The sequence below is a fragment of the Streptomyces sp. NPDC029139 genome (assembly GCF_055564335.1).
On the sequence record NZ_JBVHWN010000014.1, the window covers coordinates 57,672 to 114,674 of the forward strand.

The following is a 57,003-nucleotide window of genomic DNA, read 5'->3' on the forward strand; positions in this document are numbered from 1 at the left end:
GTCCGATCAGGATCCGTTTGGGCAGGTCGGTCAGTTTGGACACGGAGAGGATCGTAAGCGTTCGAAAAGAGCCATGCTCACCGCGACCCCCGATCCGCACGGAATCTCCCTGGTGCCACCTCGGATGAGGTCCCGCTCGGGGTTGCCGCATAAGCTCGGATCGGGCAGCACGGCAGGGCGCTGCCCGCCGCGGCCCGGGCCAGTCGGGTGAGGAAAGTTGTGAGCAGGGTGTATTCGCAGGTCAGTAAGACGATCAGGAGTGCGGGGTAAGGGGACGTGCACATCGTCATCATGGGCTGCGGGCGAGTGGGAGCCGCTCTCGCGCAGACCCTGGAGCAGCAGGGGCACACCGTCGCCGTCGTGGACCAGGACCCGACGGCTTTCCGCCGTCTGGGCTCCGGCTTCGGCGGCCGTCGTGTCACGGGCGTCGGCTTCGATCAGGACACGCTGCGCGAGGCGGGGATCGAGGAGGCCGGTGCCTTCGCCGCGGTGAGCAGCGGTGACAACTCCAACATCATCGCCGCGCGGGTCGCGCGCGAGATGTTCGGCATCGAGAACGTGGCGGCCCGCATCTACGACCCGCGGCGGGCCGAGGTCTACCAGCGGCTCGGCATCCCCACGGTCGCCACGGTCCGCTGGACCGCCGACCAGATGCTCCGGCGGCTGCTGCCGTCCGGCGCCGAGCCGCTGTGGACCGACCCGAGCGGCGGGGTGCAGCTCGCCGAGGTGCACACCTCCGCGGCGTGGATCGGTCACAAGGTCAGCAGGCTGCAGGACGAGACGGGCGTGCGGGTGGCCTTCCTCACCCGGTTGGGCGAGGCGATCATCCCCTCCTCGCAGACCGTGCTGCAGGAGGGCGACCTCGTGCACGTGATGATGCGTACGGACGAGATCGCGAAGGTCGAGGAGGCCTTCGCCGAGGGGCCTGAGGAGGGCGGTCACTGATGCGTGTCGCTATTGCGGGCGCGGGTGCGGTGGGCCGTTCCATCGCGGGCGAGCTCCTGGAGAACGGGCACGAGATCCTGCTGATCGACAAGGCGCCGACCGCCATCTCGGTGGAGCGGGTGCCGCAGGCGGAGTGGCTGCTGGCCGACGCCTGTGAGATCACGTCGCTGGACGAGGCGGCGCTGCAGCGCTGCAACGTGGTGATCGCGGCCACGGGTGACGACAAGGTCAATCTGGTCGTCTCACTGCTCGCGAAGACCGAGTACGGCGTGCCGCGCGTGGTCGCCCGGGTGAACAACCCGAAGAACGAGTGGCTCTTCAACGAGTCCTGGGGCGTGGACGTCGCCGTGTCGACGCCACGTCTGATGTCGGCCCTGGTGGAGGAGGCGGTGAGCGTCGGCGACCTGGTCCGGCTGCTGCGCTTCAGCCACGGCGACGCGAACCTCGTGGAGCTGACGCTTCCGCCGGAGTCGGCGATCGCGGGGACCGTGGTGGGCGATGTCGCCTGGCCGCAGGACACCTCCCTGGTGACGATCATTCGTGGCTCGCGGGTGCTGACGCCGAGCCCGGAGGAGACGCTGGAGGCGGGTGACGAGCTCCTCTTCGTGGCCGCGCAGGCGCGCGAGGAGCAGTTGGAGGACCTGCTCTCGGTCCGCGACGAGACGTCGCCGAAGGGCTGACGTCCGGACCGGCGTACGCCGCCCGGCGAGGGCCGGGCCGCAGGGGAACACGTACGGAAGCACCACGGGAAAGGGCCCGGACCTCGTCGAGGTCCGGGCCCTTTCCCGTGTCCGGGTGTGGCGGTTTACGCCTCCGGTTCGCGCACCGCGGCGGCCTTGCGCGCCTTCTCGGCTTCCTCCTCCGCCTCCATCTCGGCGAAGACGTCGATCGGCGGCGGGGCCTTCGCGAGGAAGACCCAGGTGAGGTACACCGCGAGCAGGAAGGGCGGGATCTTCAGCGCGACCAGGACCCAGCCGAACTTGGTCGTGTCGGCCCACCAGTACATCGGGAAGAGGATGGCGCACTTGCCGAGCAGGATCAGGCCCCAGGCCCAGCTCGCCTTGGCGTAGGCCTTCTTGCGGCCGGGGTTACGGGTCCGCCAGGAGAGGTTCTCCTTGAAGACCGGGCCGAGGATCAGGCCGATGAGCGGGACGCCCGCGAGCGTGGTGATGATGTACGCGAGGGCGAGCCCCAGCGTGTACAGCATGCCCGGCAGGTAGAAGTCCTTGGCGTTGCCGGTCATCATCGCGAAGACCACACCGAACGCCACGCCGAAGACGCCGCTGAACGCGTGCTTGACGGTGTCCCGGCGGATCAGCCGGACGGCGACGAGCACCAGGGAGACCGCGAGCGCCGCGATCGCCGAGATGTGCAGGTTCTTGTTGATCGTGAAGATCGTGACGAAGAGGAGGCCGGGCACGACCGTCTCGACCATGCCCCGCAGGCCGCCGAAGGCCTCGAAGAGCGCGGCCTCGGTGACCTCTTTCGCGGCCTGGGAGTCCTGGGGGGCTTGGCCGCCCCGCGCGTCCTGGGCGTCCTGATCCGTCGTCGGCTTGTCGAGCGACGTCACCGGCTACTCCTGTCCGAGCGGTCGGAGCTCGTATTTGGGGTTGAAGAGGACCCGCCGGCCGTGGCTCATGGAGATCCGGCCGGAGGCGATCAGCTTGCGGCCCGGCTCGATGCCCATGATGGACCGCCGGCCCAGCCACACCACGTCCAGCGGGGCCGTGCCGTCGAACAGCTCGGCCTCGAGGGCCGGCACACCGGCCCGGGGACGCAGAGTGACCGTGCGCAAGGTACCAGTCACCTTGACTATCTGGCGGTCGGAGCAGTCGCAGATACGCGTGCACCCCGACGCCTCGGCGTCCTCCTGGAGCTCTTCGGACTCCAGCTCCTCCTGCGAGGTGGACAGCCGGTCGAGCATCCGGCGGAAGCGCCCTGCCGGCTTCTCTGTACGCGGTGCAGCACTCATACAGAAAGCGTACCGGCCCCGGCCGGCGGCAGGGCCGCCCAGGCGGGCTCGGCGGGACCGCCCCGGCACCGGCCCCGGCTTCCGCGCCGGAGCCGCACCGGATCAGCGCTCGAAGCGGTAGCCCATGCCCGGCTCGGTGACGAAGTGGCGCGGGTGGGAGGGATCGGCCTCCAGCTTGCGCCGCAGCTGCGCCATGTACACCCGCAGGTAGTTGGTCTCGGTGCCGTACGACGGGCCCCAGACCTCCTGGAGGAGCTGCTTCTGGCTGACCAGGCGACCGCTGTTGCGGACGAGCACTTCGAGCAGGTGCCACTCGGTGGGCGTGAGGCGTACGTCCCGCCCCTCCCGGTGGACCTTCTTCGCGGACAGGTCGACCGTGAAGCCCTCGGTCTCGACCATCACGACGCCGTCCTCGCCGCCCCCGACGGGCTCGGCCCGGCGGACCGCGGCGCGCAGCCGGGCCAGGAGCTCGTCCATGCCGAACGGCTTGGTGACGTAGTCGTCCGCGCCCGCGTCGAGTGCTTCGACCTTCTCGTCGGAGGTGTGCCGTGCCGAGAGCACGAGGATCGGCACCCGCGTCCAGCCGCGCAGGCCCTTGATGACCTCGACCCCGTCGATGTCGGGCAGTCCGAGGTCGAGAACGACCACGTCGGGGTGGCGTTCGGCGGCCAGCCGGAGGGCGGTGGCGCCGTCGGGCGCGGCGTCCACCTCGTACTTCCGCGCCTTGAGGTTGATCACCAGCGCGCGGACGATCTGCGGCTCGTCGTCGACGACGAGAACCCGGGTCATCGAGGGCTTCCTTCTCTCTGTCGGTGTGGCCGCCGGACGGCGTGGCCGCGGGGCGCGGGGGCGGATCGCGCGGTCACGAGCCCGCCCGCGTGGGTACGTCGGCGGCCGGCTTCGGCCGCCGGCCCGGCACGGCCCTGAGGGTGAGGGTCATGGTGAGTCCGCCGCCGGGGGTGTCCTCGGCGGTGAGGGTGCCGCCCATCGCCTCGACGAAGCCGCGGGCGACCGCGAGGCCCAGGCCGACCCCGGAGCCGCGCGGGGCGTCGCCGAAGCGCTGGAAGGGTTCGAAGATGCCGTCCTTGCTCTCGTCGGGCACGCCCGGCCCGCGGTCCACGACCCGCAGTTCGACGCGCTCCCCCAGGGCGCTGGCGGAGACGGCCACCGGCATGCCCTGCGGGCTGTACTTCACGGCGTTCTCGACGATGTTGGCGACGGCCCGCTCCAGGAGCCCCTTGTCGACCTCGACCATCGGCAGGGTCTCGGGGATGTCCAGCTCGGCGCTGCCGTCGGGAACCCCGCCGAGGGCCATGGGGACGACCTCGTCCAGGTCGATGGCGCGGATCAGCGGGGTGACGGTGCCGGTCTGGAGCCGGGACATGTCGAGGAGGTTCCCCACCAGGTGGTCGAGGCGGTCGGCGCCCTCCTCGATGCCGGCGAGGAGTTCGGCGCGGTCCTGCTCGGACCACTCGACGTCGTCGGACCGCAGGGAGGAGACGGCCGCCTTGATCCCGGCGAGCGGGGTACGCAGGTCATGGCTGACGGCCGCCAGCAGGGACGTACGGATCTTGTTGCCCTCGGCGAGCTTGCGGGCCTCCTCGGCCTCGCCGACGAGCCGCTGCCGGTCCAGTGCGACCGCGGCCTGCGCGGCGAAGGCGCCGAGCACACGGCGGTCCTCGGCAGGCAGCACCCGGCCGGTCAGGGCGAGTGCCAGGTGCTCGCCGACCGGCATGTCCACGTCCGCTTCCTCGGGGCGTTCGACGGGGCGCGAGCCGACGCTCGCGGCGCAGGTCCACGGCTCGACGTCGCTCGCGCGCTCCAGCAGGGCGACGGACTCCATGGAGAAGGTCTCGCGGACGCGTTCGAGGAGGGCCTCCAGGCTGGACTCGCCGCGCAGGACGCCCCCGGCGAGAAAGGAGAGGACCTCCGACTCGGCGCGGAGCCGGGCGGCCTGGTGGGTGCGCCGGGCCGCGAGGTCGACCACGGAGGCCACGGCGGCGGCGACGGCGAAGAAGACGGCGATGGCGACGACGTTGCGGGGGTCGGCGATGGTCCACAGGTGCAGCGGCGGGGTGAAGAAGTAGTTCAGCAGCAGGGACCCGAAGGCGGCCGACGCCAGCGCCGGCAGGAGCCCGCCGAGCAGCGCCGAGGTGACGGTGAGTGCCAGGAACAGGAGCATGTCGTTGGCCAGACCGAGGTCGGCGTCGACGTGGGTGAGCAGCAGGGTGAGCAGCGCGGGGCCGGCGATGCCGGCAAGCCAGCCCCAGATGATCCGGGAGCGGCCCAGGCGGGCGCCGCGCGCGACGGGCAGCCCGCGGCCCTTGGCGACCTCGTCGTGGGTGACGATGTGGACGTCGAGGTCGGGGCCCGACTCGCGGGCGACGGTCTGGCCGACGCCGGGGCCGAGGATGTACTGCCAGGTCTTGCGGCGGCTGGAGCCGAGGACGACCTGGGTGGCGTTGACGCCCCGGGCGAATTCGAGCAGTCCGGAGGGTATGTCGTCGCCTATGACGTGGTGGAACGTTCCGCCGAGGTCCTCGACGAGGGTCCGCTGGACGGCGAGCTCCTTGGGCGAGGCCGCTGTGAGGCCGTCGCTGCGGGCGATGTAGACGGCGAGGACCTCACCGCCCGCGCCCTTCTCGGCGAGCCGGGCGGCGCGCCGGATGAGGGTGCGGCCCTCGGGCCCGCCGGTGAGACCGACGACGATGCGCTCGCGGGCCTGCCACGTGGAGCGGATGTTGTGTTCGCCCCGGTACTGCTGGAGGTATTCGTCGACCCGGTCGGCGGTCCACAGGAGGGCGAGTTCCCGGAGCGCGGTCAGGTTTCCGGGGCGGAAGTAGTTGGCGAGGGACGCGTCGATCCGGTCCGGTTTGTAGATGTTTCCGTGGGCCATGCGGCGACGCAGGGCCTGGGGCGACATGTCGACGAGTTCGATCTGGTCGGCGCGGCGTACGACCTCGTCGGGGACCGTCTCCGTCTGGCGCACCCCGGTGATCGACTCGACGACGTCGCCCAGTGACTCGAGGTGCTGGATGTTGACGGTCGATATGACGTCCACCCCGGCGGCGAGCAGTTCCTGGACGTCCTGCCAGCGCTTGGGGTTCCGCGAGCCGGGCACGTTGGTGTGGGCGAGTTCGTCGACGAGGACGACGGCCGGCTTCCTGGCCAGGACCGCGTCCACGTCCATCTCGGTGAAGGTGGTGTCGCGGTGCGCGAGCGTGCGGCGGGGCACCTGTTCCAGCCCGTGCAGCAGGGCCTCGGTGCGGGGGCGGTCGTGGTGCTCGACGAAGGCGACGACGCAGTCCGTGCCGCGTTCCACGCGCCGGTGTCCCTCGGAGAGCATGGCGTACGTCTTGCCGACACCCGGTGCCGCTCCGAGGTAGATCCGTAGCTTGCCGCGTCCCATGGCATGACCTTACGTGCAGCGAAAGGGACATTCCGCACGAGGGGCAGGCGCCCGCGGCCCTCTTGACGGGATTCTGATGGCCCGGGCCGCGGATCCGCTCCGGACGTCAGTGCTCGATGATCTCGCCGTCGCTCAGCTCCAGGACCCGGTCGGCGAGCCCGAGAAGCTGGGTGTCGTGCGTGGCCACCAGCGCCGTCACGCCCTCGCTGCGGACCACCGCCCGCAGAAGCTCCATCACCGCGAGTCCCGTCTCGGCGTCGAGCTGGCCCGTGGGCTCGTCGGCGATCAGCAGGGCCGGCCGGTTCGCCAGGGCGCGGGCGATGGCGACGCGCTGCTGCTGGCCGCCGGAGAGCTCCCCGGGCCGCTGGGCCGCGTGGTCGGCGAGGCCCACCAGGGCGAGGAGGAGGGCGACCCGCTCCTCGCGCTCCTTCGGGTCGGCCCTGCGCAGGCGCAGGGGCACGCCGACGTTCTCCGCGGCGGTGAGGATCGGGAGGAGACCGAAGGACTGGAAGATGAAGCCGATACGGTCACGGCGCAGCGCCAGGAGCCCGTTCTCGCCGAGCTCCGCGAGTTCCGTCCCGTCGATGGTGATCCGCCCGCCGTCGGGGGTGTCCAGGCCGCCGACGAGGTTGAGCAGCGTGGTCTTGCCGGAGCCGGAGCGGCCTTTGAGGGCGACGAGTTCGCCCTGCGGGATGTCGAAGGAGACCCCGCGCAGGGCGTGGACGGCCGCGGCGCCCGTACCGTACGAGCGCCGGAGGTTCTCCACCCGGACCATGGGTCCGCCGGGCGGGTCCTGGATCAAGCCCGTGCCGGACCGCGCGCTGCTGTCTGTCATCGCGTGACTCCCCCTCGTCGTACGCCTGCGGCGGTCAGTATGGGCCGCCGAGGGGCCGCCGGACCAGGTCCTGGAGACGCCGGTGGGCCGCGTTCCGGACGATGTGTTCGGAATGCGGCCCACCGGCCCTCGGCGAATCGTGTCTCAGCGGACCTCGGTGATCTCCGGTCCGCGCTGGAGCTGGCCCATGCCTCCGGAGAAGCGCGAGCCCTCCTGCTCCTCCTGCTGGATGCCCTCGGGCACCATCTGCGCGTCGTTCGGGAGCTTGAGGACGATCGGGTCGCGCGGGGCCATGGGGCCGTCGCCCCGGACCACGACGGTGTCCCGCACGATCTGCTCGAGCAGACCGGCCGCCTCCGGCTGCACCGCGCCCTGCCCGGAGATCACTCCGCGCAGGAACCAGCGGGGGCCGTCGACTCCCACGAAGCGCACCAGCTGCACACCGCCGGTGCCGTCCGGCAGCTGCACCGGGACCTGGGCCCGCAGCTCCCAGCCCAGCGGGCCCTCGACCTCGTCGATGACACCGCCCTGCTGGGTGATGCCGGAGGCGATCTCCTCACGGACCTCGCCCCAGATGCCTTCCTTCTTCGGTGCGGCGAAGGCCTGCAGCTGCACGGCGCTGTCGCGCAGGACGACGGTCGCCGCGACGATCGCGTCACCCGCGACCTCGACCCGCAGCTCCATGCCCTCGACTCCGGGCACGAAGATGCCGCCGAGGTCCACTCGCCCCTCCTCGGGCTTGGAGACCTCGGAGATGTCCCACGGCCCGTCGGGCCGGGGCGCCGGCGGAAGGTTCACCCGACGCGGCGCGCCGGCCGCGTCGTCGGCGTCGACCTCGTCGACGACCTGCTCGGCCTCGCCCGCTGCGTCCTCAGCGGTACCGCTCTTCTTGCGACGTCCGAACACGTCACTGTCCTTCCCGGTCGGATACGACCGAAGCGTATCGATTCCCACCCGTGGTGCCGTCCACGGCGGCATGACCGCCGGTGGACCCGAAGCCCCCCTCGGCCCGCGCCGAGCCGGGAAGCTCCGCCACCTCGTGGAAGCGCACCTTCTCGACCTGCTGGACGACCAGTTGGGCAATCCGGTCGAACCGTTCGAACCGCACGCTCTCGCGCGGGTCGAGATTGACCACGATCACCTTGATCTCTCCACGGTACCCGGCATCCACCGTCCCCGGGGCATTCACAAGGGCGACTCCGCACCTGGCCGCGAGGCCGGAACGCGGGTGCACGAAGGCGGCGTAGCCGTCCGGCAGGGCGATGGAGACTCCGGTGGGCAGCACGGCCCGCTCCCCGGGGGCCAGGACGGCCGCCTCGGTGGTCACCAGATCGGCCCCGGCGTCGCCGGGATGGCCGTAGGCCGGGATCGGTACGTCCGGGTCCAGGCGCCGGATCAGTACGTCGACAGGATTGCGCATCAGGGGTTCACCTCGAAGGCGCGGGCGCGCCGGACCTGGTCGGGGTCGGACATGGCGGCCTGGATCTCCTCCGGGCGGCCGTTGTCGATGAAGTGGTCGACCTTGACCTCGATGAAGAGGGCGTCGGCACGGACCGCGACGGGGCCGTCGGGCCCGCCGATCCGGCCGGTGGCGGTCGAGTAGATCTTGCGCCCGTGCACAGCGGTGACCTCGGCCTCCAGGTGCAGGACGGTGCCGACCGGTACGGGCCGCGCGAAGTCGGTCTCCAGCCGGCCGGTGACGGCGATGACCCGCAGCAGCCAGCTCAGGGAGCCGAGGGTCTCGTCGAGCGCGGTGGCGAGGACGCCGCCGTGCGCGAGGCCGGGCGCGCCCTGGTGGTCGGGGGTCACCGTGAACTCGGCGCTGACGCGCACGCCCTCGCCGGCCCGGGCCTCCAGGTGGAGACCGTGGGGCTGTCCGCCGCCGCACCCGAAGCAGTACGCGTAGTGCGCGCCGAGCAGCTCGCCCGGGGCGGGCGCGTCGGGGTGGCGTACCGGCGGTATGGCGTCGGCCGGCGGGGTGAGGGCGGCAGATGTTGCAGTCACAGCCGCAGACCTTACCCGCGAGGCCGGGCGTGGGTCGCGCCGTGCCAAGCTTGGACGTATGCAGCCTTCCGTACCTCCCTCCGCGCCGCGCTTCGACGAACGTCTGACCGCCCCCCGCTCGTGGTGGGTGATCACGGCTCTGCTGGGTGTGTCCGGCGGTCTGGTCATGTTCCCGCTGGGCACGGTCCCGACGCTGGGCGGGCTGATCGCGGCGGGGGCGCTGGCGGCGGTCGTCGTCTCCTCGTACGGCTCGGCGCGGATCCGGGTGGTGGCCGGTTCGCTGGTGGCGGGCGACGCGCGGATCCCGGTGGCGGCGCTGGGCGCTCCGGAGGTGCTGGACGCGGAGGAGGCGCGCGCCTGGCGCACGTTCAAGGCCGATCCGCGCGCCTTCATGCTGCTGCGCGGTTACGTCCCGCGCGCGGTCCGGATCGAGGTGACCGATCCGGCGGACCCGACGCCGTACGTGTACCTGTCCAGCCGTGACCCGGAGGGCCTGGCCGCGGCTCTGGAGGCCGCGCGCGCGGAGAGCCCGGACAGGCACACGGAGAGCCCGGACAGCGACGCCTCGGACGCCGAGGCGCAGAAGCCGGTCTCCTGAGGCCGGCCCCGCCGGTCCTCCGAGGCCGTCATTGTGAAGCCGGTCCTCCCAGGCCCTAGAAGCCGATCTCCTTGGGGTTCTCGGGCTGCTCCAGCGGGGGCAGCCCTTCCAGGGCCTCCCAGGGGACCTGGCGGCGCCGCAGGTCCTTGCGGACGTGCTCGGCGACCTTCTTGGTGTCGCGGCGGTTCATCATCGCGCCGACGGTGGCCCCGATCATGAACGGCATCAGGCTCGGCAGGTTGCGCACCAGGCGCTTGGTGATCTGCTGGCGCAGCTCTCGCTTGAGCTGTCCGCCGAGCGCCGCGTTGACGGTGGTCGGTTTGGTGGGGTCGATGCCCCGCTCCTCCGTCCAGGAGGTCAGGTAGGCGGTCGACCGCTGGGTGAGGGTGCCGGGCGGCCGCAGGCCGTACACCTCGTGCAGCTCGGCGATGAGCTTGAGCTCGATCGCGGCGACTCCGGTGATCTCGGCGGCGAGCTCGGCCGGCATCGCGAGGGGTACCGGGAGCATGGCGGCGGCGCCGATGCCGGCGCCGACGGTCGAGCTGGCGTTGGCGGCGCCCGCGATGAGCTTGTCGGCGATCTGCTCGGGCCCGAGCCCCGGGAACTGCTTGCGGAGGGTCGCCAGATCCCGCACGGGGACGCGGGGGGCGATCTCGATGATCCGGTCGGCGAGGTGGCCGAGGCCGGCCTTGGCGCTCTCGCCGCCACGCTTCACACCGCGTTTGACGGCGTCGATCCGCGCGCGGTCGAGTTTCATACGGTCCAGCTGTACGCGCGCCGGATTGGCGACGCGCTTGACGGCGTCGAGACGGCCCCCGTCACGCGGGGCCTCCCGTTCCACCGCCTCCGGTGTCCCGGCCGGTCCGGTCGCACCTGCTTCGAGCGAGGCCGTGGGGCCCCGCTCGACGTCACGTGCGCCGAGGGAGGGCAGGTGGGCGGTCTGCTCGGCTTCGGGGGCCTCCTGAGCTCCCTTCGCCGGGTCCGAGCCGCCCTGATACGCCTCCGGCTTCCCGGGAAGCCGGAAGCGTCGCTTCCGAGACGGTGTGTCGCCTGCCACGGCCGACCGATCCTCAGTCGCAGTCGCGGCAGATCGGCTGACCGTTCTTCTCCCGAGCCAGCTGGCTGCGGTGGTGCACGAGGAAGCAGCTCATGCAGGTGAACTCGTCGGCCTGCTTCGGCAGGACCCGTACGGCGAGCTCCTCGTTCGAGAGGTCCGCGCCGGGCAGCTCCAGGCCTTCGGCGGCCTCGAACTCGTCGACGTCGACCGTCGAGGTCGACTTGTCGTTCCGGCGAGCCTTCAGTTCCTCAAGGCTGTCCGAATCGACGTCGTCGTCGGTCTTGCGTGGGGTGTCGTAATCCGTTGCCATGTCGCTCTCCCCCTCTGGGTGGTTGCGGTGTCTCCAGCGCACGTAACGCGTGAGAGGCCGGACTTGTGCCCGACCCGAGGCGGAGATTTTGCCTCACATCAAGGTCTGTTACTCAATCGACACCCAACCGGCCCTCTCACGAGTGAGCGGCTTTGGGTGGCGAACGGGACCGTACACGGTCCTCCTGCCGTACTTCACGGGCGCCACCCCGTGTACTTCCCGTCATCCAGGGCCCCGGAAACCCGGACGTTTCCGGGTTTTCCGAGGGCATTCTCGATCACGGAGAGTAGAGAGCCGGGTGTTCGTTCCTGTGATCGATCACACATGAGCGTCTCAGAAACGGGACCCGGTAATTCCGCGCAAAGCGAACGGAACCGGCTGGTACCCGAAGTGTGTCAGATCGGGAGAGTGACACGCATCACGAGACCGCCGCCTTCGCGGGGCTCCGCGATGATACGGCCACCGTGGGCCCGCGCGACGGAACGGGCGATCGACAGGCCGAGACCGACCCCCTTGTCGCTCCCGGTCCGCTCCTGCCGGAGCCTTCTGAAGGGCTCGAAGAGGTTGTCGATCTCGTACGCGGGGACCACGGGGCCCGTGTTCGAGACGACGAGGACCGCCTGGCCGTGCTGCGTCTCGGTGGTGACCTCCACCCACCCCTCTTCGGCCAGGTTGTACCGCACGGCGTTCTGGACGAGGTTCAGGGCGATCCGCTCGAGCAGCACGCCGTTGCCCTGGACGACGGCGAGCGCCCGCTCGCCGCGGATCTCGACGCCCTTGGCCGTGGCCTCCGCGTGCACCTGGTCGATGGCGCGCGAGGCGACCTCGGCGAGGTCCACGGGCTTGCGCTCGACGATCTGGTTGTCGCTGCGGGCGAGCAGCAGCAGGCCCTCCACCAGCTGCTCGCTGCGCTCGTTGGTGGCGAGCAGGGTCTTGCCGAGCTGCTGGAGCTCCACGGGCGCCCCCGGGTCCGAGAGATGGACCTCCAGCAGCGTGCGGTTGATCGCCAGGGGGGTGCGCAGCTCGTGCGAGGCGTTCGCGACGAACCGCTGCTGGGCCGTGAAGGCCCGCTCCAGGCGTTCCAGCATCTCGTCGAAGGTGTCCGCGAGCTCCTTCAGCTCGTCGTCCGGGCCGTCCAGCTCGATCCGCCGGGCCAGGTCCGATCCGGCCACCTGGCGGGCGGTCCGGGTGATCCGGCCCAGGGGCGAGAGCACCCGGCCCGCCATCGCGTAGCCGAAGGCGAAGGCGATGATGCTCAGACCCAGCAGGGCGAAGAGGGAGCGGCGCAGGAGGTCGTCCAGCGCCATGTCCCCCTGGTGCCGCAGGCAGGCGGAGACGGCCTCGTTGAGCTGCTCGCCGGTGCCCTGGACGGGCAGCCGGCACCAGGAGGTGGTCGGCTGGACCTTGCCCTCGACGACCTTGAAGGGCAGCGCGGAGGCGCTCTCGCCCAGCGCCTGGGCGGTGAACAGGTAGATGATCGAGAGCAGCAGGATGCCGGCGATCAGGAACATGCCGCCGTACAGCAGGGTGAGCCGTATGCGGATCGTCGGCCGCAGCAGGGGCCTGACCGGGTCCCTGGGGTCCCAGGTGGGTTTCGGGGGCGCCTGAGGGGGCGCGGGGGTCGCGGCCATCGGATCAGATCCGGTAGCCGGAGCCGGGGACGGTGACGATGACGGGCGGTTCGCCGAGCTTGCGGCGCAGCGTCATCACCGTGACCCGTACGACGTTGGTGAACGGGTCGGTGTTCTCGTCCCAGGCCTTCTCCAGGAGCTGCTCGGCCGAGACGACCGCGCCCTCGCTGCGCATCAGGACCTCCAGAACGGCGAACTCCTTCGGCGCGAGCTGGACCTCCTTGCCGTCGCGGAAGACCTCGCGGCGGTTGGGGTCGAGCTTGATGCCGGCGCGCTCCAGGACGGGCGGCAGGGGCACGGTGGTACGCCGGCCCAGGGCCCGCACGCGCGCGGTGAGCTCGGTGAAGGCGAAGGGCTTGGGGAGGTAGTCGTCCGCGCCCAGTTCCAGGCCCTCCACGCGGTCGCTGACATCGCCGGAGGCCGTGAGCATCAGGACGCGGGTGGGCATCCCCAGCTCGACGATCCTGCGGCAGACGTCGTCACCATGGACGAGGGGGAGGTCCCGGTCGAGGACCACCACGTCGTAGTCGTTCACCCCGATGCGTTCGAGGGCCGCGGCGCCGTCGTACACGACGTCGACCGCCATGGCCTCCCGGCGCAGTCCGGTGGCCACCGCATCGGCGAGCAGCTGCTCGTCCTCGACGACGAGTACGCGCACGTCGCATTCCTTCCTGCGGGCCCTTGTCCTTCACACGGACGGGGCGGTTTCCGAAGCACTGACTGGCACTGACTGTGCGTGCCCATCCTGCCCCGTACGCGCGTAAACCGGCTGTAAGGCGGCTGTGGCGCCGGAGCCGGAAGGCACGCGGGCGAGGTGGGGGGCGTGTAGGTGCACGGACGGGGTCGGAAAAGGGGCGTGCGGAGAATTCACCGGATTCACGGGCCAGTTGAGGTTTCTGTGAGGAACGCCGTGGGGAGGACGTCTGCACACCCCGAGATCACGCCCTGTATGTGGCGCGCCACCGACCGCTCTGTCCCCAGAGGTTGCAGCGTGTGATCCGACCCACCCTCGGCACACCCCCGTGCCACCGACCCATGACGAGGGGGCGCACGATGGACGCTTTCACCGCAGGACTGCTGCAGCGCATTAGGACTGCGCAGACCGACCTCACACGGGCACGCGAGACGGGCGACGACTTCCTCGCGGAGGTCGAGCAGGCCGAACTCGAGGACCTGCACCGCCTGGCCGCCGAACACGGCGTGGAGGTCGGCGCCGTCAGCGTTTGATCCCTGACGTGCGGGGGCCCCGGTGTCGACGACACCGGGGCCCCTTCGCGTGCGGGTCCGCCGGCCGGGCGGCGGACGCCCTCAGTCGTGCCAGGCCTCGAACTCCTCCAGAAGCTCCTGGAGCGGCTCGAAGACGCCCCGGGGGGCCGCGATCGCCAGCTCGCCCGAGGGGCGCTCTCCGGGCCGCCCACCGGTCAGGGCGCCCGCCTCACGGGCGACGAGGTCACCGGCGGCGAGGTCCCAGGGGGCGAGACCGCGCTCGTAGTAGCCGTCGAGACGGCCCGCGGCGACGTCGCAGAGGTCGATGGCGGCCGATCCGCCGCGGCGGATGTCGCGCAGGCGCGGGATCAGCCGCTGCGCGATGTCCGCCTGGCGGGCGCGCCGGGTCTGCACGTAGGCGAAGCCGGTGGAGATCAGCGCCTGCTCCAGCGGGGGCGCGGGGCGGGCGGCCAGGCGGCGCTCGCCGAGGTACGCGCCGCCGCCGAGCACGGCCCGGAAGGTCTCGTTCCGCATCGGGGCCTCGACCACGCCGACGACGGTCTCGCCGTCGCGCTCGGCGGCGATGGAGACGGCCCAGGTGGGCAGCCCGTACAGGTAGTTCACGGTGCCGTCGAGCGGGTCGATCACCCAGCGGACCCCGCTGGTCCCGGGGGCGGCGGCGCCCTCCTCACCGAGGAAGCCGTCCTCGGGCCGGTGTTCGGCGAGGAATCCGGTGATCAGCTTCTCGGCGGCGATGTCCATCTCGGTGACGATGTCGATCGGGCTGGATTTGGTCTTCGCCACCGCCAGGTCGTCGGGCCGGCCGTCGCGGAGCAGCGCGCCCGCCCGGCGTGCGGCCTCCAGGGCGAGGTCGAGCAGTTCGGCGAGCAGAGGGTCGGTCGGCACAGGGTTCACGGGCTGGGTCACAGGTGCTCCTCATGCGTACGGATCGTGCGCGGGATCATGCGTACGGGCTGTCGGCTCCGGCCGCCGCGGGACGCTCCGCCCTCGCCGGGCAGCAGCCGATCGGGCAGAGGTCGTGGGAGGGCCCGAGGGCGCCGAGGGCGCAGCGCTCGGCCCGGACGCCGCGCTCGCTCGCCGCGCGCTCCATGACGAGCTCCCGCACGGCCGCCGCGAACCGGGGGTCGGCCCCGACCGTCGCGGAGCGCCGTACGGGAAGGCCCAGCTCGGCCGCCTTGGCGGTGGCCTCCGTGTCGAGGTCGTACACCACCTCCATGTGGTCCGAGACGAAGCCGATGGGGACCATCACGGCGGCCGGGACGCCGGCTGCGTGCAGCTCCTCCAGGTGGTCGCAGATGTCCGGCTCCAGCCAGGGGATGTGCGGGGCGCCGCTGCGGGACTGGTAGACGAGCTTCCAGGGGTGTTCGACGCCGGTCCGCTCGCGGATCTCGTCGACGACGACCCGGGCCACGTCGAGGTGCTGCTTCACGTAGGCGCCGCCGTCGCCGTGCTCGCCGGCGGGGCCGGAGGTGTCCGCCGCGGAGTCGGGGATGGAGTGGGTCGTGAAGGCGAGGTGCGCGCCGGCCCGGACGGACTCGTCGAGGTCGGCCAGCGAGGCGAGCACGCCCTCGACCATGGGCTCGACGAAGCCGGGGTGGTTGAAGTAGTGCCGGAGCTTGTCGACCCGGGGCAGCGGAAGCCCTTCCGCCTCCAGCTCCGCGAGTGCGTCGGCGAGGTTCTCGCGGTACTGCCGGCATCCGGAGTACGAGGCGTAGGCGCTGGTGGCGAGGACGGCGATGTGACGCCTGCCGTCGGTGACCATCTCCCGCAGGGTGTCGGTGAGGTACGGCGCCCAGTTCCGGTTCCCCCAGTAGACCGGCAGGTCGAGGCCGGCCCGCGCGAAGTCCTGGCGCAGCGCGTCGAGCAGTGCGCGGTTCTGGTCGTTGATCGGGCTGACGCCACCGAAGAGGAAGTAGTGCTGCCCCACTTCCTTCAGCCGCTCCTTGGGGATCCCTCGGCCGCGGGTGACGTTCTCCAGGAAGGGGACGACGTCGTCCGGGCCCTCGGGGCCGCCGAAGGAGAGCAGCAGAAGAGCGTCGTACGGGGCGGGATCGTGCTGATCGGACATGGCACCGATCCTCCCACCCGGCGCTGACGGCCGATGGTGCGCCCCGGCCGAAAATGCTGCTGCGGCACCGAGTTCAAGGCCGTAGGCTTTAGCTATTAATTACACGTGTTGAGCAGATGCCCGGAGATCCCCTTGCCCAGTCCTTACCGCGCGATCTTCGCGGCGCCCGGCACCAGATCGTTCTCGGTCGCCGGATTCATCGGCCGCATGCCGCTGTCCATGATGGGCATCGGCATCGTCACCATGATCTCCCAGGTCACGGGGCGGTACGGGCTCGCGGGCGCGCTCTCCGCGACCATGGCGATGGCCGCCGCCGTGCTGGGTCCGCAGGTCTCCCGGCTGGTCGACCGGTACGGCCAGCGCCGGGTGCTGCGGCCGGTCACCCTCGTCTCGCTGGTCGCCGCCGCCGGACTGCTGCTCTGCGTCCAGCAGGGCGCGCCGGACTGGACGCTGTTCGTCTTCACCGCGGTGATCGGCTGCGTACCGAGCCTCGGCGCCATGACCAGGGCCCGCTGGGCCGCCATCTACCACGGGGAGGCGCGCCGGCTGCACACCGCGTACTCCTGGGAGTCGATCGTCGACGAGGTGTGCTTCATCTTCGGTCCGATCATCTCCATCGGTCTTTCGACCATCTGGTTCCCCGAGGCCGGGCCGCTCTTCGCGGCCGTCTTCCTCGCCATCGGCGTCTTCTGGCTGACCTCGCTGCGCGCCACCGAGCCCGAGCCGCACCCGAGCGACGGGCACTCCGGGGGTTCCGCGCTCCGCTCCCCCGGCCTGCAGGTACTGGCCCTCGCCTTCGTCGCGACGGGCGCGATCTTCGGCTCGGTCGACGTGGTGACCGTGGCCTTCGCGGAGGAGCAGGGCAGCAAGGCCGCCGCCAGTCTGGTGCTCGCGGTCTACGCCCTGGGCTCCTGCCTGGCCGGCGCCGTGTTCGGCCTGCTGCACCTCAAGGGCGAGCCCTCGCGCAGGTGGCTGTTGGGCGTCTGCGCGATGGCCGTGAGTATGATCCCCCTCCTACTGGCCGGGAACTTGCCGTTGCTGGCCGTGGCGCTCTTTGTCGCGGGCCTGTCCATCGCACCGACGATGGTGACCACCATGGCCCTCGTCGAAGCGCACGTACCCCGCACCATGCTGACCGAGGGCATGACCTGGACAGGGACCGGGCTGGCGATCGGTGTGGCGCTCGGCTCCTCGGCCGCCGGCTGGATGGTCGACGCCTCGGGCGCGGAAGCGGCGTACGTGGTGCCCGTCGTCTCGGGCGCGCTCGCGGCCCTGGTGGGTCTCCTGGGGTACCGCCGGCTGCGCAGGCCGGTGCCGACTGGGGAGGGGCAGCGTGACCAGGACGCCGACAGAGCGGACGACGAGCGCAAGGACGGCGAGCAGCCCGTGGCGTAACTGGGCGGGGAACGTCACTTCCCGTCCCGTACGGGAGGTGCGCCCGGCCTCGGCCGAGGAGCTGGCCGACGCGATCAGGGAGGCGGCCTCGGACGGGCTCCGGGTGAAGACGGTCGGCACCGGCCACTCCTTCACCTCGATCGCCGCCACGGACGGCGTGCTGGTCCGGCCGGATCTGCTCACGGGCATCAGGCACATCGACCGCGAGGCCATGACGGTCACGGTGGAGTCCGGCACTCCGCTCAAGCGGCTCAACGTGGCGCTGGCCCGGGAGGGCCTGTCGCTCACGAACATGGGCGACATCATGGAGCAGACGGTCGCGGGGGCCACGTCCACGGGCACGCACGGCACGGGCCGCGACTCGGCCTCGATCGCCGCGCAGATCCGGGAGCTGGAGCTGGTCACCGCCGACGGCCGGCTGATGACCTGCTCCGAGAAGGAGAATCCCGAGGTCTTCGCGGCCGCGCGGATCGGACTCGGCGCGCTCGGTGTGGTCACGGCGCTCACCCTCGCCGTGGAGCCGGTCTTCCTGCTCACCGCGCGCGAGGAGCCGATGAGCTTCGACCGGGTCACCTCGGAGTTCGACGCGCTGCACGCGGAGAACGAGCACTTCGAGTTCTACTGGTTCCCGCACACCGACAACTGCAACACCAAGCGCAACAACCGCAGCGCCGGCCCGGCCGCGCCGCCCGGACGGGTCAGCGGCTGGATCGACGACGAGCTGCTCTCCAACGGGGTCTTCCAGCTCGCCTGTTCGCTGGGCCGTGCGGTCCCTCCCGTCATTCCGTCGCTCGCCAAGATCTCCAGCCGCGCGCTGTCGGCCCGTACGTACACCGACATCCCGTACAAGGTGTTCACCTCCCCGCGCCGGGTGCGCTTCCTGGAGATGGAGTACGCCCTGCCGCGCGAGGCGGCCGTCGCGGCGCTGCGCGAGGTGAAGGCGATGCTGGAGCGCTCGCCGCTCAAGGTGAGCTTCCCGGTGGAGGTGCGGACGGCCCCCGCCGACGACATCGCGCTCTCGACGGCATCGGGCCGGGATACGGCGTACATCGCCGTCCATCTCTACAAGGGGACGCCCTACCGCGGGTACTTCACGGCGGTGGAGCGCATCATGACCGCGCACGGCGGCCGGCCGCACTGGGGCAAGGTGCACACCCGGGACGCCGCGTACTTCTCCGAGGTCTATCCGCGCTTCGCCGAGTTCACGGCGCTGCGCGACCGTCTCGACCCGGAACGGCTCTTCGCCAACGACTATCTGCGCCGGGTCCTCGGGGACTGACGGTCAGCCGGCCGGCGGAGCCTCCTGGCCACCGGCCCCGGTGGCGGTGGACGGGCTCCCCGTCGGGTCCGCGGTCGGCGTCGCGCCGGAGGGTGTGGGCGTCGGGGTGGCCGGGGGCCTCGGGTCGTCCCCGGCCGAACGCGAGGGCGTCGGAGCGGGGTCGGGGGTGTTCCCACCGGTGCCCGGGGACGGCGTGACCGCCCCGTCGCCCGTCCCCTCCGGCTCCCGCTGCCGCTGTCGCTGCTCGTTCGACGGTTGTCCGGAGGGCGTCGGGCCGGTCGAGGGATCGGTCGGGACTCCGCTCCCGTCGCCGCTGCCGCTGCCGCCGTTGCCACGGACGACCGAGCCGAAGGTGGTGGTCCCCTTGGTCCCGCTGAAGTCCTGATCGGACATCAGTTCGTAGGTAGTGATGCCTCCCATCGCGATGAGGAAGACGAGCGCGGCCGCGATGCCGGAGCGCTTCCAGCCCCGGACACGCGTGCCGTGCGTGGTGGCCCTGCCGAACTCCTCGCCGAACCCGTCGCCGCTTCCCCCGACGCTTCCCTCGCCGTACGAGGACGCTTCGCGTCCGCCGACGGTCGCGAGAACCCGCGCGCGGTCCGCCGCCTGCCGCCGTGCCGCCGCCGTCGGCGGTTCGGCCGGCACGGCGACGACTCGTATCTGCTCTCCCGTGCGCTTGAAGAGGTGCTGGAAGACGGAACCGCCGCAGGTCGCGATGACACTGATCACACCGGCGCCGAGGATCGTGCCGTACACGCCGAGGGTGGAGGCGAGTTTGGCGGCGACGACCGCGGCGACCGCACTGCCCGAGACCTGAGCGACGCTCAGGTCGAGCCGCTTCTTCTTCTCACCGTTCTGCTCCTTCTCCATACCCAGAAGGGACAAATGGGCGAAGTGAAAAGTTCCGTTTCTGCTGGTTCTGTGAAGAGCGACACGTGCGAGCGGGCATGCCGGAGACTCAACTCCCGTACCTCCGGAGAAGTTGAGCGGCGTGCCGGTCCACTCAGGTGGCCCGAATGGAGTACTGTGTCGAGCCCTGGGTCCGGGCTCTCGCGAGGGTGCTCGGGGTCCAACGGGAGGGGGCCGAACGTGGCGCTCGAACCGGCGGCGCCGCGGCACCGCACGGTCGCCCGATGCACAGCGTGACGAGCTGTCACTCTGCGTTGCAGACAGGTAACCGTGCCATAACGGCGTTCCAGGGTCCATGCCCGACACGCCGGGCAACTCGGCAAGGTTGTGGCAGGCTGCACCCGGGCAGGCCACACTCGACTAGCGGAAGCAGCGACGCACGTGACGTCGGCAGGCACCACCCGGGAGGTCCCCATGCCCGAACTGCGTGTCGTGGCCGTCTCCAACGACGGCACACGACTGGTGCTGAAGGCTGCTGACAGCACGGAGTACACGCTTCCGATCGACGAGCGGCTGCGCGCCGCCGTGCGCAACGACCGCGCGCGGCTCGGTCAGATCGAGATCGAGGTGGAGAGCCACCTCCGCCCCCGCGACATCCAGGCGCGGATACGTGCCGGTGCCTCCGCCGAGGAGGTCGCGCAGCTCGCCGGCATCCCCGTCGACCGCGTACGGCGCTTCGAGGGCCCCGTGCTCGCGGAGCGGGCGTTCATGGCGGAGCGGGCCCGTAAGACGCCCGTCCGCAGGCCCGGCGAGAACACCGGACCGCAGCTCGGTGAGGCGGTGCAGGAGCGGCTGCTGCTGCGCGGCGCCGAGAAGGACACCGTGCAGTGGGACTCCTGGCGCCGTGACGACGGCACCTGGGAGGTGCTGCTCGTCTACCGGGTGGCCGGCGAGGTCCACACGGCGAGCTGGACGTACGACCCGCCCAGGCGGCTCGTCCAGGCCGTGGACGACGAGGCGCGCGCGCTGATCGGCGAGACGGACGACACGATCGCCGCCGCGCCGGAGCCCAGCTTCCCCTTCGTGCCGCGCATCGCCCGGCTGCCGCGCGACCGGCCGCTGGACCGTGCCCTGGACCGTCAGATGGAGCGTCAGCAGGAACGGCCGGCTCCGGTTGCCGAGCCGGAGGAGGAACGGGACTCGCTCACGAGCCTCCTGGAGGCCGTGCCGAGCTTCCGTGGCGACATGGTCGTCCCGGACCGGAACTCCGAACCGCCGTCGTCCGAGCCCTCCGACGACCCCGAGGCGGAAGAGCCTCCGGCACCTGCCGCCTCGGCGGGCGCGGGCGCGGCGTACGCCGACGTCCTGATGCCCCGTGCGGTCTCGGGCCACCGCGACCGCCTGACGGGCACCACCGACCGCCAGGCCGAGGCGGACGGCGTCCGCCCGGGCCGCCGCGCGGCGGTGCCCAGCTGGGACGAGATCGTCTTCGGCACGCGAAGGAAGAAGCAGGACTGACGTCCGTAGGGAAGAAGGGGCTCGCGCCTGCTCGGCGCGGGCCCCTTCTCCCACGGCAAGTCATACGCCGTCTAGGGGTTCGGGCCCGTCGCCACCGGGCGGGTGGGGTCGTTGGACCACTCCGACCAGGAACCGGCGTAGAGGGCGGCCGGGATGCCCGCGATCGTCAGCGCCAGCACCTCGTGCGCGCCCGATACGCCCGAGCCGCAGTAGACGCCCACGGCCTCGCCCGAGACGGTGTCCGCCGCCTCGCCGGCCGTGCCCAGGACCGCGTCGGCGCCGAGCTTCGAGAAGCGCGCCGCCAGGGCCTCCGCGGGCAGGAAGCGGCCCGTCTCGTCCACGTTCTCCGTCGTCGGGGCCGACACCGCGCCCGGGATGTGGCCGCCGACCGGGTCGATGGGCTCCACGTCGCCGCGGTAGCGCTCCGCCGCCCTAGCGTCGAGCAGCAGGCCGGAGCGGGCCAGGGCAGCGGCGCCGTCGGCGTCGAGCAGGCCGACGGCGCCCGGTCGCGGCGCGAAGTCGCCCGGCTCCGGGCTCGGGGTCTCCTGCGACAGGCCGTGTCCCTCCGCCGTCCACGCCGCGAGACCGCCGTCGAGGACCCGTACGTCCGCGTGACCCGTCCAGCGCAGCAGCCACCAGGCGCGGGCCGCACCCCAGCCGAGCCAGTCGTCGTAGACGACGACGGGCGTGTCCCCCGAGACGCCCGCGCGGCGCATCACCGCTCCGAACTCCGCCACGTCCGGCAGCGGGTGGCGCCCGCCGGTGCCGGGCGGACCGGCCAGTTCCCTGTCCAGGTCCACGTAGACCGCGCCGGGGAGGTGCCCGGCCTCGTACGCCGGCCGTCCGGGCGGGCCGCCGAGCTGCCAGCGGACGTCCAGCAGGACCGGCGGCCTGGCCCCGGCCGACTCACTCACGAGTTCGCTTGCGGTGATGATGGGCTTCATGGGTGCCATCCTCGCGCAGCCCGCGCCGCACCGGACCACGGCAGGACGGCGGACCGGAGAACCAGGCATCCTCGCGCGGGATCCCGCCAAAGCACGGCGCGGCCCTGGCGCGCGGCGCGCCCGGGGGTGCGAGCATCTGCACGGGGCGCGCGGCACCGCCGCGCGTACGACAGCCGAACGGCGGGCAGTAATCCGCTACGGAGCCCTGAGGGCCCGGCTCCCACCGCCCGTACGCGCCCGTGCGCACGGCTTGTCCCCCCGTACGGCCACGACGATGGTCCGAGGAGAGTGACGATGACCGAGGCGACTCGGCGCACACCCGGTACACCCTGTTGGGTGAGTTTGATGGTGCACGGGCTTGACGCGACCCAGCAGTTCTACGGCGCGCTGTTCGGCTGGGAGTTCGTTCCCGGGCCGCGGCAGCTCGGCCCGTACGCCCGCGCGCTGCTCGACGGCAAGGAAGTGGCGGGGATCGGCCAGCTGCCGCCCGATCGGCATCTGCCGGTCGCCTGGACGCCCTATCTGGCCACGGACGACGCCGACGAGACCGCGGAGGCCATCCGCAGCTGCGGGGGGACGGTCGCCGTCGGCCCGATCGACGCCGCCGAGGCCGGACGGATGGCGATCTGTTCCGATCCGACCGGCGCCGTCTTCGGGGTCTGGCAGGCCGAGCTGCACCACGGCATCGCGGCCGCGGGGCCGCCCGGGACGCCGGTGTGGAACGAACTGCTGACGTACGAGACCTCGGCGGTCGGCAAGTTCTACCGGAGCGTGTTCGGGTACGAGGCCGAGCCGGTCGACTCCGCGGACTTCGACCGGGTGACGCTCCGTCTGGCGGGCCGCCCGGTCGCGTCCCTGAACGGCGTCGGTACGGCCCTCCCCCGTGACCGGGGCGCGCACTGGATGACGTCCTTCGAGGTCGCCGACACCGACGCGGCCGCCCACCTGGTCGCCGAGCTTGGCGGCCGGGTGCTGCGGCCGCCGGAGGAGGGCACGCCGGGCCGGCGCGCCCTGGTCGCGGACCCGGAGGGCGCGGTCTTCACCATCGTCCGGTCGGCGGCTTCGCCGGCGGCCTGACCGGTCTGGGGCCGGGGGCCGTCGCCCCCGGCCGCCCCGGGGCCAGCGGGGTCAGTTCCGGCCGCTCCGGGTGAGGCTCCGGCGGAGCCGGGACCCGGCCGTCCGCGCGTCGCCGCCGGGAAGTCCGAGCTCGGTCAGCCGTTCCCGCTGGAAGTACCGGGCGGTGTCCTCGTCGCCCTGACGCGCCGTGAGGTACGCCGCCGTCTCCGCGCGCAGGAGGGGGTGGAGCCGCGGCTGCATGCAGTGGCCCACGGCGCGCACGAGCGGGGTCAGCGTCCCCGGCGCGGCGCCGGGGACGGCCGGGCCGTCGCCGGACTCCAGGTCCGCGACGATGTGGTCCACGACGGTCAGCGGCACCCGGTTGCTGTTCTCGTACGGCTTGAGCCGTTCCAGGACCGTGCCGGTGCCCACCCGGGCGATCGGGACGTCGTAGTAGACGGACGCGGTGAGCATGGCGGTGGAGAAGCAGCCGACGACGAGTCGCGGCCGGCAGCGCTCGTAGAAGGTCTCGGCGAGCAGCGGGCCGTCCAGGACCGTGAGACGTACGCCGGACGCCTCGGCCGCCTCGTGCAGGGCCGTCGAGTAGCGGGCGGGCGCGGTCGGGTGCGGCTTGAAGACGACCGACGTGTGCCCGGCCGCGGCTGCTCCGCGGAGCATCCGGATGTGCAGCTCCTCCTCCTCGTCGGCGGTGAGGATGCCGAGGGCGGCGAGGTACTGGCCGAGGAGGAGGGCGGTGGGCTCGGCCGCGACCGCCGCCCTCACCTGCCGGTCGTCCTCCGCCGCCTCGGCGATCTCGGCGAGCACGGCGCGGAACGCCGCGTCGGGGACCAGTTCGGGCTCGACGCCGTACTCGGCCAGCAGCAGCGGACGCAGCCCCGGCACCAGGTCGAGGTGGAGCAGGCGCCGGACGCGGCAGGCGATCGACTGCGGCAGCTCGCCGCGCGTCGGCCCGTAGCTCATCAGTCCGTCGGCGTACAGCTGGACGGAACTCTCGGCGAAGAGGGCGGCGAGGGCCTTGGCGGGATTGACCTGGATGGACTCGACGATCAGCTCGACCGGAGCGTCGCCCAGTCCCCACGCCGTGCGGAAGACCCGCTGCCACAGGACCACCTCCTCGGGGCGGGGGGCCCAGGAGCTGGGGTGGTGCGGGTGGATGGCCTCGTTCCAGTCGACGGTCTCGTCGAACCGGGCGACGATCCGGTCGTAGCCGGTCATCGCGTCGAGGCGCAGGGCCGTCTCCGGGATCTCGGCGTTGTGGGACACGAGCAGGATCCGCCGGGCGTCCTCGCGGGCGCCGAACAGGCCCGCGTCGAGCGCCGCCGCCAGCGTGGCCGCGCCGTACAGCGTCGACACCTGGAAGATCTGGATGCGTGGTCGCGCGGTCATGGGTCAGGCGGTCCTTCCGGTGGCGCGCAGGCTCCGCAGCAGCGTGCTGCGGGTGCTGTCCATCGTGTCCAGGGTCTCGTCGAGCACCTGCTGCGGCATGCGGCGCAGGGCGTCGGTCACGTTCTGCCGGAGCCGCTTGGTCACGGCCGGCTCGTACTGGTCGGCCTTGCCCATGTGGAAGGCGATCATGGCGCAGTAGGTGCGGACCGCCTTCGGCAGGAAGCGGTCGGCCTCGGGGTCCTTCGACACCTCTTCGAGGAGGAGGTCGTACGACGGAATGAAGTCCAGTTGGCGGTTGTCGGTGATCTGGGTGAGCGAGGTGGTGACACCGCGCCGGTAGAAGACTCCGTGCAGGCTGAGCGCCGCGTAGGTCCTGGCTCTCAGATGGAGGCGCCAGATCCACAACCGGTCCTCGGCGGTACGCAGCGCCGTCTCGAAGCGTGAGGCGCCGTTCTCGAAGAGGCGTCCGCTGTAGATGCCGAAGGGGACGAAGGGGTAGTCCACCATCGTCACCATGCTGGCGGGGGCGATTCCGTCGCGCGGGTTCATCACGGTGTCGCGCCGGGGGGCGGGCGCGTAGCGGATGCTGCGTGCGGGGCCGGTCGACTGCACGTGGTCGGTGCGGGCGAAGTCGCAGCCCAGCTCCTCGATGCCGCGGACCATGGCGCTCAGATGGCCGGGGGCGTACCAGTCGTCGCCGTCGAGGAAGGTGACGTAGTCCCCTCTCGCCGCGTCCAGGCCGGTGTTGCGGGCCTGCGCCACCCCCTGGTTCGTCTCGTGGCGGATCACGGTGGCGTTCGGGACGCGGCTCCGCCAGCGGTCCAGAACGTACGGCGTCTCGTCCGTGGAGCAGTCGTCGACCAGCAGGAACTCGAAGTCCGGGTCCGCGTTGTTCGCGAGGCTGCGCATGGTGTCGGGCGCGTAGATCCCGACATTGTGGAACGGCACGATGACGGACAGTTTCGGCACTCGGAATCCCAACACTCAACAGAACAGGCAATCGGTCGATCACGAAGGCGCCGGGGCACGCAGGCGATCGAGCTCATGACGGTGATCGGACCCCTGACGGGTGATCGAGTCACGACGTACGACGTCCGGACGAACGCCGGCCGGGCGGGCAGCGTATCCGTCGTCAATTCCCGCCGGACGAGCCGGATGTGCACTCCGGGTGAACTCTTCCGGTCCTGCGGAGAAACCGGCTCCGGTAGGCGATCGTCAGCAGGGCGAGGAGCCCGACGCCGGCGATCGCGCCACCGAGACGCAGGCCCGGGGGCCGGAACGCGCAGGTGACCGTGGTCGCCCGGCCGTCGAGCGGGACGGCCAGGAGGCCGAGGTACCGCTGGGCGGGGGCCTGCGGCGCATCGCCGGCCGCGCAGCGCCAGCCGGAGATCCGTGGCGCGGCGATGACGGCGGTTCCCTTGCTGCCGGGCGGGAGTTCGGCGGTGAGGCCGTGACCGGAGACGTGGACGGTGGTGGCTCCGGTCGCCGTCAACTCTCTGACGGCCGCGTCCAGTCGCTCCTGGACGAGGCAGCCGACCGGCTGCCGGGGCAGGTTGGGGGCCGACCGGTCGCCGCGCAGGTCGATCCGTACCGAGCCGGAGGCCGGAACGGTGCCGAGCGGCCGCATCGGACCGAGCACGGCGGGCAGTCTGCCGACGAAGGAGACGGGATCTCCTCCGTCCAGGGCCGCGGTGCCCCTGTACTCGGGGGCCCAGAACCAGACCTGGCTGTGCGCGGGACAGGAGGCCGTCAGGGTGGCGGTGTTCGCGGGTCCGTCCGTACGCCGCGGTCCGGCCGGCACCTCGTACACCTGCGAGCCGAGCAGCAACTCCTGGTTGGCGAAGGCGGAGTCACCGAATCCGGTCCCGTGCGCGGGCAGCCGGACGTCCGGGCGGACGGTGACGAGCGGCGGCACGACGGTGTGGGTGGTGGTGATGACCGCCTCGGGCAGCGTGTCCTGCCGTACGGGCGCCGAGGGCGTGGAGCGCATCCTGGTGCCGATCGAGAAGATCGCGTCGGTCACCGGATTGTCCAGACCGACCGGGTGGCGGCCCTTGGCGTAGTAGCCGAAGCCCAGGGCGGAGAGCGTACGGGAGTAGACCTCCGAGGTCAGGCTGGAGTAGAGGTCCGCGCCCTGTCCTCCCACGAGCAGGGGGTCGTTGCCGCCCGGCACCTCGCCCGGCTCCGTACGGTGCCGTGGCCAGGCGTCCGCGCGGGCGGTGGCCCGGGCCATGTCGTTCTGCCACGGCCCGACGCGCGGAGACCACGAGACCTGGCTCAGCTGCTTCTTCTCGATCCTGCCGCCCGTGATCGTGGTCTCGCCCGCCTGGGCCAGGACGAGGAGCGCGACGGCCAGGGCGAGCAGCACCCGGGCCCCGGCGGCGTACCGGCGGGCGAGCAGTACGGCCGCGGCGGCGAGCGCGGCGAGGACCAGGGCGGCGGCGAAGGCGGGGTAGGTCCAGGGGTCGACGACGGCGCTGCCCCGGGCGGCGTACGCCATCGCGGCGAGCAGCGCCGCGGCGCCGAGCAGCGCGGCCGGCGCGGGCAGCCCCCGGGCGGTGGACACCCAGGCGGCGATCAGCAACAGGCCGCAGAGAACGAAGGTCTGACGGTACGGGATGCCGTTGGGCGAGGCGCCCGCGTGCCAGAGCAGATGGGTGGGCTCCCACTGCATCGACAGCGCGACCAGGCAGACCGCGGCCGTCCAGGCGATACGGACCCGGGGCGCCACGGCGCGGTTGAAGGGGAGGGTCAGGGCCAGGAGGAGGGCCGGAGTGCCGATGAACAGGGCGGGGCTGGCGACGCTCGCCGTGGCCGGCAGCACTCGGGCGAACACTTCCGACCAGGCGACGGCGGTGAACGTCACCTCGGGGGTCGGGTCGGCCCCGCGGGTGCCCAGGAAGATCACCAGCACGAGCGGCGCCGCGAGCGCGATCCCGACGAGGACGGTCCGGGCGGCGCGCACCAGTCCGGCCAGGCGCAGGCGACCGGTGTCGTCGGCCGTGAACAGCCGGACGGCCAGCACCACGGCCGCGCCGACGGTCGCCATGTAGGCGGTGTAGAAGTTGGCGAACCAGGCCAGGGCCACGATCAGCGGGCCGAGAACGGGGCGGCGCCCGGCCAGGGCCCACTCCCCCACGAGGCACAGGAGCGGGAAGGCCAGCAGCCCGTCGAGCCACATCGGGACCGTGGCCGCGTAGTTCAAGGTCCAGCCGCACAGCGCGTACGCCGCTCCCAGCACGGCGGCCACCGGCCAGGGGCCGCGCCGCAGCCGCAGGAGCAGCACGGCCATCGCCGCACCGGCGGCGGTGATCTTGGCCGCCGTGATGACGTAGAGGGCGAGCTCGATCCGGTCGGCAGGGAAGAGCACGACCAGCAGGTCGAAGGGGCTGCTGAGGTACGTGCCGTAGTCGCCGAGGAAGTTCGAACCGAAGCCCGTGCTCCAGTTCAGGAAGAGGTCACCCTCCGCCTCGCCGAGCAGGAGCTTGCGCCAATAGGCGTGGTACGGCAGGTACTGCTGGCCGAGGTCGACGGTGTTGCGGGTCGTGGGGCCGAAGGGGTGGGTGCCGGCGAGCAGCCCGCCGAGACAGAACACGAGGCAGGTCAGGAGGGCCGCGCCGGCGGCCGCCCGTACGCGGATGCTGTGCCGGGCGCGGGCGACCAGTCGCGCCGGACGGGCCCGGCCGCCGTCGTCGCCGCTGTCGCTGCCGCCGTCGGCCGGGGGCCGTACGCCGACGGGCACGGTGTCGGCTGTAGGGGGCACAGGTCCTCCGGGATGGTCGTACGGCGACGCGGGTGGCTCGGGCGGCGGCGCGGGATGTCCGTGCGGCGACGCGGGTGGCGAGGCCCATTACCGCCCAGTCCGGCGTCCCGTGTCCGATCTCCAGGAGATCTTCGGGCGCACCACGGGTGAACAGGAGGTGCGGGGGCCCGATGGACCAGGACGAGCGACTTGCCCCTCGCACGCCATTATCCACCGCTTGCACATATACCGCGTCTGCAATTATTGTCGAAGCTCGTAAGACTCCCCTGCAATATTTTCGGAAGGTGCTTCGCCATGCCTCTCGCGCTCCTGGCCCTGGCCATCGGGGCCTTCGGGATCGGCACGACCGAGTTCGTGATCATGGGCGTCCTGCCCCAGGTCGCCGGCGACTTCGGCGTCTCGATCCCCACCGCCGGCTGGCTGGTGACCGGCTACGCCCTCGGCGTCGTCCTCGGAGCCCCGCTCCTGACCGTGCTCGGCACCAAGGTCTCCCGCAAGAAGATGCTCATGTTCCTCATGGGTCTCTTCATCGTCGGCAACGCGCTCTCCGCCTTCGCGCCCGGCTTCGGCGTCATGCTGATCGGCCGGGTCGTGGCCTCGCTCGCCCACGGCGCCTTCTTCGGCATCGGCTCCGTCGTCGCCGCGGACCTGGTCGCCCCGGAGAAGAAGGCGTCCGCGATCTCCCTGATGTTCATGGGGCTGACCGTCGCCAACATCGTCGGCGTCCCCGGCGGCACCTTCCTCGGCCAGGCCCTCGGCTGGCGGGTCACCTTCGTCGTCGTCGCCGCCCTCGGTGTCCTCGGCCTCCTCGGCGTCGCCAAGCTGGTGCCCGCGCAGGGCCGTCCCCGGACGGCGAACGTCCGGACCGAGCTCGCCGCGTTCAAGAACGTCCAGGTCTGGCTCGCCATGGCGATGACCGTCCTCGGCTACGGAGGCGTGTTCGCGGCCATCACATACATCACCCCGATGATGACCGAGGTCACCGGCTACACCGAAGGCGCCGTGACCTGGCTGCTCGTCCTCTTCGGCATCGGCATGTTCCTGGGCAACCTCCTCGGCGGCCGGTTCGCCGACCGGGCCCTGATGCCGCTGCTCTTCACCACCCTGGGCGCCCTGGCCCTGGCCCTGCTGCTCTTCACGGCGACCGCGCACGACAAGGTGCTCGCCGCGATCACCCTCACCCTGATCGGCGCCCTCGGCTTCGCCACCGTGCCGCCGCTGCAGAAGTGGGTCCTCGACCAGGCCACCGCCGCGCCCACCCTGGCCTCGGCGGCCAACATCGGCGCCTTCAACCTCGGCAACGCGCTGGCCGCGTGGCTCGGTGGGGTCGTCATCTCCGCCGGTCTCGGCTACACCGCCCCGAACTGGGTCGGCGCGCTGCTCTCCGCCACCGCCCTGCTCCTGGCCCTCTTGGCCGCGTTCCTCGACAGGCGCACCAAGGCCCGCTCCCGGGTCGTGGCGGTGATTCCCGCCGCCACGCCGTCACCGGCGGCCGCCACCGCCGCAGCCCACCACTGACCTCGGACCCCAGCCCCCTCCTCGCCCGACGAAGGAAGCACGCACCATGAGCACCACCGCCGTCACCCCGCTGAGCACCCAGGACGCCGAGACCCTGCTGATTGCCGCCCGCCGCGCCGCCGAAGCCGTCGGAGCGACCGTGAGCGTCACCGTCCTGGACGCGGGCGGTCACCTGCTCGCCTTCCGGCGCGACGACCGGGCCGTCCTGGTGTCCGGTGAGACCAGCACCCGCAAGGCGTACACAGCCCTCCAACTGAACGCTCCCACCGCCGACCTGGTGGATCTGGTGAAGCCGGACGGCCCGTTCCACAGCCTCGCCACGGCTCTGGACCGCCCGCTCCTCTTCATCGCCGGCGGGGTCCCCGTCCACCGGGACGGCCGCCTCGTCGGCGCCGTCGGCGTCGGCGGCGGCGCCCCGGAGCAGGACCACGCGTTCGCCACTGCGGCCGTCACGGCCCTCGCCTGAGGCCGCCCGCGCGGCGGACGCCGGGGACGCCGGGCAGCCGGTGTGCGCCGGGGGACGCCGGGCAGCCGGTGTGCGCCGGGGGACGCCGTCAGGCGTTGTTGACGGGGAGGACGTCCGGGGAGAGGGCACTCGCGTGGGCCGAGGCACTGGTCATGCGGCGCCGGTGGTGCCGGCGGCAGAGGACCTCGTAACCGATCTCCTCCGCCGGCCGGTTCACGTCACCGACGACGACCTGGGCGCCCTCGACGACCATCTCCCCGCCCACGGTGCGGGCGTTGTGGGTGGCGCGGGCGCCGCACCAGCACAGGGCCTCGACCTGGAGCTGCTCTATCCGGTCGGCCAGCTCGATCAGCCGCTGCGACCCCGGGAACAGCTTGGTGCGGAAGTCCGTGGTGATCCCGAAGGCGAACACGTCCATCCCCAGGTCGTCCACGACCCGGGCCAGCTGGTCGATCTGCTCCGGTGCCAGGAACTGCGCCTCGTCCACGATCACGTAGTCGGCCTTGCCGCCCTTGGACAGCTGGTCGACGAGGTACGCGTACAGGTCCATGCCCTCGGCTGCCTCGACCGCCTCCGTGACCAGGCCGAGGCGCGAGGAGAGCTTCCCCTCCCCCGCCCGGTCGTCACGGGTGAAGATCACTCCCTGGAGCCCGCGTGCAGAACGGTTGTGTCCGATCTGGAGCGCCAGGGTGCTCTTTCCGCAGTCCATCGTTCCGGAGAAGAACACCAGCTCGGGCATGGCGGGTCGAGGACCTTTCAGGTCGTGGAGGGGAGGTTGGGAAGGACGGGCGTGGGCGGGACGACGTCAGGAACGGACTTCGAGGAGCGGCACCAGCTGCTCCGCGGGAGTCATCGATCCGTGCATGCCGACCATCGCCGACTCGTGGGGCTCGTTGACGGACGCGGTGATGACGACGTCCTCGTAGGACGCGGCGACGACGTCACCGATCCGGCCGTGGACACGCTCGTCGATCTCGTCGCCGAACCAGCCGAGCGCTATGGCCTCGTCCCGGCTCGCCACCCAGAACTGCTCGCCCAGCACCTCGCGCCAGCACGTCAGCACATCGGCCTCCGCTCCCCGCACGGCGTAGACATGGCGGGCGCGTCCCTCGCCGCCGAGGAGAGCGACGCCCGCGCGCAGCTCCCAGTCCTCGTCGAAGTCGATCCGGTGCTGGTCGTCGAAGGGGATGTCGACCATGCCGTGGTCGGCCGTGACGTACAGCGCCGAGCGGGGCGGCAACTGCTCGGCGAGGCGCTGCACGAGCCGGTCGACGAACATCAGCTGGCCGCGCCAGGCGTCGGAGTCGATGCCGAAGCGGTGTCCGGCCCCGTCGAGTTCGCTGTAGTACGTGTAGACCAGCGAGCGGTCGCCGCCCGCGAGCTGCTCGGCGGCGAAGTCCATGCGCTCCTCGCCGGAGAGCCGACCATGAAACGTTCCGCCACTCAGCGCGATCTTGGTGAGCGGGGTGTCCTGGAAGATCGGCGAGGAGACCTGGGCCGTGTGGACCCCGGCCTCGTGGGCGAGCTGGAAGACCGTGGGGTACGGCTGCCAGAGGCGCGGCGAGGTCCACGGCTTCCAGCGCAGCTGGTTCATGAGCTCGTCCGTCTCGGGGTTGCGGACGGTGTAGCCGAGCAGGCCGTGCGTGCCGGGGAACCGTCCCGTACCGACCGAGGCGAGTGAGGTCGCGGTGGTGGCGGGGAAACCGGCGGTGATCGGCCGTCCCGTGCCGCCGCGCGAGGAGTCGAGGAGAGAGGTGAGGTACGGCGCCTCGTCGGGGTGCGCCTTGATCTGCTCCCAGCCGAGACCGTCGATCAGGAAGAGGCAGTTCCGGTCGGCCGGGCAGAGCTCGGTGATCCGGGCGTCGAAGCCGGGCACCCCCTGACCGGCGACGAGCGTCGGGAGGAGATCGGCCAGCGAGCCGGAGCCGTACTCCGGCACGGGCGCGGTGTCGAGCGCGATCGGAAGCGGCTCGTCGGGCCAGCCGGTGACGGTGGTGGGCTGGACCATCAGCGGGTCGCCGCGGTTGCTTCGGAGAGCGACTGGGCGAAGGCGAGGGTCTGGCGGACGGTGTCCGGGCCGTCGCCGGCGTCGCTGACACGGAGACTGAGGTCGTCGGCGGTGGCGTTGCCGGTGTAGCCGTGGTCGGCGTCGCAGTTCGGGTCGCCGCAGGCCGCGGGCTCCAGGTCGATCCGGGAGACGGCGCCCCAGCCGATGGTGAGGACGACCTCGCGGGGCAGGGTGCCCGGGGTGTACGACTCCGGGTTGGCGACGACGCGGCTGACGACGACCGAGGAGATCCGGTCGAGCTTGACCGACTCGGTGGACGTCGTGGCGTACGGCGTCGGCGAGCTGCTGTCCGCGGCCTGCTCGTCGGTGTGACTGACGATGAAACGGTTGGCCGTCAGGACGAGGACAGTGACATGGCGGCGGACCTCGTTGGAGTCGAACGTGGTCTCCTGATGCACCAGGTACGACGCGATCGGCTCGCCACCGACGGCGGCCTCCACCGCCTCGGCCACGAGGGCCGGGTAGTAGCCGCTGCGCTCGATCGCCGCGCGCAGCCCCTGGGTCGTCGTACCGGTCTTTGCCATGGACTCCATCCTAATCCGTCGGAAGGGGCGCTCCTGGCCGCTTCGTCGGGGGGTCGTCAGTAGTTCGGGAGTCGCCGCGGGCCGAGGTCCGTGCGGGGCGGCGGCGGCGCGAGGCGGACGGTGGCGCCGAGGACCGAGAGGCCCTGGGGCGCGACGACGACGGGCTCCAGCGCGATGGCGACTACCTCGGGGTGGTCGTCGACGAGCCGGGAGACGCGCAGGAGCAGTTCCTCCAGGGCCGGGGTGTCGACGGGGGCGGAGCCGCGCCAGCCGAAGAGGAGCGGGGCGGTGCGGATCGACCGTACGAGCTCGGCGGCGTCCCGGTCGGTGGCCGGGACGAGCCGGTGGGACATGTCACCGAGCAGCTCGGAGGCCGCTCCGGCGAGCCCGAAGGAGAGCACGGCGCCGACGGCCGGGTCGATGGCGGAACGCACGACGGTGTCCACGCCGCGCGGCACCATGGCCTGGACGACGGGCTGGAGCTCGGCGGGCTTGCCGAGGGTTTCGGTCAGCTCGGCGTAGGCCGTCCGCAGTTGCTCCTCGGTGGCGAGATCGAGGCGTACGCCTCCGAGGTCGGGGCGGTGGCGCAGGTGGGGGGCCGTCGTCTTGAGGGCGACGGGGTAGCCGAGGCCGGCGGCGGCCAGGGCGGCGGCGTCCGGGCTGGGCGCGGGCAGCGTGGGCAGCACGGTGATCCCGTACCGCCCGAGGAGCTCGCTCGCCGCGTCGGCGTCGAGGGTCACGCCCCGGGCGGCGCTCTCCGGCGCTTCCGGCATCGCCGCGCCCAGCACCCGCTCGATCTGCGCGGCGGCCCCGGCCTCGTCGATGTCCTCGTACTCGGGCACCCGGCCCGGCTCGGCGGCCTGCCTGCGCCACTCCCCGTACCGCACGGCCTCGGCCAATGCCCGCACGGCCCGCTCGGCGGCGGGGTAGGCGGGAATGGCCGCCCCCGCACCGCCGAAGGCGGCATCGTCCCCACCGCCACGCCCGCTCCCGGGCCACGAGGCCGCACCGACGCCCGTTCCCGTCCCCGCCATGCCCTCACCACCGTCGGTCCCGGCCCGCGAAGCCGCACCGACGCCCGTTCCGGTCCCGGCCATGCCCTCACCACCGTCGGTCCCGGCCCGCGAGGCCGTACCGGCGCCCGTTCCCGTCCCCGCCGTCGCCAACGGGGCGTCCGTGGTCGCACCGCGGGGAGCCGGCCGGGGGGAAAGGTCCGCGCCGCGTGCCGGCCCGTCGGCGGAGCCGCTGCCCGTAGCCCCGCTCCCGGTTCCCCGGCGGTCGGGCGTGTCGTCGGCGGCCGCCGGTGCGACGAACCGCTGGGCGGGCGCGGCCGCCGGTGCCTCGGAACGACTGCCGGCCTCCGGCCCGCCCGCCGCGGCGCCCGCCGGCCCGGGTCCGTCGGCGCTCCGGCCCGGGTCGTCGGAGACACCGGTCGCCCCGACGGGCGGACGCGCGGACGGTCCGTCGGTGGGAGCCGGCGCCGTCGACCGTGGCGTACGGGCGTCGTCGGAGCCGGCCGGTCCGGCCGGCGAGCCGCTCGACGCCTGCGCGCCCGTCGCCGCCGACCGTGGCTTCGTCGGGCGCGTGCTCGTCGCCACCGCGAGGGCTTCCGCCAGTCCGCCCATCTCGACGTGGACGACGACCACCGGTTTCGCGGGGGTGGGGACCGAGGCGACCGCGTCGCGGAGGAAGGCCGCGAGGACCTCGCCGTCGCCGGACTCGACCGCTCCGTTCTCCCCGACCCACGGGATCGCCGTCACCACGACCGCGTCGCAGGCGTCGTCCACGAGCGCCGACGCCAGCGCGTCGCGGAAGTCCGTGGGGCTCGCCCCCGTCGTCAGGTCGATCGGACGCAGCGGACGCAGCCCCTCCGTCAGACAGGCGTCGTACGTCAGCAGCCCGAGCGACTCCGAGTTGCCCAGGATCGCCACACGAGGCCCGGCCGGCAGCGGCTGGCCCGCGAGCAGCAGACCCGCGTCGACGAGTTCGGTGACCGTGTCGACGCGGATGACGCCGGCCTGCCGGAGCAGCGCGGAGACGGTGGCGTGTGGAATGCGCGTGACCGGTACGCGGTGTCCCGGCGGCGCGCTCCCGCTGTGCCGCGCGCCCTTGACCACCACCACCGGCTTGACCGCCGCCGTCCGCCTGGCCAGCCGGGTGAACTTGCGGGGGTTGCCGATCGACTCCAGATAGAGCAGGACGACATCGGTCGAGGGGTCGTCGTACCAGTGCTGGAGGAAGTCGTTGCCCGAGACGTCCGCCCGGTTGCCCGCGGAGATGAAGGAGGAGAGGCCGGCGCCCCGCCGGTGCAGTCCGGCGAGCAGAGCGATGCCGATCGCGCCGGACTGGGTGAAGAGTCCGATCCGTCCGGGGGCCGGCATCTCCGGCGCGAGGGAGGCGTTCAGCCGGACGTCCGCCGAGGTGTTGATGATGCCGAAGGCGTTCGGACCGATGATCCGCATCCCGTACGAGCGGGCCTGCCGTACCAGCGCGCGCTGCCGCTCCCGCCCTTCCGGGCCGCTCTCCGCGTACCCCGCGGAGAGCACGACAAGGCCCTGCACCCCGTGTTCGCCGCAGTCGGCGACCGCTTCCGGCACACGCTCGGCGGGCACGGCCACGACGGCCAGGTCGACGGTTTCACCGATGTCCCCGACGGAGCGGTGGGCCGGCACCCCGTCGAGCGTGGCGGTCCCCTCCTCCAGGGCGCGGTTCACGGCGTACGTACGGCCCGCGAACCCGGAGCCCAGCAGGTTGCGCAGGACCGTCCGGCCGACTCCGCCCGGTGTGCGCCCGGCCCCGATGACGGCGACCGCCCCGGGGGCGAGGAGACGTTGCACCGAGCGCGCCTCGGCCCGCTGCTCGCGGGCGCGCTGCACGGCCAGGGAGCGGTCGGTGGGTTCCAGGTCGAGGTGCAGCCGGACGGAGCCGTCCTCGAAGCTGCGCTTCTGTGTGTATCCCGCGTCCGTGAACACCTTGATCATCTTGGTGTTGGCCGGCAGCACCTCCGCCGCGAACCGCCTGATGTCCCGCTCCCGCGCCACCGCCGCGATGTGTTCGAGCAGCGCGGAGGCCACGCCCCGCCCCTGGTGCGCGTCCTGGACGAGGAAGGCGACCTCGGCCTCGTCGGCGGGCGCGGCGGCGGGCCGCCCCCGTTCGTCGATGCGGTCGTACCGGACGGTGGCGATGAACTCCCCGCCGACGGTCGCCGCGAGCCCGACCCTGTCCACGAAGTCGTGGTGGGTGAAGCGGTGCACGTCCTTGGCGGAGAGCCGCGGGTAGGGCGCGAAGAAGCGGTAGTACTTCGACTCGTCCGAGACCTGCTCGTAGAAGCTGACCAGCCGGTCGGCGTCGTCGACGGTGATGGGCCTGATGCGCGCCGTGCCGCCGTCGCGGAGGACCACATCCGCCTCCCAGTGGGCGGGGTAGGCGTGTTCCGGATGCTCCGGTCGTTCCGACGCGCTCTGCATGGGGCAAGCGTACGACCGGGGTCCGACAGTGGCACCGGTCGCGCGGCGACCGGGCGCCGTGCAAGGTAGGGAAGACCCGCCGGGCCCCGCCGCAGGCGCCGGAGGTCGACCACGAGCACCCCGCGACCCGTGAGAGACTGGTCTAGACAACCCGCTTGAGACTTGAAGGGCAACACCATGGCTGAGCGCCGCGTCAACGTCGGCTGGGCCGAGGGCCTGCACGCCCGCCCCGCCTCCATCTTCGTCCGTGCCGCCACGGCCTCCGGCGTCCCCGTGACGATCGCCAAGGCCGAGGGCAACCCGGTGAACGCCGCGTCGATGCTCGCGGTGCTCGGTCTGGGCGCGCAGGGCGGCGAGGAGATCGTGCTCGCGTCGGACGCCGAGGGCGCCGAGGCCGCTCTGGACCGTCTGGCGAAGCTGGTTGCCGAGGGGCTCGACGAGCTGCCCGAGACCGTCTGACCGAATTCCGATGGAGCCGCGCACGCCGAAATGACGGCGGGGCGCGGCTCCATTGTTCTGCGGTGCGGACACGACACGTCTTTTCCGCTCGAATTCGGGGCAGCACAAAGAAAGCCCGTCGAATTCGCATTCTTTGTATACGGCCCGCGTGTTAATTCCGGACGTTCGCGGTGTGTACGACGTGTTGCGAAGCCCTCACACGCCCGCGCTCGACCCGCTTCAACCGGTGCTGCGCCAGCGAGCGCTCCGCGTGCGCCGCGGTCAGGGCGCGGGCCCGTTCGGCGTCGCCGCGCGCGACCGCGTCCACGATCGCGCCGTGCTCGGCCCACGCCTCGACGGGCTGGACCGCCGGCTCGACCGCGTACATCCAGGCGATCTTGTGCCGGAGCTGGGTGAGCAACGCCGTGAGCGCCGGGCTGCCGGAGGCCTGCGCCAGCGTCTCGTGGAACCAGCCGCCGAGCGAGCGCAGATCCTCGCCCTGGCCGCGCCTGGCCCGCTCCTGCCCCAGCCTGACCAGGCCCCGCAGCACCTTGAGGTGGGCTTCCGTGCGGCGCTGGGCGGCGCGTGCGGCGCCCAGCGGCTCAAGCAGCGCCCGTACGTCCAGCAGGTCCGCCGCCTCCTGCTCGGTGGGCTCGGCGACATGGGCGCCCGCGTGGCGGCGGCTGATCACGAAGCCCTCGGACTCCAGGGTGCGCAGGGCCTCGCGAACCGGGACGCGGGAGACTCCGTAGCGGCGGGCCAGCTGCTCCTCGGTCAGCCGGCTGCCGCACGCGAAGACACCGGAGACGATGTCGTCCCGGATCGCCGTGCATACCGAGTGCGCGGGAATGCGCATGTTCGACCTCCGCTTTGATCCGCGCGAAACCGGTTCGTCGGCGACTCTATTGCAGCAGAGCAGTATTTCCGACGGGTCTCCGGGAAGCATGGATATCTTTTGGCCAGCAAAAAGCCCCGGCTCTGTACGAGCCGGGGCTTTTCTGACGTGCTGTGGGCCTGCGGTCAGACGTTCACGCCGCGGGCGCGCAGATAGGCGACCGGGTTGATGTCGGAGCCGTACTCGGCGCTGGTGCGGGCCTCGAAGTGCAGGTGCGGGCCGGTCGAGTTGCCGGTCGAGCCGGAGAGACCGATCTGCTGGCCCGGGGTGACGGACTGGCCGACCGAGACACTGATGGCCGACAGGTGACCGTACTGGGTGTACGTGCCGTCGTTCATCCGGATGACGATGTTGTTGCCGTACGCGCCGCCCCAGCCGGCCTCGACGACGGTGCCGGAGCCGACGGAGACGACCCGACTGCCGGAGGCGGCACGGAAGTCGACGCCGGAGTGGCTGCCGGAGGACCAGAGCGAGCCGCCGGCCTGGTAGCCGGTGGTCACGTACGAGCCGGCCACGGGGAGGGTGAAGGAGTTCAGACGCTTGCGCTCGGCCTCGCGGGCGGCGCGCTCCTTGGCCTCGCGGATCTCCTTGGCGCGGGCCTCGGCCTTGCGCTTCGCCTCGGCCTTCGCGCGGGCGGCGGCCTCGGCGCGCTCCTGGGCCTCGACGGCCTCGCGCTCCTGGGCGGCGGCCTGGGCGTCGATCGTGTCCGCGAGGGTGTCGACGGCGACGATCTGGGTCAGGCCGGTGTCCTCGGGGGACGGAGTGTCCGCGTCGACGGCGAGTGCCGGGGAGGCGAGGGTTCCGATGACGCCGGTGGTGGCGAGGGTCGCGATGCCGGCGATGCCCGCGCTGCGGCGCGCCAGACGGCTCGGACCACGATGCTTCCCGGTGGCACGGGTGAACGCCATGTAGTGGCTGATCCTTTCCTTCCTTCTCGCCTACCGGGTTAGCTGACGGGTTCGGAGCAGGAAGGTCTCCTACGGGCCCCTCCGCACGGATGCGAAGGCGTCCGATTCACCCCAGGGACTTCGTGGGTCCCCGGCTCCCCAGGCTCGCGCCTGACGGGGACTCGGCGATGACTGTCCGATGCCGCGGGCGCGGCGGGTGCAACTGGCGAACAGCCGGACCGACGCTAAGCGGACCTTCTTTCAATCAGCAAACAGACACGGCTGTTTGTAAGACATGCCACAGGGCATAAAGCCACCCTCTTCCGCAATACGGACATAGGGAAGGACCCCGACGTACCGTGACGTCGGGGTCCTCCAGGGGGCTCGGTCGGGCCTCGGTCAGCCGGTGACGACGGTCACTTCACCGATGCCGAGGGCGCGCACGGGCTCCTCGATCTGCGCCGCGTCGCCGACGAGCACGGTGACCAGACGGTTCACCGGGAAGGCGTTGACGACGGCGGCCGTCGCCTCCACCGTGCCGGTCTCGGCGAGGCGGGCGTACAACTGCGCCTGGAAATCGTCCGGAAGGTGCTGCTCGACCTGGTCGGCGAGCGTTCCGGCGACGGAGGCGGCCGTCTCGTACTTCAGCGGCGCCACGCCCACGAGGTTCTGCACGGCCACATCGCGCTCGGCGTCCGTCAGACCCTCCGCGGCGAGGGTGCGCAGCACCTTCCACAGGTCGTCAAGTGCCGGGCCGGTGTTGGGGGTGTCGACCGAACCGCTGATGGCGAGCATCGAGGCGCCGTTGCCGCGGCCGTCGGAGCGCAGCACCTGGCCGAACGCCCGCACCCCGTACGTGTAGCCCTTCTCCTCCCGCAGGACGCGGTCCAGGCGGGAGGTGAGGGTGCCGCCGAGGCAGTACGTGCCGAGGACCTGGGCCGGCCAGACGCGGTCGTGCCGGTCGGCGCCCACGCGCCCGATGAGCAGCTGGGTCTGGACGGCGCCCGGGCGGTCCACGATCACCACGCGGCCGGTGTCGTCGGCCGTGATCGGCGGAACGGGACGCGGCTCGGCGGTGTTGCCCGTCCACGCGCCCAGCGTCTCGGCGAGGACCTTGTCCAGATCCACGTCGGTCAGGTCGCCGACGACCACGGCGGTGGCCGTGGCGGGCCGGACGTACGCCTCGAAGAAGGCACGCACGGCCGCGGCGTCGATCGCCGCCACCGTCTCCTCGGTGCCCTGGCGCGGCCGCGACATGCGGGAGTCGGCCGGGAACAGCTCCTTGGAGAGCTGCTTGGCCGCCCGGCGCGCGGGGTTGGCCGTCTCGTGCGGGATCTCGTCGAGCCGGTTGCGCACCAGGCGCTCGATCTCGGTGTCGAGGAAGGCCGGCGCGATCAGCGCCTCGGAGAGCAGCCCGAGCGCCTTGGGCAGCCGGGAGACGGGGACCTCCAGGGAGACCCGTACGCCGGGGTGGTCGGCGTGCGCGTCGAGCGTGGCGCCGCAGCGCTCCAGCTCGGCCGCGAACTCCTCCGCGGTGTGCTTGTCCGTGCCTTCGGAGAGGGCGCGGGCCATGATCGTGGCCACGCCGTCCAGGCCCTCGGGCTCGGCGTCCAGCGGCGCGTCGAGGAAGACCTCGACGGCCACGACCTGCTGGCCGGGCCGGTGGCAGTGCAGCACCGTCAGGCCGTTGTCCAGCGCTCCGCGGTCCGGGGCCGGGAAGGCCCAGGGCTTCGCGGTGCCCGGCTCCGGCTGCGGGTGGAACGTCATGCTCGTCAAAGACGCGGCAGCGTCGGTCACTGGTCCGCTCCCTCTTCCTCGTCGCTGTCGCTCTGTTCGGTACCGATCGGCTCGTAGACGAGCACCGCGCGGTTGTCCGGGCGCAGCCGGGCCTTGGCGACCGCCTGCACCTCCTCCGCGGTGACGTCCAGGACCCGGTGGACGGCGGTGAGAGCGAGCTGCGGGTCACCGAACAGGACCGCGAAGCGGCACAGTTCGTCGGCGCGGCCCGCGACCGTGCCGAGCCGGTCCAGCCACTCGCGCTCCAACTGGGCCTGGGCGCGCTCCATCTCCTCGGGCGTCGGCCCCTCGGCGGCGAAGCGGGCCAGCTCCTCGTCGACGGCGGCCTCGATCTCGGGCACCTCGACACCGCCGGACGTCTTGACGTCCAGCCAGCCGAGCGAGGGCGCGCCGGCCAGTCGCAGCAGTCCGAAGCCGGCGGCCACCGCCGTGCGGTCACGGCGGACCAGACGGTTGTGCAGCCGCGAGGACTCGCCCCCGCCGAGGACGGTCAGGGCCAGGTCGGCGGCGTCGCACTCGCGCGTGCCGTCGTGCGGGAGCCGGTAGGCGGCCATCAGCGCGCGGGCCGGTACCTCCTCCTCGACGACCTCGCGCAGCTGCTCCCCGATCGTGTCGGGCAGCGTGCCGTCGCGGGGCGGCAGCTTGCCGTCGTGGGACGGGATGGAGCCGAAGTACTTCTCGATCCAGGCCAGCGTCTGCTGGGGATCGATGTCGCCGACGACCGACAGCACCGCGTTGTTCGGCGCGTAGTACGTCCGGAAGAAGGACCGGGCGTCCTCGAGCGTGGCCGCGTCCAGGTCGGCCATGGAGCCGATCGGCGTGTGGTGGTACGGGTGGCCCTCGGGGTAGGCGAGAGCGGTGAGCTTCTCGAAGGCCGTGCCGTACGGCACGTTGTCGTACCGCTGACGGCGCTCGTTCTTGACGACGTCCCGCTGGTTCTCCATGGACTCGTCGTCCAGGGCCGCGAGCAGCGAGCCCATGCGGTCCGCCTCCAGCCAGAGCGCGAGCTCCAGCTGGTGCGTGGGCATGGTCTCGAAGTAGTTGGTGCGCTCGAAGCTCGTCGTGCCGTTGAGCGAGCCACCCGCGCCCTGCACCAGCTCGAAGTGGCCGTTGCCGTGGACCTGCTTCGAGCCCTGGAACATCAGGTGCTCGAAGAGATGGGCGAGGCCGGTGCGGCCCTCGACCTCGTGGCGCGAGCCGACGTCGTACCAGAGGCAGACCGCGGCGACCGGGGTCAGGTGGTCCTCGGAGAGCACCACCCGCAGGCCGTTGGCCAGCCGGTGCTCGGTCGCTGTCAGGCCGCCGGAGCCGGCCTCTGCCGTGGCCGTGTGACCCATGGGCATGTACGTCCCTTCGATCGCGATATGGAAAAGTCCTGCCACCCTATGCAAGCGCACCGACACCTGGCGAAGTTCCCGCCGGTTCCCCACGTCCCTCTTCCGGGTCGCGCGGACGTCGCGTACGGCCGACGCGGGGCTCACACGCGGCTGGCCCCGGGGCGACCCACCGGCAGGCGCGGGGCCACCCACGGCTCAGGCACCGCCGGCGAAGGGGGCGCGGCGGACCGTGGACCGGACTGGTGGGACCGGCCTGGAGCGGGGCCGCGGCGGGCCCTGGACCGGGTCGCGGTCGGCGTTGTCGGTGGGACGGTCCACAATGGTCCGCGTCAGATCAACCTTGTTGGTGAAGGAGCCGCAGCCGCGATGGCCCGCCGCAGCACGAAGACACCGCCGCCGGACGACGCGTTCGAGGAGCGAATCCTCGACATCGACGTCGTCGACGAGATGCAGGGCTCCTTCCTCGAGTACGCGTACTCGGTGATCTACTCCCGCGCGCTGCCGGACGCCCGCGACGGCATGAAGCCGGTGCAGCGCCGCATCGTCTACCAGATGAACGAGATGGGTTTGCGCCCCGACCGCGGCTATGTGAAGTGCGCGCGGGTCGTCGGCGAGGTCATGGGCAAGCTGCACCCGCACGGCGACGCGTCGATCTACGACGCGATGGTGCGCATGGCGCAGCCCTTCTCCATGCGGCTCCCCCTCGTGGACGGCCACGGCAACTTCGGCTCGCTGGGCAACGACGACCCGCCGGCCGCCATGCGGTACACCGAGTCCAAGATGGCCGCCGCCGCGCTGATGATGACGGAGTCGATCGACGAGGACACCGTCGACTTCTCGCCGAACTACGACGGCCAGGAGCAGGAGCCCGTCGCGCTCCCCGCGGCGTACCCGAACCTCCTGGTCAACGGCGCGTCCGGAATCGCCGTCGGCATGGCCACGAACATGCCGCCGCACAACCTGGGCGAGGTGATCGCGGCCGCCCGGCACCTGATCCGGCACCCGAACGCGGACCTCGACGCGCTCATGCGCTTCGTGCCCGGCCCCGACCTGCCCACGGGCGGCCGGATCGTCGGCCTGTCCGGGATCAAGGACGCGTACGAGAGCGGCCGCGGCACGTTCAAGATCCGCGCCACGGCGACCGTGGAGAACGTGACGGCCCGCCGCAAGGGCATCGTCGTCACCGAGCTGCCCTTCACGGTCGGCCCGGAGAAGGTCATCTCCAAGATCAAGGATCTGGTCGGCGCCAAGAAGCTCCAGGGCATCGCGGACGTCAAGGACCTCACCGACCGCAGCCACGGGCTGCGCCTGGTCATCGAGGTCAAGAACGGCTTCGTGCCGGAGGCGGTCCTGGAGCAGCTCTACAAGCTGACGCCGATGGAGGAGTCCTTCGGCATCAACAACGTGGCGCTGGTCGACGGCCAGCCGCTCACGCTCGGCCTCAAGGAGCTCCTTGAGGTCTATCTCGACCACCGCTTCGACGTGGTGCGCCGCCGCAGCGAGTTCCGCCGCACGAAGAAGCGCGACCGCCTGCACCTGGTGGACGGTCTGCTCATCGCCCTCCTCGACATCGACGAGGTCATCCGCCTGATCCGCTCCAGCGAGAACTCTGCGCAGGCGCGCGAGCGGCTGATGGGGCGCTTCTCGCTCAGCGAGACGCAGACGATCTACATCCTGGACACCCCGCTGCGCCGGCTCACCAAGTTCGACCGGATCGAGCTGGAGACCGAGCGCGACCGGCTCAACGGCGAGATCGACGAGCTGACGGGCATCCTGGAGTCCGACAACGAGCTGCGCAAGCTCGTCTCGGCCGAACTGGCCTCGGTGGCCAAGAAGTTCGGTACCGACCGGCGTACGGTCCTGCTGGAGTCGGCGGGCGCGCCCGTCACCGCCGTCTCCCTGGAGGTCGCGGACGACCCGTGCCGCGTCCTGCTCTCCTCGACCGGCCTGCTGGCCCGCACGGCCACCGCGGAGCTCCCGTCCGACGAGGACGGCGGCCGGCGCGCCAAGCACGACGTGATCGTCTCGGCGGTCCCGGCCACCCAGCGCGGTGACATCGGCGTGGTGACCTCGGCCGGACGCCTGCTCCGGCTCGCGGTCATCGACCTTCCGCAGCTGCCGGACACCGCCGCCGCCCCGAACCTGGCGGGCGGGGCCCCGCTGGCGGAGTTCGTCACGCTGGAGAACGACGAGACGGTGGTCTGTCTCACCACGCTCGACGAGTCCTCGCCCGGACTGGCGATCGGCACCCAGCAGGGTGTGGTGAAGCGGGTGGTGCCGGACTACCCGGCGAACAAGGACGAGTTGGAGGTCATCACCCTCAAGGAGGGTGACCGGATCGTCGGCGCGACCGAGCTGCGTACGGGCGAGGAGGATCTGGTCTTCATCACGTCCGACGCCCAGCTCCTGCGCTACCAGGCCTCGTCGGTGCGGCCCCAGGGCCGCCCCGCGGGCGGCATGGCGGGCATCAAGCTGACCGAGGGCGCCAAGGTGATCTCGTTCACGGCGGTGGACCCGGCGGCGGACGCGGTGGTGTTCACGGTCGCGGGTTCCACGGGCACCCTGGACGACTCGGCCGGTACGTCGGCGAAGCTGACGCCGTTCGACCAGTACCCCCGCAAGGGGCGGGCGACGGGCGGCGTGCGCTGCCAGCGCTTCCTGAAGGGCGAGGACGTGCTGATCCTCGCCTGGGCGGGCGCGACCCCGGCACTCGCCGCGCAGAAGAACGGCACTCCGGTGGAGCTGCCGGAGGCCGACCCGCGCCGCGACGGCTCGGGCACGCCGCTGCCGAAGCCGATCGCGGTCCTGGCGGGCCCGGCGCGCTAGTCGAGCGGCTCGACCGGCTCGTCCAGTTCGACCGGCTCTTCATCGTGTTGTCGTACGTACCGCAGGACGCCCCACATGCTGTGCTCGTCGGGGGCGTCCTGCGGGCCGTCGACGCGGCAGCCGTCGAGCTCCTTGCGCAGGGCGTCGCCGTCGATGCCGGTGCCGATGAGGACGAGCTGGGTGAGTCGTTCCTGGCCGGCCTCCCACGGCTCGGGGTAGAAGCGCAGGAACCGGCCGACGGCGTGCACGGAGTAGCGGTTGCCGGGGTCGGCGGCGCCGAAGTCGACATATCCCTTGATGCGGTAGAGACCCTCCGGCCGGGAGTCCAGGAAATCCATCAGCCTGCGGGGGTGCAAGGGGGTGTCCGAGGCCAGCGAGAGGGTCTCGTACGCGGCGTGCGGATGGTCGTGGTCCTCGTCCGGGTCCCCGTGGAGCAGGTCCTCGATGGACATCTGGCCCTCGATCTCCCCGTCGGGCACCACCCGGTCGAAGAGCAGCTCGGGGTCGACGCGTCCGTGCGCGGCGCGGACCACCGCGGCGGGCCCGGCGAGCTCTCTGACGGCGGCCTGCACGGCCTCCAGCTCCCGCTCGTCCACCCGGTCCGCCTTGTTGACCACGACCAGGTCGGCGAGGGCGAGATGCCGGTCGGTCTCGGGGTGCCGCGCGCGCGTGGCGGTGAACTCGGCCGCGTCGACGACCTGCACGAGCCCGCCGTACACGATCCGCTCGTTCTCGCTGGCGAGCACCATCCGCACCAGCTCCTGGGGCTCGGCGAGCCCGCTGGCCTCGATCACGATGACGTCGAGACGCAGCTCGGGCGCGGTGAGCACCTCCAGGTACTCGTCCAGCTCGCTCACGTCGACGGCACAGCACAGGCAACCGTTGCCGAGCGAGACGGTGGACCCGACCTGTCCGGCGACGGTCATGGCGTCGATCCCGATGTCCCCGAAGTCGTTGACCATGACCCCGATCCGGGTGCCCCGGGAGCTGCGCAGCAGATGGTTGAGCAGCGTCGTCTTGCCCGCTCCGAGGAACCCGGAGAGGACGACGACGGGAATCTGCTGGCTGGTCAAGGAAACCCCTCCGACGACTCGGCACACACCAAAGCCCCCAGAATAGGCAGACCCGGAACCAGGTTCGGCCGACCCGCTCCTGCTGGGCGGGTCCGGGTCTCTCCACACCTCGGAACCGGCGGCCTGCCGCAGCTCGCCGCCTGGGTGGACGGAACACCGCGGTCACGGCCCCGGCCCGGCCGCCGTCACCCGCGCCATTTCCGGTCGCCGCCCCCCGCCCCGTACCGTTCCTGCCATGACCCCCGCACCGACCACCCCCACGCCGCCCCCCGCGCGACGCAGGCGGTTCGGCTGGCCGCAGCGGGTCTTCTCGCAGGTCCTCCTCATGCAGCTGGCCATCGCGACCGGCGTCACCGTGCTGGCCACCGGCCTCTTCCTCGCCCCCCTCAGCGCCCAGCTCGACGACCAGGCCATGCGCCGCGCACTCGCCATCGCCGAGACGACCGCCTCACCGCAGATCGCCACCGCGCTGAGGACCTCCGCGCCCTCCGCCCGGGGACCCGTGCAGGAGGAGGCCGAGCGCATCCGCCGGTCCACCGGCGCCGAGTATGTCGTCGTCATGGACACGCGGGGCGTCCGCTGGTCCCACACCGACCCCGCGCAGATCGGCAGGCGGGTCTCCACGGACCCCAGCGCCGCGCTCGCCGGGCGGGAGGTCATGGAGATCGACAGCGGCACCCTGGGCCGCTCCGCACGCGGCAAGGCGCCGTTGCGGAACGCCGACGGGGCCATCGTCGGCGCCGTGTCCGTGGGCATCGAGTACGACAGCGTCCAGGACCGCCTGCTCGGGGCGATTCCGGGGCTCCTCGCGTACGCCGGCGGAGCTCTGGCGGCCGGCGCCCTCGCCGCGTACCTGATCTCCCGCAGACTTCAGCGGCGCACCCACGACCTGGCCTTCTCCGACATCTCCGCGCTGCTGGCCGAGCGCGAGGCCATGCTCCACGGCATCCGTGAGGGCGTCGTCGCCCTCGACCGCACGGGCCGCGTCCGGCTGATGAACGACGAGGCGCAGCGCCTCCTGGGCATCGGCCCGGAGGCCACCGGTCTCCCGCTGGAGGCCGTCCTCGGCCCGGGCCGCACGGCCGATGTGCTGGCCGGGCGGGTCACCGGTGAGGACCTGGTGACCGTCCGCGGCCACCGGGTCCTGATCGCCAACCGGATGCCGACGGACGACGGCGGCGCCGTGGCGACCCTGCGCGACCGTACCGAGCTGGAGCGGCTCGGCCGTGAGCTGGACTCCACCCGCGGTCTGATCGACGCCCTCCGTGCCCAGGACCACGAGCACGCCAACCGCCTGCACACCCTGCTCGGCCTCCTGGAGCTGGAGATGCACGACGAGGCGGTCGAATTCGTCACCGAGGTGGTCGGAGTCCACCGGGCCACCGCAGAGCAGGTCACCGAGAAGGTCCACGACCCCTTGCTCGCCGCCCTCCTGGTCGGCAAGGCCACGGTCGCCGCGGAGCGGGGTGTGGGCCTGCGGATCTCGCCCGACTCGCTGCTCCCCGACCGCCTGGTCGACCCGCGCGAGCTGGTCACCGTCGTCGGCAACCTCGTCGACAACGCCCTGGACGCCGCCGCCGGCACCGCCGCGTCGCGCGTCGAGATCGCCCTGCGGACCGAAGGACGCACCGCCGTACTGCGGGTCACCGACAGCGGCCCGGGCGTGCCCGACGACCGGCGCGAGCTGATCTTCACCGAGGGCTGGACCACGAAGGATTTGCCGTCGCACGGCAAGCGGGGTCTGGGCCTGGCGCTGGTGCGCCGGCTCGCCGAACGCCGGGGCGGCAGCGCCCGGGTCACCGACGGGCCGGAGGGAGGCGCCGAGTTCACCGTCGTACTCCCGGAGGCGCTGAGCGAACCGGACCCGCGGCCGACGCCTGACCCGGGGCCGACACCTGGGCCGGCCCCGGACCCGCGGCCGGCACCCGACCCGCGGCCGACACCTGGGCCTGTGCCGCCGTCGGAGCCGGCCATGGCCCGGGCGACCGAGGAGCCGTGATGATCGACGTCCTGGTCGTGGACGACGACGTACGGGTCGCGCGGATCAACGCGGCCTACGTGACGAAGATCCCCGGTTTCCGCGTCGTCGCCACCGCCCACTCGACGGCGGAGGCGATCAGCCGGCTCGGTGAGGTTCCGGTCGATCTCATCCTGCTCGACCACTACCTGCCGGACGAGAACGGCCTCGCGGTCGTACGGGAACTTCGCCGGGAGGGCCATCAGACCGACGTGATCATGGTGACCGCCGCGCGCGACGTGGCGACGGTCCAGGCGGCGATGCGCCACGGTGCGCTGCAGTATCTGGTGAAGCCGTTCACCTTCGCCGGGCTGCGCGGCAAGCTGGAGGCGTACGCCGCCCTGCGCGACACCCTCGCCGGTGGCGGCGAGGCCGAACAGGCCGAGGTGGACCGGATCTTCGGCGCCCTCTCGGCGGGTACGACCGAGCCCGACCTGCCCAAGGGGCACTCCCCCACCACCGCGGAGCTGGTACGACAGGTCCTGCTCGCCGCCCACGGGGCCCTGTCCGCGCAGGAGATCGCCGAACGGGCCGGGGTGAGCCGGCAGACCGCCCAGCGCTATCTCAAGCTGCTCGAACGCGCCGGACGGGTACGCCTCTCACTGAAGTACGGCGAGACGGGCCGGCCCGAGCACCGCTACGTCTGGGCTCCGGCCGCGCGCTGAACCCCCGCGACCCCGCCCATGTGGTCGGCGGTTCCCGCGACTCCCGCCGCGCGGGCGGATCACACCGCGCCCGCGCCGGTCAGCGCCCTGACCTCCGTCTCCGCGTGCCGGGCCGCGTCCGGCGGCTCGGAGGAGGTGACCGTGCCGATCCAGCCGGCCAGGAAGCCGAGCGGGATGGAGACCACCCCGGGGTTCTGGAGCGGGAAGACATGGAAGTCGACGCCCGGGAACAGCGCGTCGGGACTGCCGGAGACGACCGGCGAGAGAACGACGAGCAGGACCGCCGGGACGAGCCCCCCGTACACCGACCAGACGGCGCCCCGCGTGGTGAAGTTCCGCCAGAAGAGCGAGTAGAGCAGCACCGGCAGATTGGCGGACGCGGCCACCGCGAAGGCGAGTCCCACCAGGAACGCCACGTTGAGATCGCGGGCGAGCAGCCCGAGCCCGATCGCGGCGGCCCCGATCCCGGCGGCGGCCAGCCGGGCCACGGTCACCTCGCTGTACTGCTTCGCACGCGGGTCGCGGTGGCGCAGCGAGGCGTACAGATCGTGGGCCACGGAGGCGGAGGAAGCGAGCGTGATACCGGCGACGACGGCCAGGATCGTCGCGAACGCGACGGCGGCGACGATCGCGAAGAGCACGGTGCCGCCGGTCGAACCCGCTCCCCCGCCGAGGTCGAGGGCGAGCAGCGGTACGGCGGTGTTCCCGGCGGCGTTGGAGGCGCGGACGGAGTCGGGACCGATGATCGCGGCCGCGCCGAATCCGAGCACGATCGTCATCAGGTAGAAGCTGCCGATGAGCCCGATGGCCCAGACGACCGAGCGGCGGGCGGCCCGCGCGGTGGGCACCGTGTAGAAGCGGGACAGGATGTGGGGCAGGCCCGCAGTGCCCAGGACGAGCGCGATCCCGAGGCTGATGAAGTCGAGGCGCGCGGTCCACTCCCCGCCGTAGCGCAGCCCTGGTGCGAGGAAGTCCCGTCCGTGTCCGCTGCGTTCGGCGGCGGTGGTGAGCAGCTGGTTGAAGTCGCCGTGGAAGCGGAGCAGGACGAGCACGGTGAGGGTGACCGTGCCGGCCATGAGGAGCACCGCCTTGACGATCTGGATCCAGGTGGTCGCCCGCATCCCGCCGAGCGACACGTAGATCACCATCAGGGCGCCGACGCCGATCACGGTCCAGGAGCGGGCGGCCTCGCTCGTGCCGCCGAGGAGGAGGGCGACGAGGCTGCCGGCGCCCACCATCTGGGCCACGAGATAGAGCACGGAGACGGTGACGGAGGACGTTCCGGCGGCGATGCGCACGGGGCGTTCCGCCATCCGGGCCGCGACGACGTCGGCGAGCGTGAACCGGCCGCAGTTGCGCACCAGTTCGGCGACCAGGAGCAGCACGACCAGCCAGGCGACGAGGAAGCCGACGGAGTACAGCATGCCGTCGTAGCCGAAGAGGGCGATGAGGCCCGAGATCCCGAGGAAGGAGGCGGCGGACATGTAGTCGCCCGCGATGGCGAAACCGTTCTCCATGGGAGAGAAGAGCCTGCCGCCCGCGTAGAACTCCTCGGCGGATCCGTGCCGGTTGCGGCTCACCCAGGTGGTGATCCCCAGCGTCACCGCGATGAACGCGCTGAACAGCAGCAGCGCGAGTGTCTGATGGTCGTCGATCACCGCTGCACCCCTCGCGTCGCGTCCTGCGCCCGCGTCTCGTCGTACACGGTCCAGCGCAGTTCCAGCGCCGCACGGTCCCGGCGCAGCCGGGCGTGCCGGGCGTAGGCCCAGGTCAGCAGGAAGGTGGAGAGGAACTGGCCGAGTCCGGCGACCATCGCCACGTTCACCGCGCCGGCGACGGGCCGGGCCATCAGTCCGGGCGCGACGGTCGCCGCCACGACGTAGGCGAGGTACCAGAGGAGGAAGCCGAGGGCGGCGGGGATCACGAACCGCCGGTAGCGACTGCGTACTTCCTGGAAGGCGGGGCTGCGCTGGACCGCGAGATAGATGTCGGCCGTGCTGAGGGCGGTCGGCCGCTGCCGCGGTACGGCTCCGGGCGCCGGCGCGGTGTGCGCCGGGGCGCCGGTCGGCGTCTCGCCGTCGGTCGCCGCCTCACCCCATCCGGCGGCCAGTGCGTCGTACCAGGGGTCGTCGATCCGCACTGCCGGGGTGCCCGGCCCTTCGTGCTTCTCCACCGGTGAACTCTCCTTGTCAGCGAACCGTTTCGGCCGCGTGCCCAAGGATGGACAGAGCGGGAAGATCCCGGACTCTTCTCCCCTGTCTCTTCACCCCATCAGGTGATGGATTGCCCTGGCCGTGCGACGATCCCGGGCTGATATGCGTACCGGACGCCACGGGTCGCTACGGAGAGGAGCGGTGGCTGTGATCGGCTCAGGGGTGGAGCCCGTTGGCTCCACCCCTGAGGGACGCGCCGGTCAGGCGTCGATCCGCGAGCGGTCGAGCGTCGCCGCGGAGCTGGTGATGAACTCCTTGCGCGGCGCCACGTCATTGCCCATGAGCAGATCGAAGACCTGCTCGGCGGAGTCCAGGTCGCCGATGTTGATCCGGCGCAGGGTCCGGTGCCGCGGGTCCATGGTGGTCTCCGCCAGCTGGTCGGCGTCCATCTCACCGAGACCCTTGTAGCGCTGGATGGCGTCCTTGTAGCGGACGCCCTTGCGCTGGTACTCGAGCAGGGTCTGGCGCAGCTCGTTGTCCGAGTACGTGTACACGTACTTGTCCTGGCCCTTCTTGGGCTGGACGAGCTCGATGCGGTGCAGCGGCGGCACGGCGGCGAAGACCCGGCCGGCCTCGACCATCGGCCGCATGTAGCGCTGGAAGAGGGTCAGCAGCAGGCAGCGGATGTGCGCGCCGTCGACGTCGGCGTCCACGAGGAGGACGATCTTCCCGTAGCGGGCCGCGTCGATGTCGAAGGTACGGCCCGAGCCGGCCCCTATGACCTGGATGATCGCTCCGCACTCGGCGTTCTTGAGCATGTCCGAGACGGAGGACTTCTGGACGTTGAGGATCTTGCCGCGGATCGGCAGCAGCGCCTGGAACTCGCTGTTGCGGGCGAGCTTGGCCGTGCCGAGCGCGGAGTCTCCCTCGACGATGAAGAGCTCGCTGCGCTCCACGTCGTCGCTCCGGCAGTCGGCGAGCTTGGCCGGCAGCGTGGAGGACTCCAGCGCGGTCTTCCTGCGCTGGGCCTCCTTGTGCTGGCGGGCGGCGATACGCGTCCTGGCGGCCGACACGGCCTTCTCCAGGACCGCCCGGGCCTGGGCCTTGGCATCGCGCTTGGTGGACGTCAGGAAGGCCTTCAGCTCCTTGGCGACCACGTTGGCGACGATCCGGCGGGCTGCCGAGGTGCCGAGCACCTCCTTGGTCTGTCCCTCGAACTGCGGCTCGGCCAGCCGGACCGTGACGACGGCCGTGAGCCCTTCGAGGGCGTCGTCCTTGACGATGTCGTCCTCGGCGACGCGCAGCATCTTCGCGGAGCGCAGGACCTCGTTCACCGTCTTGGTGATGGCCTGCTCGAAGCCGGAGACGTGGGTGCCGCCCTTGGGCGTGGCGATGATGTTGACGAAGGACTTGACCGTGGCGTCGTAGCCCGTGCCCCAGCGCAGGGCGACGTCGACGCCCAGCTCGCGGGTGACCTCGGTGGGCGTCATGTGCCCGCGGTCGTCCAGGACCGGGACGGTCTCCTTGAACGTGCCCTGGCCGGTGAGGCGCAGCACGTCGCAGACGGCCTTGTCCTGGGCGAGGAACTCGCAGAACTCGCTGATGCCGCCGTCGAAGCGGAAGGTCTCCTCGCTCTTGCCCACGCCGTCGAGGTCACGCTCGTCGCGGACCACGATGGTCAGGCCGGGCACCAGGAAGGCGGTCTGGCGGGCGCGCTGGTGCAGGTGGTCCAGGGAGAGCTTGGCGTCCTTGAGGAAGATCTGCCGGTCGGCCCAGTACCGCACACGGGTGCCGGTGCGGGCCTTCGGCACGCGCTTGGTCCTGCGCAGGCCGTTGCCGGGATCGAAGGGGCTGTCGGGGCCCTGCTCGGTGAAGATGCCGGGGACACCGCGGCGGAAGCTGATCGCGTGCGTGGAGCTGTTCCGGTCGACCTCGACGTCGAGCCGGGCCGACAGCGCGTTCACCACGGAGGCGCCCACACCGTGCAGACCGCCGGAGGCCGCGTACGAGCCTCCGCCGAACTTTCCGCCCGCGTGCAGCTTGGTCATGACGACCTCGACGCCGGAGAGCCCGGTCTTGGGCTCGACGTCGACGGGGATGCCCCGGCCGTTGTCGCGCACCTCGACGGAGGAGTCCTCGTGGAGGATGACCTCGATGTGGTCGCAGTAACCGCCGAGGGCCTCGTCGACGGAGTTGTCGATGATCTCCCAGAGGCAGTGCATCAAGCCGCGGCTGTCGGTGGACCCGATGTACATGCCGGGCCGCTTGCGAACCGCTTCGAGCCCTTCGAGTACGAGCAGGTGCCGCGCGGTGTAGTTGGAACCGTCACGGTCTGCGGTCAGCAGCGCACTGGACGGCACGGACGTCTCGGCGGTCACGCGGTTCGCTCCTCGCTGAATTTGAAAACTGGCCCGGTGGGGTAAGGCCCGGCGTCGGTCACCGGTCTGAGGGTACCGATGCCTGGTAGAGCGGTTGTCACGCCACCCTCCCGATTCCTCATGCTAGTGCAGAGTCGCATGGGTGTTCGATCCCTCGATGGGGTGACGTGAACATCACGTTCCCTTCCAGGCATGAACCATTTAGGCTCCGGGCACGTCCTCATGAACAACCGGCAACCCAGCCGGGAGGACGGACCGAGACAAGCAATGCGAAATCCGTAGAGCGACGCAATACGGCTCATTCGCCGCCAACCGGCAGCAGACAGCCACCTCGGGAAGAAGTTTCGAGGAAAAGCCACGAGCGGGAACGTTTTCGGCCTGGTTGGATGTTGACCCTGGTACGACAGCTCGTCGAGCTAGAGAAGAGGCGACGTGACTACTGTTCTGACCCCCGCGAGCCCCCTGACGGCCGCTGACCGCTGCGACCGCTGCGGCGCCCAGGCGTACGTGCGCGTCGTCCTGACCAGCGGCGGTGACTTGCTCTTCTGTGCCCACCACGGGCGCAAGTTCGAGCCGGAACTCAAGAAGATCGCCGCGGAAATACAGGATGAGACGGACCGGCTCACCGACGTGCCGGCCAAGGCAGTAGACGAGGACCGCTGACACCTCGCATCCACGACGAGCCAAGGGCCGGTCGCTGACCGGACGACGGGCGGCCACCCCCGCGTTCAAGGGGGGTGGCCGCCCGTTCTCGCACCGGGCCCGAGGTCCCCTCGGGCGTCGGGCGGGCGAGGCTCAGGAGTTCGTCGGCAGGACCGCCGAGACCCTGGTGTAGACGCCGGGGCTCTCCGCCTGTCCGCACCCGCTGCCCCAGGACACCAGCCCGATGAGCCGCCCCTCGGCCACCAGGGGCCCTCCGCTGTCCCCCTGGCAGGCGTCCTTGCCGCCCCGCGGATCGCCCGCGCACAGCATCGTGTCGGCCCGGTACGCGGCCCCCAGGACCCCCGGATAGGCACGCTTGCACGACGCGTCCGGCAGCACCTGGACGCGCGCCGAGCGCAGCTTCGAGGCGTAGGTGCCGTTGCCGGTGGTGTCTCCCCAGCCGTAGACGTCCGCCTCCGTCCCCGGAGTCTCGGCCGCGTCGCCCGGGCCGGCCGCCTTGATGACGGAGGTCTCCGGCAGCGCGGTCGCCAGTGTCAGCACGGCGAGATCGTTGGCGTTCGTCCTGGGGTCGTAGGCCGGGCTGATCCAGGTGCCGGAGATCCGGACCTCCTGCCCTCCCTCGTCCCGCAGGGCGCTGCGGCCCGCGATGACCTTGAGGTCGGTGACCTGCCAGGGTTCGCCGCCGAGGACGTCCCTGCCCAGGCAGTGGGCCGCGGTGAGCACCCGGGTCGGCGCGACCACCACGCCTCCGCAGAACTGTCCGGCCCGCGTACCTCCGAACCGGTCACGGCTGGAGAGCGCCACGGCCCACGGCGCGTCCGTGATCTTCGCGGGCTGTCCCCCGACCACGACGCTGTCGGCAGCCGCGGGAGAGGCGGCGGCGAACGGCCCTGCCGCCGCCGAGATCAGGCCCAGGACAGTGGTCACTGCTCGGGCGATGGGGCGACGCATAGAGCCTCCTGACTCTCCGGTGATGTCGATTCACCCAGCGTCGTACACGCGCCCCCGCCGTGCACCCGCGCACGCCGAAGGGCCCGGCTCCCCCACTCGGGGGACCGGGCCCTTCGGCGCGTACGGCTGCGGACTAGTCGAGGTAGTCGCGCAGGACCTGCGAACGGGACGGGTGACGCAGCTTCGACATCGTCTTCGACTCGATCTGACGGATCCGCTCACGCGTGACGCCGTAGACCTTGCCGATCTCGTCGAGGGTCTTCGGCTGACCGTCGGTGAGACCGAAGCGCATGGAGACCACGCCGGCCTCACGCTCGGACAGAGTGTCGAGGACGGAGTGCAGCTGCTCCTGGAGGAGCGTGAAGCTGACCGCGTCGGCCGGGACGACCGCCTCGGAGTCCTCGATGAGGTCACCGAACTCGCTGTCTCCGTCCTCGCCCAGCGGGGTGTGGAGGGAGATCGGCTCGCGGCCGTACTTCTGGACCTCGATGACCTTCTCGGGGGTCATGTCGAGCTCCTTGGCCAGCTCCTCCGGGGTGGGCTCACGGCCCAGGTCCTGGAGCATCTGGCGCTGGACGCGCGCGAGCTTGTTGATGACCTCGACCATGTGCACCGGGATACGGATGGTGCGGGCCTGGTCGGCCATGGCGCGGGTGATCGCCTGACGGATCCACCAGGTGGCGTACGTGGAGAACTTGTAGCCCTTGGTGTAGTCGAACTTCTCGACCGCGCGGATCAGACCCAGGTTGCCCTCCTGGATCAGGTCCAGGAACAGCATGCCGCGGCCGGTGTACCGCTTGGCCAGCGAGACCACCAGTCGGAGGTTGGCCTCCAGGAGGTGGTTCTTGGCGCGGCGGCCGTCCTCGGCGATGATCTCCAGCTCGCGCTTGAGCTTGGGCGCGAGCTTGTCGGAGTTGGCCAGCTTGTCCTCGGCGAACAGACCGGCCTCGATGCGCTTGGCGAGCTCGACCTCCTGCTCGGCGTTGAGCAGCGGGACCTTGCCGATCTGCTTCAGGTAGTCCTTGACCGGGTCGGCGGTGGCACCGGCGACGGCGACCTGCTGCGCCGGAGCGTCGTCCTCGTCCTCGTCGGACAGGACGAAGCCCTTGTTCTCGCCCTCGGCCTCTTCGTCCTCACCCTTGCCGGGCGCGACGTCCTCGAGGAGCTCCTCGCCCTCGACGGCCTCGTCGGCGTCCTTCTTGGTGGCGGTCTTCTTGGCCGTCGCCTTCTTGGCGGTGGCCTTCTTCGCCACCGTCTTCTTGGCCGCGGTCTTCTTCGCGGCGGCCTTCTTGGCCGGCGCTCCGGCCTCGTCGGCCGGGTCCGCGCTCTCGTCCGCCAGAGCCGCCGTGGCGGCCGCGACGGTCTTCGTCACGGTCGTCTTGGCGGTGACGGTCTTGGTGGCGGTGCGCTTGGCCGGGCTCTTCGCTGCGACGCTCTTGCGGGCGCGCTTCGGCGACTCCGCTGCACTGACCATCAGCGTCACACCCTCTTCCTCGAGGATCTGGTTGAGGCTGCGCAGAACATTCTTCCACTGGGTTGGCGGAATCTGGTCAGCCTCGAAGGCCCGACGCACGTCATCGCCGGCGATCTGCCCATCAGCCTTTCCCCGCTCGATGAGCGCCATCACAGACTCGGACTCGGCGATCTCCGGCGGGAGCGTACGGGATGTGCTGGCCGACACGAACAACCTCTCGGAACGATGGAAAACGGCTTCCGGCCCCGCCCAGGATCGGGCCGGAGCCGACGACCATCGGCTGGGAATGTGCCGACGGCGCGGGCTGGACCGGGGATCTGCACAGCGCCTCTCGCGGCTGCTGTATTCCTTCCTCGGCTGTCACCTCTTAGGTCATCGCACGGCTTCGAGGAGTGTTACGCCCAATCCGCGTGGCCCGAGTCACACCTCATTCACGACGAATCGACCATAAGGGGTGTTCGTCGCACATTCGCGCCGCCCGAGCCCCCGCGGACCCTGGGGATTCGTCATGATCCCCGGGCTCCGCGCGGCTCCGGCGGCACGCGATGCGTACGGCTCCGCACCCCTGGCCGTGGCCCGCGGGTCAGTGCTCACGCGGAGCGGGTACGACGCGCTCCACCTCCGGGTGCACGATCAGCAGCTGCCGCATGGCCGCCTCGGCGCCCTGCGCGTCCCCGGCCGCGAGGCAGTCGACGATGCGCGCGTGGTGCGCCAGGCAGGACTCGCCCGGACGGTCGCAGCCGGTGACCGGACCGCCGGAGACCTGGAGTGCGGCGCCGACGATGCCGGAGAGGTGCTCCAGCATCCGGTTCCCGGCGAGCTGGATCAGCAGGGAGTGGAACTCCGCGTCGGCCCGGGAGAAGGTGATCCCGTCGCCCTGGGCGTAGGCGTGGCTCATGATCTCGACCATGTCGGCGAGCCGCTGCTGCACGTCCTCACGGCCGTGACCGGCGGCGAGCCGGGCGGCCAGCGGCTCGATCGTCCACCGCAGCTCGTTCAGCTCGCGGCGCTGGTTGTCGCGCTGCGGGCCGAAGGCACGCCACTCGATGATGTCGGGGTCCAGCAGGTTCCAGTCGCTGACCGGCCGGACCCGGGTGCCGACGTTGGGGCGCGCGCTGACGAGGCCCTTGGCCTCCAAC

Annotated in this window: 50 protein-coding genes and 1 riboswitch (2 of these 51 running past the window's edge); of the genes, 15 read left to right on the plus strand and 35 right to left on the minus strand. The window is 71.8% G+C overall.

What is annotated here, in order from left to right; all coding sequences use genetic code 11:
• Positions 1-43, minus strand: the beginning of a protein-coding gene (locus tag ACZ4VW_RS26515; protein WP_467966581.1) for an APC family permease. It extends 2,009 nt beyond the left edge of the window; only the first 43 of its 2,052 coding nucleotides appear in the window; its start codon is at positions 41-43; the stop codon falls past the left edge of the window.
• Between the two features lie 233 nt (positions 44-276).
• Here ACZ4VW_RS26515 and ACZ4VW_RS26520 point away from each other — a divergent pair, with 233 nt between their 5' ends.
• The gene (locus tag ACZ4VW_RS26520; protein WP_355106240.1) at positions 277-945 is read left to right on the plus strand and encodes a potassium channel family protein; all 669 of its coding nucleotides are present in this window, start codon (positions 277-279) and stop codon (positions 943-945) included.
• The gene (locus ACZ4VW_RS26525; RefSeq protein ID WP_467966584.1) at positions 945-1,625 is read left to right on the plus strand and encodes a potassium channel family protein; all 681 of its coding nucleotides are present in this window, start codon (positions 945-947) and stop codon (positions 1,623-1,625) included. Before ACZ4VW_RS26520 ends, ACZ4VW_RS26525 begins: the two co-directional genes overlap by 1 nt.
• A gap of 125 nt (positions 1,626-1,750) precedes the next feature.
• On the opposite strand, the gene ACZ4VW_RS26530 is transcribed toward ACZ4VW_RS26525, so the two are convergent.
• The 8 genes from ACZ4VW_RS26530 to ACZ4VW_RS26565 form a co-directional block, all read right to left on the minus strand.
• On the minus strand, positions 1,751-2,515 hold the full coding sequence (locus tag ACZ4VW_RS26530; RefSeq protein ID WP_467966586.1) for a DUF3159 domain-containing protein: 765 nt from the start codon (positions 2,513-2,515) through the stop codon (positions 1,751-1,753).
• 3 nt (positions 2,516-2,518) lie between these two features.
• Positions 2,519-2,917, minus strand: a complete 399-nt coding sequence (locus ACZ4VW_RS26535) for an OB-fold nucleic acid binding domain-containing protein (protein ID WP_467966588.1) — start codon at positions 2,915-2,917, stop codon at positions 2,519-2,521.
• 102 nt (positions 2,918-3,019) lie between these two features.
• Positions 3,020-3,706 carry a response regulator gene (locus ACZ4VW_RS26540; protein ID WP_467966590.1) on the minus strand — a complete coding sequence of 229 codons (687 nt, stop codon included), beginning with the start codon at positions 3,704-3,706 and terminating at the stop codon, positions 3,020-3,022.
• A gap of 73 nt (positions 3,707-3,779) precedes the next feature.
• Positions 3,780-6,326 (minus strand): DUF4118 domain-containing protein, encoded by a 2,547-nt coding sequence (locus ACZ4VW_RS26545; protein ID WP_467966592.1) that lies wholly within the window; start codon positions 6,324-6,326, stop codon positions 3,780-3,782.
• A gap of 106 nt (positions 6,327-6,432) precedes the next feature.
• Entirely contained in the window at positions 6,433-7,161 is a 729-nt protein-coding gene (locus tag ACZ4VW_RS26550; RefSeq protein WP_467966594.1) for an ABC transporter ATP-binding protein, read from the minus strand.
• Positions 7,162-7,305: 144 nt separating this feature from the next.
• Complete coding sequence (locus ACZ4VW_RS26555; RefSeq protein WP_467966596.1) at positions 7,306-8,067, minus strand: DUF3710 domain-containing protein; 762 nt, start codon at positions 8,065-8,067, stop codon at positions 7,306-7,308.
• 1 nt (position 8,068) lies between these two features.
• Positions 8,069-8,581: a dUTP diphosphatase gene (gene dut, locus ACZ4VW_RS26560; protein ID WP_384520193.1), complete on the minus strand. Its 513-nt coding sequence runs from the start codon at positions 8,579-8,581 to the stop codon at positions 8,069-8,071.
• Positions 8,581-9,165, minus strand: a complete 585-nt coding sequence (locus ACZ4VW_RS26565; RefSeq protein ID WP_467966598.1) for a PaaI family thioesterase — start codon at positions 9,163-9,165, stop codon at positions 8,581-8,583. The genes dut and ACZ4VW_RS26565 overlap by 1 nt, the downstream gene beginning before the upstream one ends.
• A gap of 58 nt (positions 9,166-9,223) precedes the next feature.
• Here ACZ4VW_RS26565 and ACZ4VW_RS26570 point away from each other — a divergent pair, with 58 nt between their 5' ends.
• On the plus strand, positions 9,224-9,763 hold the full coding sequence (locus ACZ4VW_RS26570; protein ID WP_467966600.1) for a DUF3093 domain-containing protein: 540 nt from the start codon (positions 9,224-9,226) through the stop codon (positions 9,761-9,763).
• 55 nt (positions 9,764-9,818) lie between these two features.
• Here the strand turns inward: ACZ4VW_RS26570 and ACZ4VW_RS26575 are convergent, their stop codons facing one another.
• From ACZ4VW_RS26575 to ACZ4VW_RS26590, 4 genes are all read right to left on the minus strand, one after another.
• Positions 9,819-10,820: a hypothetical protein gene (locus ACZ4VW_RS26575; protein ID WP_467966602.1), complete on the minus strand. Its 1,002-nt coding sequence runs from the start codon at positions 10,818-10,820 to the stop codon at positions 9,819-9,821.
• A gap of 13 nt (positions 10,821-10,833) precedes the next feature.
• On the minus strand, positions 10,834-11,130 hold the full coding sequence (locus ACZ4VW_RS26580; RefSeq protein WP_003955561.1) for a DUF4193 domain-containing protein: 297 nt from the start codon (positions 11,128-11,130) through the stop codon (positions 10,834-10,836).
• Between the two features lie 395 nt (positions 11,131-11,525).
• Positions 11,526-12,761 carry a sensor histidine kinase gene (locus ACZ4VW_RS26585; RefSeq protein ID WP_467966604.1) on the minus strand — a complete coding sequence of 412 codons (1,236 nt, stop codon included), beginning with the start codon at positions 12,759-12,761 and terminating at the stop codon, positions 11,526-11,528.
• 4 nt (positions 12,762-12,765) lie between these two features.
• Positions 12,766-13,419: a response regulator transcription factor gene (locus ACZ4VW_RS26590; RefSeq protein ID WP_355106214.1), complete on the minus strand. Its 654-nt coding sequence runs from the start codon at positions 13,417-13,419 to the stop codon at positions 12,766-12,768.
• 395 nt (positions 13,420-13,814) lie between these two features.
• On the opposite strand from ACZ4VW_RS26590, the gene ACZ4VW_RS26595 reads away from it, so the two are divergent.
• Positions 13,815-13,988, plus strand: a complete 174-nt coding sequence (locus ACZ4VW_RS26595) for a hypothetical protein (protein WP_467966606.1) — start codon at positions 13,815-13,817, stop codon at positions 13,986-13,988.
• Positions 13,989-14,069: 81 nt separating this feature from the next.
• On the opposite strand, the gene ACZ4VW_RS26600 is transcribed toward ACZ4VW_RS26595, so the two are convergent.
• Complete coding sequence (locus ACZ4VW_RS26600) at positions 14,070-14,894, minus strand: inositol monophosphatase family protein (protein ID WP_467966608.1); 825 nt, start codon at positions 14,892-14,894, stop codon at positions 14,070-14,072.
• Between the two features lie 34 nt (positions 14,895-14,928).
• A complete protein-coding gene (locus tag ACZ4VW_RS26605) occupies positions 14,929-16,056 on the minus strand; it encodes a ferrochelatase (RefSeq protein WP_467966610.1) in 1,128 nt (375 codons plus the stop codon).
• A gap of 132 nt (positions 16,057-16,188) precedes the next feature.
• Here ACZ4VW_RS26605 and ACZ4VW_RS26610 point away from each other — a divergent pair, with 132 nt between their 5' ends.
• Together ACZ4VW_RS26610 and ACZ4VW_RS26615 are read left to right on the plus strand one after the other, a co-directional pair.
• Positions 16,189-17,451 carry an MFS transporter gene (locus tag ACZ4VW_RS26610; protein WP_467966612.1) on the plus strand — a complete coding sequence of 421 codons (1,263 nt, stop codon included), beginning with the start codon at positions 16,189-16,191 and terminating at the stop codon, positions 17,449-17,451.
• Positions 17,390-18,730 carry a D-arabinono-1,4-lactone oxidase gene (locus ACZ4VW_RS26615; protein WP_467966615.1) on the plus strand — a complete coding sequence of 447 codons (1,341 nt, stop codon included), beginning with the start codon at positions 17,390-17,392 and terminating at the stop codon, positions 18,728-18,730. Before ACZ4VW_RS26610 ends, ACZ4VW_RS26615 begins: the two co-directional genes overlap by 62 nt.
• A 3-nt stretch (positions 18,731-18,733) precedes the next feature.
• Here the strand turns inward: ACZ4VW_RS26615 and ACZ4VW_RS26620 are convergent, their stop codons facing one another.
• Positions 18,734-19,600 (minus strand): hypothetical protein, encoded by an 867-nt coding sequence (locus ACZ4VW_RS26620; protein ID WP_467966617.1) that lies wholly within the window; start codon positions 19,598-19,600, stop codon positions 18,734-18,736.
• 420 nt (positions 19,601-20,020) lie between these two features.
• Between ACZ4VW_RS26620 and sepH the strand changes: the two genes are divergently transcribed.
• The gene (sepH, locus tag ACZ4VW_RS26625) at positions 20,021-21,097 is read left to right on the plus strand and encodes a septation protein SepH (RefSeq protein ID WP_467966619.1); all 1,077 of its coding nucleotides are present in this window, start codon (positions 20,021-20,023) and stop codon (positions 21,095-21,097) included.
• Positions 21,098-21,168: 71 nt separating this feature from the next.
• On the opposite strand, the gene ACZ4VW_RS26630 is transcribed toward sepH, so the two are convergent.
• Positions 21,169-22,041 (minus strand): sulfurtransferase, encoded by an 873-nt coding sequence (locus tag ACZ4VW_RS26630; RefSeq protein WP_467966621.1) that lies wholly within the window; start codon positions 22,039-22,041, stop codon positions 21,169-21,171.
• Between the two features lie 294 nt (positions 22,042-22,335).
• On the opposite strand from ACZ4VW_RS26630, the gene ACZ4VW_RS26635 reads away from it, so the two are divergent.
• Positions 22,336-23,118: a VOC family protein gene (locus ACZ4VW_RS26635; RefSeq protein WP_467966623.1), complete on the plus strand. Its 783-nt coding sequence runs from the start codon at positions 22,336-22,338 to the stop codon at positions 23,116-23,118.
• 51 nt (positions 23,119-23,169) lie between these two features.
• Here the strand turns inward: ACZ4VW_RS26635 and ACZ4VW_RS26640 are convergent, their stop codons facing one another.
• From ACZ4VW_RS26640 to ACZ4VW_RS26650, 3 genes are all read right to left on the minus strand, one after another.
• The gene (locus ACZ4VW_RS26640; RefSeq protein WP_467966625.1) at positions 23,170-24,504 is read right to left on the minus strand and encodes a polysialyltransferase family glycosyltransferase; all 1,335 of its coding nucleotides are present in this window, start codon (positions 24,502-24,504) and stop codon (positions 23,170-23,172) included.
• 3 nt (positions 24,505-24,507) lie between these two features.
• Entirely contained in the window at positions 24,508-25,473 is a 966-nt protein-coding gene (locus ACZ4VW_RS26645) for a glycosyltransferase family 2 protein (protein WP_467966627.1), read from the minus strand.
• 163 nt (positions 25,474-25,636) lie between these two features.
• Positions 25,637-28,267 carry a YfhO family protein gene (locus ACZ4VW_RS26650; RefSeq protein ID WP_467966629.1) on the minus strand — a complete coding sequence of 877 codons (2,631 nt, stop codon included), beginning with the start codon at positions 28,265-28,267 and terminating at the stop codon, positions 25,637-25,639.
• A 294-nt stretch (positions 28,268-28,561) separates the two neighbouring features.
• Between ACZ4VW_RS26650 and ACZ4VW_RS26655 the strand changes: the two genes are divergently transcribed.
• A complete protein-coding gene (locus tag ACZ4VW_RS26655) occupies positions 28,562-29,785 on the plus strand; it encodes an MFS transporter (RefSeq protein WP_467966631.1) in 1,224 nt (407 codons plus the stop codon).
• Between the two features lie 46 nt (positions 29,786-29,831).
• Positions 29,832-30,251, plus strand: coding sequence for a GlcG/HbpS family heme-binding protein (locus ACZ4VW_RS26660; protein WP_467966633.1), 420 nt, complete (start codon positions 29,832-29,834; stop codon positions 30,249-30,251).
• Between the two features lie 88 nt (positions 30,252-30,339).
• Here the strand turns inward: ACZ4VW_RS26660 and ACZ4VW_RS26665 are convergent, their stop codons facing one another.
• From ACZ4VW_RS26665 to ACZ4VW_RS26680, 4 genes are all read right to left on the minus strand, one after another.
• Positions 30,340-30,990, minus strand: a complete 651-nt coding sequence (locus ACZ4VW_RS26665; RefSeq protein ID WP_467966635.1) for a thymidine kinase — start codon at positions 30,988-30,990, stop codon at positions 30,340-30,342.
• A 66-nt stretch (positions 30,991-31,056) separates the two neighbouring features.
• Entirely contained in the window at positions 31,057-32,259 is a 1,203-nt protein-coding gene (locus ACZ4VW_RS26670; protein ID WP_467966637.1) for an alkaline phosphatase family protein, read from the minus strand.
• A complete protein-coding gene (locus ACZ4VW_RS26675; protein WP_355106181.1) occupies positions 32,259-32,843 on the minus strand; it encodes a DUF5998 family protein in 585 nt (194 codons plus the stop codon). Before ACZ4VW_RS26675 ends, ACZ4VW_RS26670 begins: the two co-directional genes overlap by 1 nt.
• Before the next feature lie 56 nt (positions 32,844-32,899).
• Entirely contained in the window at positions 32,900-36,310 is a 3,411-nt protein-coding gene (locus tag ACZ4VW_RS26680; protein WP_467966639.1) for a GNAT family N-acetyltransferase, read from the minus strand.
• A 177-nt stretch (positions 36,311-36,487) separates the two neighbouring features.
• Here ACZ4VW_RS26680 and ACZ4VW_RS26685 point away from each other — a divergent pair, with 177 nt between their 5' ends.
• Positions 36,488-36,769: an HPr family phosphocarrier protein gene (locus ACZ4VW_RS26685; RefSeq protein WP_467966641.1), complete on the plus strand. Its 282-nt coding sequence runs from the start codon at positions 36,488-36,490 to the stop codon at positions 36,767-36,769.
• Positions 36,770-36,920: 151 nt separating this feature from the next.
• Here the strand turns inward: ACZ4VW_RS26685 and ACZ4VW_RS26690 are convergent, their stop codons facing one another.
• The 4 genes from ACZ4VW_RS26690 to ACZ4VW_RS26705 form a co-directional block, all read right to left on the minus strand.
• Positions 36,921-37,604, minus strand: coding sequence for a GntR family transcriptional regulator (locus ACZ4VW_RS26690; RefSeq protein ID WP_467966643.1), 684 nt, complete (start codon positions 37,602-37,604; stop codon positions 36,921-36,923).
• 164 nt (positions 37,605-37,768) lie between these two features.
• Positions 37,769-38,551 carry a M23 family metallopeptidase gene (locus ACZ4VW_RS26695; protein WP_467966645.1) on the minus strand — a complete coding sequence of 261 codons (783 nt, stop codon included), beginning with the start codon at positions 38,549-38,551 and terminating at the stop codon, positions 37,769-37,771.
• 13 nt (positions 38,552-38,564) lie between these two features.
• Positions 38,565-38,728: riboswitch (cyclic di-AMP (ydaO/yuaA leader) on the minus strand.
• A gap of 201 nt (positions 38,729-38,929) precedes the next feature.
• Positions 38,930-40,297 (minus strand): M16 family metallopeptidase, encoded by a 1,368-nt coding sequence (locus tag ACZ4VW_RS26700; protein ID WP_467966814.1) that lies wholly within the window; start codon positions 40,295-40,297, stop codon positions 38,930-38,932.
• 26 nt (positions 40,298-40,323) lie between these two features.
• Positions 40,324-41,670 (minus strand): M16 family metallopeptidase, encoded by a 1,347-nt coding sequence (locus tag ACZ4VW_RS26705; RefSeq protein ID WP_467966647.1) that lies wholly within the window; start codon positions 41,668-41,670, stop codon positions 40,324-40,326.
• Positions 41,671-42,030: 360 nt separating this feature from the next.
• On the opposite strand from ACZ4VW_RS26705, the gene ACZ4VW_RS26710 reads away from it, so the two are divergent.
• Entirely contained in the window at positions 42,031-44,490 is a 2,460-nt protein-coding gene (locus ACZ4VW_RS26710; protein ID WP_467966649.1) for a DNA gyrase/topoisomerase IV subunit A, read from the plus strand.
• Here the strand turns inward: ACZ4VW_RS26710 and ACZ4VW_RS26715 are convergent.
• Positions 44,487-45,563 (minus strand): CobW family GTP-binding protein, encoded by a 1,077-nt coding sequence (locus ACZ4VW_RS26715; RefSeq protein ID WP_467966651.1) that lies wholly within the window; start codon positions 45,561-45,563, stop codon positions 44,487-44,489. The genes ACZ4VW_RS26710 and ACZ4VW_RS26715 overlap by 4 nt on opposite strands.
• A 235-nt stretch (positions 45,564-45,798) precedes the next feature.
• Here ACZ4VW_RS26715 and ACZ4VW_RS26720 point away from each other — a divergent pair, with 235 nt between their 5' ends.
• Complete coding sequence (locus ACZ4VW_RS26720) at positions 45,799-47,562, plus strand: sensor histidine kinase (protein ID WP_467966653.1); 1,764 nt, start codon at positions 45,799-45,801, stop codon at positions 47,560-47,562.
• Positions 47,562-48,245, plus strand: a complete 684-nt coding sequence (locus tag ACZ4VW_RS26725) for a response regulator (protein ID WP_467966655.1) — start codon at positions 47,562-47,564, stop codon at positions 48,243-48,245. Before ACZ4VW_RS26720 ends, ACZ4VW_RS26725 begins: the two co-directional genes overlap by 1 nt.
• 59 nt (positions 48,246-48,304) lie before the next feature.
• On the opposite strand, the gene ACZ4VW_RS26730 is transcribed toward ACZ4VW_RS26725, so the two are convergent.
• From ACZ4VW_RS26730 to ACZ4VW_RS26740, 3 genes are all read right to left on the minus strand, one after another.
• A complete protein-coding gene (locus ACZ4VW_RS26730; RefSeq protein WP_467966657.1) occupies positions 48,305-49,903 on the minus strand; it encodes a solute symporter family protein in 1,599 nt (532 codons plus the stop codon).
• Positions 49,900-50,418: a DUF485 domain-containing protein gene (locus ACZ4VW_RS26735; protein ID WP_467966659.1), complete on the minus strand. Its 519-nt coding sequence runs from the start codon at positions 50,416-50,418 to the stop codon at positions 49,900-49,902. The genes ACZ4VW_RS26730 and ACZ4VW_RS26735 overlap by 4 nt, the downstream gene beginning before the upstream one ends.
• Before the next feature lie 240 nt (positions 50,419-50,658).
• On the minus strand, positions 50,659-52,776 hold the full coding sequence (locus ACZ4VW_RS26740; RefSeq protein ID WP_467966661.1) for a DNA gyrase/topoisomerase IV subunit B: 2,118 nt from the start codon (positions 52,774-52,776) through the stop codon (positions 50,659-50,661).
• Between the two features lie 432 nt (positions 52,777-53,208).
• On the opposite strand from ACZ4VW_RS26740, the gene ACZ4VW_RS26745 reads away from it, so the two are divergent.
• On the plus strand, positions 53,209-53,439 hold the full coding sequence (locus ACZ4VW_RS26745; RefSeq protein WP_329115038.1) for a DUF7455 domain-containing protein: 231 nt from the start codon (positions 53,209-53,211) through the stop codon (positions 53,437-53,439).
• Between the two features lie 132 nt (positions 53,440-53,571).
• On the opposite strand, the gene ACZ4VW_RS26750 is transcribed toward ACZ4VW_RS26745, so the two are convergent.
• From ACZ4VW_RS26750 to ACZ4VW_RS26760, 3 genes are all read right to left on the minus strand, one after another.
• The gene (locus ACZ4VW_RS26750) at positions 53,572-54,390 is read right to left on the minus strand and encodes a serine protease (RefSeq protein WP_467966663.1); all 819 of its coding nucleotides are present in this window, start codon (positions 54,388-54,390) and stop codon (positions 53,572-53,574) included.
• A 133-nt stretch (positions 54,391-54,523) separates the two neighbouring features.
• On the minus strand, positions 54,524-56,071 hold the full coding sequence (locus ACZ4VW_RS26755; RefSeq protein ID WP_467966665.1) for an RNA polymerase sigma factor: 1,548 nt from the start codon (positions 56,069-56,071) through the stop codon (positions 54,524-54,526).
• A 376-nt stretch (positions 56,072-56,447) separates the two neighbouring features.
• Positions 56,448-57,003 carry the 3' portion of a FadR/GntR family transcriptional regulator gene (locus ACZ4VW_RS26760; protein ID WP_467966667.1) on the minus strand. It continues 332 nt past the right edge of the window, so only the last 556 of its 888 coding nucleotides appear in the window; its start codon lies off the right edge, out of view — the gene reads right to left on this strand; its stop codon occupies positions 56,448-56,450.

Coding starts and splice junctions, on each gene's coding strand:
- ACZ4VW_RS26700 (WP_467966814.1), bottom strand. CDS start 40,297: ATGACGTTCCACCCGCAGCCGGAGCCGGGCACCGCGAAGCCCTGGGCC.
- ACZ4VW_RS26630 (WP_467966621.1), bottom strand. CDS start 22,041: ATGAAGCCCATCATCACCGCAAGCGAACTCGTGAGTGAGTCGGCCGGG.
- ACZ4VW_RS26595 (WP_467966606.1), top strand. CDS start 13,815: ATGGACGCTTTCACCGCAGGACTGCTGCAGCGCATTAGGACTGCGCAG.
- ACZ4VW_RS26675 (WP_355106181.1), bottom strand. CDS start 32,843: ATGGCAAAGACCGGTACGACGACCCAGGGGCTGCGCGCGGCGATCGAG.
- ACZ4VW_RS26710 (WP_467966649.1), top strand. CDS start 42,031: ATGGCCCGCCGCAGCACGAAGACACCGCCGCCGGACGACGCGTTCGAG.
- ACZ4VW_RS26640 (WP_467966625.1), bottom strand. CDS start 24,504: ATGACCGCGCGACCACGCATCCAGATCTTCCAGGTGTCGACGCTGTAC.
- ACZ4VW_RS26540 (WP_467966590.1), bottom strand. CDS start 3,706: ATGACCCGGGTTCTCGTCGTCGACGACGAGCCGCAGATCGTCCGCGCG.
- dut (WP_384520193.1), bottom strand. CDS start 8,581: ATGCGCAATCCTGTCGACGTACTGATCCGGCGCCTGGACCCGGACGTA.
- ACZ4VW_RS26725 (WP_467966655.1), top strand. CDS start 47,562: ATGATCGACGTCCTGGTCGTGGACGACGACGTACGGGTCGCGCGGATC.
- ACZ4VW_RS26570 (WP_467966600.1), top strand. CDS start 9,224: ATGCAGCCTTCCGTACCTCCCTCCGCGCCGCGCTTCGACGAACGTCTG.
- ACZ4VW_RS26535 (WP_467966588.1), bottom strand. CDS start 2,917: ATGAGTGCTGCACCGCGTACAGAGAAGCCGGCAGGGCGCTTCCGCCGG.
- ACZ4VW_RS26695 (WP_467966645.1), bottom strand. CDS start 38,551: ATGGCGTTCACCCGTGCCACCGGGAAGCATCGTGGTCCGAGCCGTCTG.
- ACZ4VW_RS26750 (WP_467966663.1), bottom strand. CDS start 54,390: ATGCGTCGCCCCATCGCCCGAGCAGTGACCACTGTCCTGGGCCTGATC.
- ACZ4VW_RS26550 (WP_467966594.1), bottom strand. CDS start 7,161: ATGACAGACAGCAGCGCGCGGTCCGGCACGGGCTTGATCCAGGACCCG.
- ACZ4VW_RS26580 (WP_003955561.1), bottom strand. CDS start 11,130: ATGGCAACGGATTACGACACCCCACGCAAGACCGACGACGACGTCGAT.
- ACZ4VW_RS26605 (WP_467966610.1), bottom strand. CDS start 16,056: ATGTCCGATCAGCACGATCCCGCCCCGTACGACGCTCTTCTGCTGCTC.
- ACZ4VW_RS26680 (WP_467966639.1), bottom strand. CDS start 36,310: ATGCAGAGCGCGTCGGAACGACCGGAGCATCCGGAACACGCCTACCCC.
- ACZ4VW_RS26655 (WP_467966631.1), top strand. CDS start 28,562: ATGCCTCTCGCGCTCCTGGCCCTGGCCATCGGGGCCTTCGGGATCGGC.
- ACZ4VW_RS26635 (WP_467966623.1), top strand. CDS start 22,336: ATGACCGAGGCGACTCGGCGCACACCCGGTACACCCTGTTGGGTGAGT.
- ACZ4VW_RS26585 (WP_467966604.1), bottom strand. CDS start 12,761: ATGGCCGCGACCCCCGCGCCCCCTCAGGCGCCCCCGAAACCCACCTGG.
- ACZ4VW_RS26660 (WP_467966633.1), top strand. CDS start 29,832: ATGAGCACCACCGCCGTCACCCCGCTGAGCACCCAGGACGCCGAGACC.
- ACZ4VW_RS26670 (WP_467966637.1), bottom strand. CDS start 32,259: ATGGTCCAGCCCACCACCGTCACCGGCTGGCCCGACGAGCCGCTTCCG.
- ACZ4VW_RS26705 (WP_467966647.1), bottom strand. CDS start 41,670: ATGCCCATGGGTCACACGGCCACGGCAGAGGCCGGCTCCGGCGGCCTG.
- ACZ4VW_RS26525 (WP_467966584.1), top strand. CDS start 945: ATGCGTGTCGCTATTGCGGGCGCGGGTGCGGTGGGCCGTTCCATCGCG.
- ACZ4VW_RS26690 (WP_467966643.1), bottom strand. CDS start 37,604: ATGCGCATTCCCGCGCACTCGGTATGCACGGCGATCCGGGACGACATC.
- ACZ4VW_RS26620 (WP_467966617.1), bottom strand. CDS start 19,600: ATGGAGAAGGAGCAGAACGGTGAGAAGAAGAAGCGGCTCGACCTGAGC.
- ACZ4VW_RS26685 (WP_467966641.1), top strand. CDS start 36,488: ATGGCTGAGCGCCGCGTCAACGTCGGCTGGGCCGAGGGCCTGCACGCC.
- ACZ4VW_RS26665 (WP_467966635.1), bottom strand. CDS start 30,990: ATGCCCGAGCTGGTGTTCTTCTCCGGAACGATGGACTGCGGAAAGAGC.
- ACZ4VW_RS26545 (WP_467966592.1), bottom strand. CDS start 6,326: ATGGGACGCGGCAAGCTACGGATCTACCTCGGAGCGGCACCGGGTGTC.
- ACZ4VW_RS26720 (WP_467966653.1), top strand. CDS start 45,799: ATGACCCCCGCACCGACCACCCCCACGCCGCCCCCCGCGCGACGCAGG.